The sequence below is a fragment of the Geobacillus sp. BMUD genome (assembly GCF_013096845.1).
Classification (GTDB): Bacteria; Bacillota; Bacilli; order Bacillales; family Anoxybacillaceae; genus Geobacillus; species Geobacillus vulcani.
In genome coordinates this window covers 1-56,139 of the sequence record NZ_SDLA01000013.1, presented here as the reverse complement: position 1 = coordinate 56,139, position 56,139 = coordinate 1, and the positions used below count along the sequence as shown (strand labels likewise).

Below are 56,139 nucleotides of genomic sequence, written 5' to 3'. Positions count from 1 at the left end.
CAATATCGACATACGCCTCCCACGGGTCATACATCGGTGTAATCGCTGGCATGGTCGATGCACGCATGTCTTTCTCCTCTTTCCATTCAAAGTCTCAACGTTCATTATCGGCAACAGTCACTCAGCTTGTCAATTGTTTTACCGATCCTCTATCCCATTCCTATGAGGCGGGCGGGGGACTGATGAGACGGAAAAGAAAGATTTTTTCCATAACCGAGAAAAAGCAGTATAATAGAAGGAGATGAGACAACTGCCGATAGGGCGATCCAAAGGGAAAGGGCGTGGAACCGACATGGAAAAATTCCAGCAAAGCATGTATGACTTGATCGTTGAGACGTCAACGAAGCTGCCGAAGGACGTTCGCCGAGCGATCGCTCGGGCGAAAGTGCGCGAAAACGCCGGCACTCGGGCGGCGATGGCGCTCGATACGATCGTCGAGAACATTCAAATGGCGGACGAAAACGTGTCGCCGATCTGTCAGGACACCGGCTTGCCGACATTTAAAATCAAAGTGCCGGTCGGCGTCAACCAAATTGAAATGAAAAAAGCGATTCGGGCGGCCATCGCTGAAGCGACGAAAAACGGCAAGCTGCGTCCGAATTCGGTCGACTCGCTCACCGGCAAAAACAGTGGCGACAACTTAGGAGAAGGCGTGCCGGTCATCAAATTTGAACAATGGGAAAACGATTACATTGACGTCCGTTTGATTTTAAAAGGCGGCGGCTGTGAAAACAAAAACATTCAATACAGCCTGCCGTGTGAACTCGAAGGGCTCGGCCGCGCCGGCCGCGACCTTGACGGCATTCGCAAATGCATTTTGCATGCGGTGTACCAAGCGCAAGGGCAAGGGTGCAGCGCCGGCTTCATCGGCGTCGGCATCGGCGGCGACCGCTCATCGGGCTATGAGCTCGCCAAAGAGCAGCTGTTCCGCCCGGTGGATGACGTCAATCCGATCGAAGAACTCCGCCAGTTGGAAGAATACATTATGGAAAACGCCAACAAGCTCGGCATCGGCACGATGGGCTTTGGGGGCGAATCGACGCTGCTGGGCTGTAAAATCGGTGTCATGCATCGCATCCCGGCAAGCTTCTTCGTTTCCGTCGCTTACAATTGCTGGGCGTTCCGCCGCATGGGCGTGAAAATCGACCCGGCAACGGGCGAGATCATCGAATGGCTGTACCAAGACGGCGAAGACGTTGATTTCGCGAAAGAATTGGAAAAAGCGGAAGCCGCCGCGGCGCTTGAACAAGGCGACACACGCGTCATCGACCTCGTTCCGCCGCTGTCGGAAGAACAAGTGCGCCAGCTTCGCGTCGGCGATGTCGTCCGCATCAGCGGCATGATTTACACCGGGCGCGACGCTATTCATAAATATTTGATGGACCATGACGCCCCGGTCGATTTGAACGGGCAGATCATTTACCATTGCGGCCCGGTGATGCTGAAAGATGAAGAAGGCCGCTGGCACGTCAAAGCCGCTGGTCCGACGACGAGCATCCGCGAGGAGCCGTACCAAGGCGACATCATGAAAAAATTCGGCGTCCGCGCCGTCATCGGCAAAGGCGGCATGGGCGCGAAAACGCTGCAAGCCTTAAAAGAACACGGCGGCGTATACTTGAACGCCATCGGCGGCGCCGCGCAATATTACGCCGATTGCATCAAATCCGTAGAAGGCGTCGATTTGCTGGAATTCGGCATCCCGGAAGCGATGTGGCATTTGCGCGTCGAAAACTTCACCGCCGTCGTCACGATGGATTCGCACGGCAACAGCCTGCATGAAGATGTGGAAAAATCGTCGCTTGAAAAACTCGCTCAATTTAAAGAACCGGTGTTCAAATAAAAAGAAACGATTTCAAACGAACGGCTGGCCGCTCAGCTCACCTGGCCCCAAACGCGTGTGCCGCAGGCGCGTTTGGGGCTTTTTTGCAAAAAATGGCGCGCGTAAAGCGCGGAGGCGGGAAAACAATAAGAAAAAGGAAACGACCGTGGCCAAGGAGGCATTGTGCGCATGAAATGGCTTTTTTCTCTTTTGTTGCTGTTCACGTTGATCCCCGCCCCCGCGTTCGCGGCAAGCCATGCGCCGATCCATTGGGGATTCAAGCGGAGCGAAAACCATCAGCCCCCATCGGCGGGGAAAGAGCTTGACGAACTGCTCGCCAAATACGATGCCTTGTATTTAGGCGATACGAGCGAAAAAACGATTTATTTGACGTTTGACAACGGCTATGAAAACGGCTATACGGCGCAAATTTTAGACGTGTTAAAAGAAAAGAACGTGCCGGCTGCCTTTTTTGTCACCGGCCATTACTTGCAAACCGCCCCTGAGTTGGTGAAACGAATGGCCGCCGAGGGGCACATCATCGGCAATCATTCATGGCACCACCCCGATTTGACAACGGCAAGCGAAGAGCGGTTCCGTGAAGAGCTGGAAAAAGTAAAAGAAAAGACCGAGGAATTGACCGGGCAAAAAGGGATGGCGTACCTTCGCCCGCCGCGCGGCATTTTCAGTGAACGGACGTTGGCGCTCGCCCGCGAGCTTGGCTATTACCACGTCTTTTGGTCGCTGGCGTTCGTCGACTGGCAGACCGACCGCCAGCGCGGCTGGCAATACGCGTACGATCAAATAATGAAGCAAATCCATCCCGGGGCGATTTTGCTTTTGCACTCGGTTTCGAAAGACAACGCCGACGCGCTGCCGAAGGTGATCGACGACTTGCGCAAACAAGGGTATACGTTTGCCAGCTTAGATGAGTTGATGGCGAAAAAGATGGGCCTCCATCCGTGGTTGTTTCGTCCGTAAGGCCTTCAGCGCGGCCTGTCTGCTCATGGAAGTGAGCGCTTTTCGGTGCAGAGGTCAGCGCCGACGGCTTCTGTTGTCCCCGTGTCCGTCGTCGTTGTCGCGTTGCGGATGGTCAAAACAACAGGGTGCGCCGCTAGGCCATTCCCCGCCTCGCCACCAGAAACGGATCGGCTGCTTGTCCGATTCGTTGGTTTGGCGGGGCGTTTTTCGTTATAATAAGGGCACGAACGAACGAGAAAGGTGAGAACGATGTGGAAGCAAACGATTACCGTGCCCGCGCCGTACGATTTTGCCCATGCGTTGGAGCGATTGGCGCTCGATCCGCTGCTGGCGGTTGATCTAGAGCGGCAGCGCGTCACCGTGCCGCTTCATCTCGATGACGTAAAGGTGCCCGTCGCGGTGGAAAGCATCGGCACAAAAGACGCCCCGCGCTTGATCGTGTCGGGTCCGCATCCCGAGCGGCAACAGGAGATCATTGAACGGATTTCCGATCTGTTTCAATGGCGGACGCCGCTCGCTTCGGTGCACCGTCATTTTCAGGCGACCGAACTGGCGCCGCTGTTTGCCCGTTATGAGGGGCTGCCGTTGGTGCTTGATTTTGATTTGTATTTTTGCCTCGTCAAATGTTTGATCCACCAACAGCTTCATCTCAAAGTCGGCTATCGGCTCACAGAGCGGTTTGTGAAAACGTTCGGCGAGGAGCGGGACGGCGTTTGGTTTTACCCGCGCCCAGAAGAGATCGCCGCCCGCTCGTACGAGGACTTGCGCGCCTTGCAGCTGAGCGGACGGAAAGCGGAATATATCGTCGATATGTCGCGCCTCATTGCCGAGGGGAAGCTGCGGCTTGATGAACTCAGGCAGATGGAGGACGGAGAAGTGATGGAACGGCTGACCGCCATCCGCGGCATCGGGCCATGGACCGTGCAAAATTTCCTCCTGTTCGGGCTCGGCCGCCCGAACGTCTTCCCACCGGCGGATATTGGCTTGCAGCGGGCGGTGGAACAACTTTTTCAGCTGCCGAAGCGGCCGACCGCGAGCGAGCTGGCGGCGCTCGGCGAACGGTGGAAGCCGTATGCGAGCTACGCGGCGCTTTATTTATGGAGAAGCATTGAATGAGAGGGACCGATATGGCAAAGCGACAAACGAAGGTGAAGATTCGAAAGGGAGACCAATTTCCGCTGACGATTCAACGGATCGGCATTAACGGCGAAGGGGTCGGCTATTTTCAAAAACAAGTCGTCTTCGTCCCCGGCGCCTTGCCGGGTGAGGAAGTGATCGTCGAGGCGACCGACATCCACCCTACCTATGCCGAGGCGAAAATCAAGCGCATCCGCAAGCGCTCGCCAAACCGCATCAAGCCGCCATGCCCGCTCTATGACCAGTGCGGCGGCTGCCAGCTGCAGCACTTGGCGTACGAAGCACAGCTGGAGGCGAAGCGCGACATTGTCATCCAGGCGCTGCGCCGCCACGCCCGCCGCCTCGATGTTGACAAACTTGACATCCGTCCGACGATCGGCATGGATGACCCGTGGCATTACCGAAACAAAAGCCAGTTCCAAGTCGGGATGAAAGAAGGGAAGGTGCTCGCCGGGCTGTACGGCCTCAACTCCCATCGGCTCATCGACTTGTCGGAATGCCGCGTCCAACACCCGCAAACGACGCGCGTGACGAACATCATCAAAACGATTTTGCAAGACTTGCGCATCCCGATTTACAACGAGCGGACAAGAACCGGCGTCGTGCGGACGATCGTCGCCCGCGTCGGCTTTCATACCGGCGACATCCAAGTCGTTCTCGTCACGGCGACGAAAGACATTCCGCGCCAAGAGCTGCTCATTGACGAAATTCGCCGCCGTCTCCCCGAAGTCAAATCGATCGTGCAAAACATCAACGGTGAAAAAACATCGCTTATTTTCGGCGATGAGACGGAAGTGCTCGCCGGCGACGAATACATTCAAGAAACGCTCGGCGATTTGTCATTTGAGCTCTCCGCGCGCGCGTTTTTCCAGCTCAATCCGATCCAAACGGTGAAATTGTACGATGAAGTAAAAAAAGCGGCCGCTCTCACCGGAACAGAGAGGATCGTGGACGCCTATTGCGGCGTCGGCACGATCGGGCTGTGGCTCGCCCGCGACGCCAACGAAGTGCGCGGCATGGATACGATTCCAGAAGCGATCGCAGACGCAAAGAAAAACGCCAAAAAACACGGGTTCACGAACACCCATTATGTCGTCGGCAAAGCGGAATATTGGCTGCCGAAATGGGTGAACGAAGGCTGGAAGCCGGACGTCATCATCGTCGACCCGCCCCGCGTCGGCTGCGACCGGGCGCTGCTCGAAACGATCCTCCGCGTCCGCCCGCAAAAAGTCGTCTACGTCTCGTGCAACCCGTCCAGCCTCGCCCGCGACCTCGACACCCTAGCGGCTGCCTATCGCGTCGACTACATCCAGCCGGTCGACATGTTCCCGCATACGGCGCATGTGGAAGCGGTGGCGAAATTAACGTTGCAATTTTGACACTCCACACGTCTTCAGCCGTGTGGAGTGTCAATGGAAAACGAAATCGGGTTCTTCCACCCCTTTTTGGGAGAAAGAAGAGAGGGAGAAAGGGGAAGAAATGCTCATGTTCTTCCTTGTTTTTAAAACTCGAAACCAGTCAGAGTCAGCGAGAGGTAAAAAGGAAAATCGAAAACATTATATCCTGCCCACGGAAATGCTTACATGTTGGGTATGTAAATAACGAGCAGAACACAAATGAAAGGCAATGCTGAAAAATCAACTAACATAAGATGTACATGAGCAATTTTTGCTCTCCCTCCTTCATGAAAATGGCAACTCAAGGAGCGCACATTCTCATAGAAAACCAGAGCAAGGCCGAGTGCGCATTTTTCAATCATGGTCATAATGTAGAGGAGGGTCATGCCATCAAGTGAAACGTTTGCCTCAGCTATTGCATCAACAAGAAACTCCTTCTAACAGGGCTCGCCGTTAGAAGGGATTTTTTATTTGGAAAAATAAGACGCTGGCCGCTTCGGATTGAGCACAAGGCTAGCTGGGTCATGATATCTTGATCAAAAATACGCCTCCAGTCGTAGACAAAATATATCTACAGAACATGAAGGGAAGCAGGTTGTCTGCGGTACGATAGAAGACGAAAGGAGGCGAAAGGATGGCAAAAAAGATCGGGTTGTTCGTTGCCGGCGCGGCCGCCTTGCTGGTGCTCTTGTTTCATCTCGGGCCGCTTGTCGGGCTGGCGATCACGCTGGCGATCTTGTACTATGCGTTCAAGAAATGTTTGAAAGCCCCATCGACATTTGGGAAAGTGGTGTGGGCGCTCATTGGCTGTGCGGCGTTGGTGGCCAGCGCTTCGAATGTGCCGGCGCTCATCGCGCTTGTGGCGGCGTATGTGTTGTATGTCGTGTATAAACAATGGAACGGAGTGAAAGGGGAACGTGTCGTTCCGGAAAGCGACGATCCGTTTGTCAACTTTGAAAAACAATGGGCCGAGCTGCAAAAACAGTATTAATATGGACGAAAGAGGAGTGATCGATGGTGGGCGTATTCTCGCGTTTGAAAACGATCATTGAAGCCGATCTTCACGAATGGCTTGACGAAAAAGAAAAGAAAAACCCCATTGCGCTTCTTAATCACTATTTGCGCCAATGTGAACAAGAAGTCGAGCGGGTGCGGCAGCTGCTTGAGCGCCAATATGTGTTAAAAGAGCAGTTTGCCCGTGAACATCGCGAGGCGGAACAGATGGCGGAAAAACGAAGCAAGCAGGCGGAGGTGGCGGCGCAGGCCGGGGAAGTAGAGCTGGCCGAATTTGCCCGGCGCGAACAAGCGCAATATGCGGAACGGGCGGTCCGCCTGAAACAGCTGCTCGAGCAAGCGAGCCGCGAGCTGTTTGAGTTGGAAGCGAAATATGAGGACATGAAGCATAAGCTGAAAGACATGCAGATGCGGCGCATGGAGTTGATGGGGCGGGAAAACGCGGCGCGCGCGCACTACCGAATCCATCGGGTGATCAGCGGGGATGCCGGCCCGGCGCTGGCGGCGTTCGCCGATGCGGAAGCCTACCTTGACCGCCTCGAGCGGCAAGTTCGCTCCGATTATTACCGGAGCACGATCGACGCGCGCATCGCTCAGCTGGAAAAGCAGTTGCAGGAAGGAAACTAACCGGATATGCTAGAAGGTGTCCCAATATAATGGGGCACCTTCTTTCATACCTGTGTATGTGCATGAAACATGCCAATCCATAATATGTTGTGCCTTGGTGCGAAGAACATGAAAACCATCTTTTGGGACAACGTTTTTCATTTTGGACAACAGGTGGGATCCCCGCATGCTCGATCAACGGAAGAAAACGGATTATGTCAGTTGGGTTGCGTTGGTGACCCTGCTCCTTTTTGCGATTGAAATTTCTTTTTTTCGCCCGGGTGTGCTGTTTTCATTGAGTATATCAGTCGGTTTGATTTATGTTGGAAGGAAAAGATGGCATCGGCGGAAAGGGAAATGGCTGTTTTGGCTTGGCTGCATCATGTTGGCGATTCATGTCTTAACGATGATGGCCGCCCGTTTTGTCATGGTTGCGCTGTTGTGTTATGCCATTTGGCAATTGTTCCAGTCAAAGCGGCATCCGACGGTGATCCGTCCGACTATGACCGAGAACTCGTATGGGGGAGAGGTAATTGTGCGCCGTCAACCGCTGTTTCAAAATGTATGGGTTGGCCGGCAAGCGACCCCAGAACAGGTGTACGAGTGGAATGATGTCAATATCCAAACGGGGATCGGGGATACGGTCATTGATGTCAGCTATACTGTGCTTCCCAAAGGGGAAGCGGTCATTATCGTGCGTGGCTTGGTCGGCAACATTCAAGTTCTCGTTCCGTACGAAATCGAGACGAGGCTCGTTCATTCCGCCATTTTCGGCGCCGCCTCGCTGTTTGGCAAGGAACAGGAAAGAATGTTCAATGAAACGCTCATTTATCAAACGTCTTCGTATGATCAAGCGGAACAAAGACTGAAAATCGTCACCTCGATGATCATTGGCAATGTCGAGGTGAAACGCGTATGAGTCGCCCGATGCTCGCTTCCGTTTTGCTTGCGCTTATGCTTGCTGTGGCGTTGCTCGTTTCCTTTTTCTATTTGCTTCCGCCCGGAATGTGGTCGTCTTTGTGGGAGCAAACCGTGATGGGATTGCCGTTTTTGCTGTTTGTGTTGGCCGTAAGCGTGTGTATGGGGATCGCTGTTGGATTGATGCTTGATTCCTTCTTTCGCAAGCAGTGGCATGCGGTTGTGCAGGCGCTGCGGCACATTGAACAAGGAGAAATGGGGGAGTTGCATCGGAAAGAGCCGCCATCGGAGCTGCAAGACGTCTGGCGACAAATCGAGAAGCTGCAAGCGCAATGGCTCGCGCAAACGAAGCGCGTGCAAAAGTTAGCGGCGGAAAAGGCGGAGCAGGAAGAACGGCTCGTTGAACGCATTCTTTCGGAAGAGCGCACGCGGTTGGCGCGGGAGCTGCACGATTCGGTCAGCCAACAATTGTTCGCCGCTTCGATGATGATGTCGGCCGTCATGGAAACGATGCCGCCGGATGATGAACGGCAGCGCAAACAATTGGCCATGGTCGAGCAAATGATTCACCAGTCGCAATTGGAAATGCGGGCGCTGCTTTTGCATTTGCGGCCGGTGCAGCTGAAAGGCAAATCGCTTCAAGAAGGGATGAATGAACTGCTCACGGAATTGGCGGGCAAAGTGCCGCTCGAGATGAAATGGAACATCGAAGACGTTCCGCTCGATAAAGGGGTGGAAGATCATCTGTTTCGCATTTTGCAGGAGTCGCTGTCGAACACGTTGCGCCATGCGAAAGCGCAAACGGTGGAAGTATTGCTGATTGAACGGGACGGGTTTGCGATTTTGCGCGTCACTGACGACGGTGTCGGTTTTGATGTGGAACGTTCAAAAAGCGGTTCGTACGGGTTGAAGCACATGTATGAGCGGGCGGCGGAAATCGGCGGAACATTGAAGGTAGTCAGCTTAAAAGGCCAAGGAACACGGCTGGAAGTGAAAGTGCCGCTTTTGCACAGGGGGGATGACCGTGATTAAGGTGCTGCTTGTCGATGATCATGAAATGGTGCGGCTTGGCGTGTCCGCGTATTTGTCCGCTCAACCGGACATGGAGGTGATCGGTGAGGCGGAGGATGGGCAAAAGGGAGTTGAGCTCGCTCTCCAGTTGCGGCCAGATGTCATTTTGATGGACTTGGTGATGGAACCGGTGGACGGCATTGCGGCAACACAGGAAATCATTCGCGCATGGCCGGAGGCGAAAATCATTGTCGTGACGAGTTTTTTGGATGATGAAAACGTGTTCGCGGCGCTCGAAGCAGGGGCGACGAGCTATTTGTTGAAAACATCGAAAGCGAGCGAAATTGCCGACGCCATTCGCGCTACGTTCCACGGACAATCGGTGCTCGAGCCGGAAGTAGCGGGAAAAGTCATGCAAAACCGGCGAAGACAACGAGAGCGGCTGCCGCACGAACAGCTTACGAGCCGGGAGATGGAAGTGCTTTTGCTGATGGCGCAAGGGAAGACGAATCAAGAAATGGCTGATGAATTGTTCATTTCCCTCAAAACGGTGAAAGTGCATGTGAGCAACATCCTCGCCAAACTCGGCGTCCAAGACCGGACGCAAGCGGTGATTTATGCGTTTCGGCATGGATTGGTGAAATGAGGAGTGTGCGAGTGGCAAGAGATGATGAAATGACAAAAAGGGGGAAATCGTCGATGAGTGGAATCGCTAACACGCCGCAGCCGCCGTATTATGCCGTTATTTTTACATCGGAGAGGACAGAAGGGGACGATGGATATGAAGAAATGGGGAAAATGATGGTAGAACTCGCTGCCAAACAGCCCGGATTTTTAGGTGTGGAAAGCGTGCGAGGGCAGAATGGAATCGGGATTACGGTTTCCTATTGGACGTCATTGGAGGCCATTCGCAATTGGAAAAAGCATGATTGGCATCAACTGGCGCAGAAAAAAGGAAAAGCGGATTGGTACAAGCGCTATGCATTGAGAGTATGCTATGTCGAACGCGATTCATTTTTTGATAGGGAGTAGGTGTTCTGTGAACACCAAAACCGCTCCATTTCATCAAAAGGAACAGGAGGATGAAACAGGAGCGGTTTTGTTCGTTGCGGTGGGTCAAAAAGGCTAACGTTTCGAGAGGAATTACGCTTGTTTGGCCAATTGGCGAAGCTTTCGGTCGTGATGGAGCACCTTCGTGGTCAACACTTCGACCGAGGTTTGCGTGTCTGCGAGTTCTTCTTCGAGGCGATCGCTTCGTTCGTTCAGTTGTCTGTTCATCTGTTGCATTTCCTCACGAAGGGAATCGATTTTGGCTTCAAGACGGGTTTCGACAGCATGGATTTCGCTGCGGAGCTGCTGGCCCATTTCGTGCATTTCTGTGCGGAGTTGTTGCCCCATTTCGTGCATTTCCGTGCGGAGTTGTTGGCCCATTTCATGCATTTCTGTGCGGAGTTGCTGCTCCATTTCGCGCATTTCGCCGCGGAGTCGTTGCTCCATTTCCTGCATTTCACCGCGCAGTCGTTGTTCCATCGCTTGCATGTCATCGTGCAGTCGCTGTTCCATTTCCTGCATTTTCGAGCTGATTTTGTCGGAATGTTGTTCGAGGGCGTGCAACACCGCTTGAATGATTGTGCTCTCTTCCATTCCTTTCACCTCCTCATGGCCATTATAGGCGAAACGGAACAGGAGCGAAAGAGAAAAGATGGCGGGTTTCGTCGAAAAGGGGCGGTGGAATTTTTGGGGCGAACCGCGTGTTTTCGATTTATTATGCCGCCTGCTTTGCCATACATTGAACTAATCCACCTTAATTTCTGACGAAATTTGAAGATGGAGATTCCTGCGAACACCAAGGCATCCCTCAGTTATTTAGCAGGCTATCCCCGTCGCACCGACGGTTAGCAGTACCAATGGCATAGGCCTCCTGCAAGTATTGCAAACTTGTACATTGGACTTGCCACGCACCCTACTTTAGCTTGGTTTTCGCAACTTCGGTGTGCGTGGTAGACGAATTGATGCTTGGATATTTTACATGACAGAGCCTTTCCTGTCACAACCCCATATATCCAGTTTTCAAAGAACATGTACAGGAATATGATACCATGCAAACAGGTGTTTTGGCTATTGCCAACCGACATTCATCTCCCACTTATTTTTGGGCTACGCCCTGCACAAAATTGAAGTAGGAGTCTTCTGTCGGAAAACGATAAAACCATAGCTTGGCCGAAAAAAGGAGATGAGCAAATTGGATGCGGGGTGGACGTTTGACAATCGTTATGCAAGGCTGCCGGAACGCTTTTTCAGCCGCGTTCTCCCCAGGCCGGTGCGCGCGCCGGAACTGGCGGTGCTCAACCGGCCGCTTGCGGCAGAACTTGGGTTGAATGAAGAAGCATTGCGAAGCGACGCAGGGGTGGCGGTGCTGGCGGGAAATCGGATCCCGGACGGGGCTGAGCCGCTGGCGCAGGCGTATGCCGGGCATCAGTTCGGCTATTTCACGATGCTTGGCGACGGACGGGCGGTGCTCATCGGCGAGCATGTCACCCCAAGCGGCAAGCGGGTGGATATCCAGCTGAAAGGCTCGGGACGAACGCCGTATTCGCGCGGCGGCGACGGGCGGGCGGCGCTCGGGCCGATGCTGCGGGAGTACATCGTGAGCGAGGCGATGCACGCCCTTGGTATTCCGACGACCCGCAGCTTGGCGGTCGTGACAACGGGAGAGACGATTAGGAGGGAAACCGAACTGCCTGGGGCGGTGTTAACCCGCGTCGCCTCAAGTCATTTGCGTGTCGGGACGTTCCAATACGCGGCGCAATGGGGGACGAAAGAAGAGCTGCGCGCGTTGGCCGATTACGCGCTCGAGCGGCATTTCCCTCGGTTTGAGGAGGCTGAGAACCGCTATTTGTTTTTGCTTGAACAAGTCATCGCCCGGCAAGCGGCATTGATCGCCCAATGGCAGCTTGTCGGTTTCGTCCACGGGGTGATGAACACCGATAACATGACGATCAGCGGGGAAACGATCGATTACGGGCCATGCGCGTTTATGGACACGTATGACTTGAAGACGGTGTTCAGCTCCATCGATACGGAAGGGCGGTATGCGTACGGCAATCAGCCGTATATCGGGGGCTGGAACTTAGCCCGATTGGCGGAGAGCTTGCTGCCGCTGCTGGATGAGGATGAGGAAAAGGCGGTGGCGTTGGCGCAGGAAGCGCTCGATCAATATCCGACGTTGTACCATCGTCATTGGCTCGACGGGATGAGAGCGAAACTCGGTTTGGCTGAAGCGCAAGAGGGGGATGGCGGGCTTATCGCGGATTTATTGCGGCTGATGGAAGAGCACCGCGCTGACTATACGAACACGTTCCGGGCGTTGACGTTAGGCGAGTACACCGGAATGGCGCTCTTTGACGCTTCCGAGTTTCGCGAGTGGCACGAGCGCTGGCAAACGAGGCTCAGCCAAGAAGCGGTTTCGCGGGAAGAAGCGTATGAACGGATGCGCCGCCATAATCCGGCCGTCATTCCGCGCAACCATCGGGTTGAAGAGGCGTTGGCCGCCGCGGTCAATTGCGGCGACTACAGCGTGATGGAGCGTTTCCTCGAAGCGCTGGCCGACCCGTACGCTTATTCGCCGGAACAAGCCGAGTACGCGGAACTGCCGCCGCCGTCCGACCGGCCGTACCGGACGTTTTGCGGGACGTGAAAAGGGCCCTTGGGAGCCCTTTTTTCATTTTCCTCTTTACTTTGACGTTGCGTCAAGGTGTATCGTCATCCATAGGGAGGTGAGGAACATCGAGTACACCGTGCATGAGTTGGCCAAACTGGCGGGGGTGACAAGCCGGACGCTTCGGTATTACGATCAGATTGGGTTGCTGAAGCCGGCGCGGTTGAGCGACGCCGGGTATCGGCTATACGGGCCGCGCGAAGTCGATCGTTTGCAGCAAATTCTCTTTTATCGTGAACTTGGAATCGATTTGGAAACGATCAAACAAATCATTCATTCCCCGTCCTTTGATGAACTGAAAGCGCTAAGGGAGCACCGCCAACAGCTGTTGGAAAAAAGACGCCATCTGGATGCGTTGATTGCGAGCGTTGAAAAAACGATTGCCGCTAAAGAAGGAGGAATCATGATGAGCGACGAGGAAAAGTTTGCTGCGTTCAAGGAGCAGCTGGTTGAAGAAAACGAGCGGAAATATGGAGAAGAAATTCGCCGCAAGTATGGCGATGAACAGGTCGATCGTTCCAACGACAGACTGCGGAAGATGACGAAGGAACAGTTTGATGAGGCGGAACGGCTCAGTCAAGAGGTGCTTGAGGCATTGAAAGAAGCGATGCAAGATGGCGACCCGGCCGGCGAGGCGGCGCAACGGGCGGCGGATTTGCACCGTCAATGGCTTTGCTTCTGGTGGGATCATTATTCGAAGGAAGCGCATGCCGGACTGGCGCGTCTGTATGTCGAGGACGAACGGTTTCAAGCATACTATGACCAAGTGCATCCGGGAGCGGCTGAGTTTCTCAAAGAAGCGATTTGGATCTATACGGGGATGAAAGACCGTTAAGCAGCAGGCGGCTCGCCCGAAGAATAGGCGGGCCGCCGTTTTTGATGGCTCTGGATGAAGGCGTTCGATTTGCGGTACAATCAAAGTGGTGCATAAGGGGTCCTCGGTGAACAGCGAAAGGAAGGAGTGGATGCAATGGAGGCGCTCAGACAACGACTGCGGGCCATTGACCAAAAGGGATATAAAGCGTACAAAGCGATTGAGGGGGAGTATTCCTTTCCGGCATTTACCTTGGCGATTGACCATGTGCAAGGCGACCCGTTTGCGGAACCGTCGAAAATTCGGGTGATCGTGCCACGGGTGAAGACGGTGTTGACATCGGAGTGGACGAACACGAAACCGCGCCGCGTCCGTTGCGAAGATGTGCTGGCGCGCCGCGTCCATCACGAACTGCGGCAATGGCCGGCGCGGGCGCGCGGGTCGGGAAAAAGCGGGCTCGTGTGGATCGACGCACCGGGGCAGAAGGTGCTCGAGCGAACGGCGGTGCACATCACCGATGAGACGATCACCATTTGTTTATCGGTTGGCTTGCCGGCCAACGGGCGGCGCATTTTAGCGAAGGAAGCCGAGAGCATCTTTTTCGAACAAATTCCAGCTGTGATCGAGCGGGCGGTGTACGGCCTTCACGAAGAGGATATCCGCCCGGCGGTTGAGCTGGCCGATCAACAGCATGCCATCCGCCGCTATTTGCATGAGCGCGGATTGGTGGCGTTTGTCGCCAACGGCGCGATCTTGCCGCGCGAAAGCGGGGTGAGCGACAAGCCGCTGCGGAAAGGTGCGGTGCCGTTTCAAAGCCCGCCGGAGCTCGAGGTGGCGATTCCGGTGCCGCATCGCGCCGAACCGATCAAAGGCATGGGCATCCGGAAGGGGATCACGCTCATTGTCGGCGGGGGTTACCACGGAAAATCGACGCTGCTTCAGGCGTTAGAGCACGGTGTGTATGACCATATCGCCGGCGATGGCCGGGAGTTTGTCATCACTGACAGCGGGGCGGTGAAAATTCGCGCTGAGGACGGCCGCAGCGTGGCCAATGTCGATATTTCCCCGTTTATCGGCACGCTGCCGTACGGCAAGGAGACGACGCGCTTTTCGACGGAAAACGCGAGCGGCAGCACCTCGCAAGCCGCGAGCATGATCGAAATGATCGAAGCGGGGGCGTCGGCGTTTTTGATTGATGAAGATACGAGCGCCACCAATTTGTTCATGCGCGACGCGCGCATGCAGGCGCTCATTGCGAAAGAAGCTGAGCCGATCACCCCGTATATCGACAAAGCCCGTCAGCTGTTTCACGACTACGGCATTTCCACTGTCTTGGTCGTCGGAGGGTTAGGGGATTATTTTGAGATTGCCGATTGTGTGATCAAAATGGAACAGTATGTTCCATCCGATGTGACCAGCGAAGCGAAACAGATCGCGGCCAAGATGCCATCGGGGCGGAAAGCGGAAGGCGGAGAGTCGTTTGGCCGCATTCGTGAGCGCATCCCGCTGCCGGAGAGCTTAAACAGCCAAAAAGGAAAGAAAGCGAAAGCGGCCGCGCGCGGTCGCCACGTCATTCAATACGGGCTGACGGACGTGCTGTTGTATGCGCTGGAGCAGCTCGTCGACGACAGCCAGACGAGAGCCATTGCTGCGGCGTTCTTGTATATGGAGCGAAAAGGATGGCTTGACGGAACGAAGACCGTCCGTCAATTGCTCGATGCCATCGAGGAACGGTGGGACCGACATGGGCTTGGCTCGATTTCTTTCCGAAACGGCCATCCCGGCGAGTTCGCCCGCCCGCGCCGCTTCGAGCTGGCGGCGGCGCTCAATCGGCTGCGGACGCTTCGCTGCCGGCAGTGCTAGGAATAGAAGGACGGCACGTGGAGGGGAGGTTATGTCCGCTTTTTGCCGCCCGGCTGTGCTTCCACCTGAACAAACGGCGTTTGTTGCGGGGAGGAGCATCAGCACCTTTGCTGGGAACAAAATGAACATGCCCCGCTGGACCGCAGGGCAAAAGAGGAACATCAGCACCTTTGCTGGGAACAGCGGCGGCTGTCTCCTCCGGTTTTTCCCTGTTTTCCGGTGATTTGACTCTAGCGCCATGAAGCCATTGCGGCTATAATAAAGTTTATGAGTGCAACGTGGCGAAAGCGGCGGGAAGCCGCGGGCAAGTGAGGGGGTCAGGGCATGAACAAATCCAAAGGCTGGATCGAATCCGAAATCAGCAAAGCGTTGACGAAATGGGAAAAAGACTTTCTTGGCCGCGGCTCGGTGTCGGTCAAAACGGATATTTTGCGCGACATGATCATCGTGTCCTTGCACGGCATTTTGACGCCGGCGGAGTATGCGCTGTGCGAGACGAAAGAAGGGATGCTGGCGGTAAAGCGGTCGAGAACGAGTTTGGTCGAATCGGGAGTCGATGAGTTGAAAGAGATGATTTTGGAGATCACCGGCGAGCAGGTGAAAAGCTTCCACACCGATTTGAGCACGCGAACAGGCGAGCGCATCATTGTTTTTAAGCTGTTTCACGATTTGGAAAAGCAGTTGACAAAGTAACTTTTTTCATGACAGATCCATCAAGATGTTGTATAATAAAAACAACTTTTGTATAGTAAGTATAAAATAAAATCGAGAGGACGATGCTGTCGGCAGCCCTTCAAAAAACCTACGTCGGCTTAGGTTCGTTGAAGGGAAACCGACCGTCGCCCATTGCAAGACAGCGCGCGGGAGATCTTCAAACAATCGCATGGAAGATTGGTTGAAGGTAAACCGGCTATGAGCAATCGCTCGGCAATGGAACGGCCTTGTGGGGCCGCCTTGCCGGATTGACATAGCCGGTTTTTTCTTTTCTTCCGCACGGAGTGCCAATCAAACAGAGGGGAGGAGACGGAAATGGGAATGGAATGGATCACTTGGGGATGGTTTGCATCGGTGGCAGTTGTCCTCGTCAGTGCGCTGATTTGGTTGTTCCCGCGTGTGCCGGAGCGATACGTGCATGTTCATGTTTGGCTGTTGCTTCTGCCGGGGGCTGTAGCGCTGATGGGGTGGATCGGCGCTGGGTCTGTGGATATTGGCCGTTGGCGGTTTGATGCCGTCAGTTGGCTGTCCGGCGTGTATGTTTCTTTGTTGAGTTGGGCGATTCAACGGTTTTCGATTCGCTATTTGCATGGAGATCGCCGCTATCGGTGGTATTTCTCGCTTTTGACGTGGACGACGGTGGCCGCCTCGCTCACGTGGGCGGCCGGCGACTTGCGATTGATCGCAGTGTGCTGGGGGCTTCCGCTCGTGGGGCTTGTGGCGTTGACCGCGTTGAAAAAAGAATGGGAGCCGGTTCCGTTCGTCGTCCGGCAGATGAGCGTGATGTTTTTGACCAGCTGGCTTGCTGTTGCCATTGTTGCCGTTTGGCTTGGGATGGAAGGCGGTGAATGGACGCTGGCTTCTATGCTGTCAGCGGAACGGTTGGCTCACCTTGGCCCATGGGAAAAAGCCGTGTTGAATGGGCTGCTCCTATTGGGTGCCATTATTCCAGCCGGTCAGTGGCCGTTTCATCGCTGGCTGATGGAATCGGTTGTGACGCCGACGCCAGTGTCAGCGGTGATGCATGCAGGGATGGTGAATGCTGGGGGATTGTTGCTTTGGCGCTTTTCTCCGCTTTTTCACGAAACATGGGCGCATGTGGCGCTCTTTCTGATCGCTTTTGCCTCGATTTTGATTGGCACGGGCGTTAGTTTTGTTCATGTTGACTACAAGCGCCAGCTCGTCGGTTCGACGATGGCGCAAATGGGTGTTATGCTGGTGCAATGTGCGCTCGGTGCTTATGGAGCAGCGGTTGTGCATTTAGTGCTGCACGGGTTGTTTAAAGCGACGCTCTTTTTGCAGTCCGGCTCAGTCGTGCCGCGAGTCGGTCGGATAGGATTGCGAAAAACAGGCAGTTCGTGGCCAGGCGGCATCATCCTCGGCGTGCTGCTTGGGTGGGCCTTTTGGCAGGCGGCTCCGCACGAACCGGCCCGGCTGTTGAGCGCGCTTTTGCTTGCGGCCTCGGCAACAGTTGCTTGGGGGCGGCTTGCGGATTTTCGCGAAGGCCGATGGCTGGGTTTTGCGGTTGTCGCTGCTTTGGCGCTGGTGTCCGAAACGGTGCGCCATCAATTTATGGTGCTGCTTCATAACGGGGTGCCGTCCGCGTTTCTGCCGCCCGCTTCGTTCGAATGGCTTGTCTGCGCTCTGTTTGTTGCCGCGGCGCTGGTTGCTGTATGGGTCGCAAACCGGCGCAGCTCCATGCTTGCCATTCACCTGTACATGTGGCTTGTTCATCTTGGTGAGCCGCGTCCGGCGGCGACCGAAGCACAACCGCGTTATTTGGCATCCTATCTAAAGGAGGGGATGGCTCATGAGTAGAGCCGTTGTATCAATCGAACGGTCGTCGGCAGCAAAAAAAGGAGGCGCCCGCCCGCTCGCCGTCATGGTCAGCGAAGCGGCGAAGGCAATCGCTCCGCTTTGGCCGATTTCTGCGTTCATTGCCCGCCATCCGTGGATGGGGATGGAAGACAAGTCGTTTGTCGACGCGGCTGACCGGCTGCAAGAAGCTTATGGCATCGATTTGTATCCGCCAATGGCCGTTTTTCATTCGGCCCTATCCAAAGGGGAGATTGACGTTTCCTTCGTCGAGCGGCGTCTGCAACGATGGTTGGATGACGAGCCGCTTCCTGCGCCGCGCCATGAAGCGGAACGTCTATGCCGCGCCCTCCTTTGGAACGATGAGGTGCCAGAAGAGGCGCTTCAAGCGCCGGAATTGGCTGAGTTAGCTGCGATCACATTGCCGCGTCATGCTTCCATTCGTCCGGTGCCCGTACGCCTTCGTTTTGCCAAACGGCTGGATCAACAAATGGCAAAATGGTGCAAGCTGTTTTACGATCGGGGAGAGGCGGCGTGGGCGCTGCCGCACCGCGAACAAGGCTTTTACGGGTCTTGGCGTCGTTTGGCGCCTCTTGATCCGTCCTTGTCCAAGGAGGAGCGGAAACGGCTTTTCGATTGGCCTTGCCATCCAGAGGAGGCGCTGCAACGGGCGCTTGAGCAGCTAGGGGTGCAGGATGAGGAAGCCGTGGCCTATTTAGAAGCGCACTTATTAGCTCTGCCCGGCTGGGCGGGGATGATTGTCTGGCAATCGCGCCAGACAGGCGATGAAGTGGACGGATTGATTAATTACTTAGCGGTTCGTTTATCGCTGGAGTGGGTGTTCACAGCGCCGCATCTCCCGCTGAAGGAGGAAGAAAACGAAGACGATCGTACGGTTGGGCCGCTGTTGGCCGCTTGGATCCATTGGGGCGGGATGACGGTGGACGACTGGCGCCGCCTGTCGCTCCAAGATCGCCGAACTCGCTTGGCGTTCGCCGATCGTTTTTGGCGGATCGGCCGCCGCCATCTTTGGCTTGAGGCGTGGGAAGACACGTATGAAGCGAAGCTGAAAGAAGCGGTTCTCACCCGTCAACCAGAGGAGCCAAAAGAGCCGGTGGCAGCGCAGCTATTGTTTTGCATTGATGTGCGCTCCGAGCCGTTCCGCCGTCATCTCGAGGAAGCGGGGCCGTTTGAAACGTACGGCTGCGCCGGCTTTTTCGGTTTGCCGATTCAAACGCGCGTACTTGATGGCGACGACGCCCATCCGTCGTGCCCGGCGATTGTGGCGCCGCAGCATGAAATCAACGAAACCGCTTCTCACGAGACGGCAGCGCCGTACCGCCGGCGACGCGATCTGTTCCGCTTTGTCGGCCGAACGTTTAAAAAAATCAAGCAGCATCTGCTAGCTGGTTTGCTGCTTCCGGAAATGAGCGGGCCGTGGCTCGGTTTGCATACGATCGCCCGCAGCGCAGCGCCGGCTTGGGCCGGGCAAGCCATTCATCAGGCGGAAATGTCGGCGGAACAAAAACCGAAGACGACGCTGTCGCTGGATTGCCAAGGGCATGACGAAACGACCGGATTGCCGATCGGGTTGACAAAAGAAGAGCAAGCGCAATACGTAAAACAACTCCTCGTCAACATTGGCTTGACATCCTCATTTGCTCCGCTTGTCGTCGTCTGCGGCCATGAAAGCGAGACGACAAACAACCCGTATGCGTCGGCGCTCGATTGCGGGGCGTGCGGCGGCGCGGCTGGGGCGTTCAACGCCCGTGTGTTTGCCGCCTTGGCCAACTTGCCGCACGTGCGGGATGAATTGGCGAAAGAGGGAATCGTCATCCCGGATGAGACAGTGTTCGTCGCCGCTGAACATATCACGACCGTTGACGAGTTGCGTTGGGTGGAAGTGCCGCCGTTATCCGAAACGGCAAAACAGTCGTTTAAGCAACTGACACAGGCGCTGGCCGGCGTCAGCCGCCAAGCCAATGCTGAGAGGATGGCGAAGCTGCCGCATGTCGGCGCCATGCCGCGCGATCCGGTTGCCGAAGCCCGACGCCGCGCCGTCGATTGGAGTGAAATTCGTCCGGAGTGGGGATTGGCGGGGAACGCCGCTTTCCTGATTGGCCGGCGGGCGTTGACAAAGGGTGTTCATTTAGACGGCCGGGTGTTTTTGCACAGCTACGATTGGCGCGAAGATCCGACCGGTGAGGCGCTGGCCGGCATCATCGCTGGGCCGGCCACGGTTGGGCAGTGGATCAACTTGCAATATTATGCTTCGACAGTGGCACCGCATTATTACGGAAGCGGCGACAAAACGACCCAGACGGTGACCGGCGGCATCGGCGTCATGCAAGGGAACGGAAGCGACTTGCTGGCCGGCTTGCCGTGGCAGTCCGTCGCCGCGTCTGACCGTGAGTGGTTCCATTCCCCGCTTCGGTTGCTTGTTGTTGTTGAAGCGCCGTCTTCCTATATCGAGCGGCTGCTCGATGAAAATAGCGAATTTCGGCGCAAAGTCCAAAACGGCTGGCTCCGCCTCGCTTCGATTGACCCAAACAGCGGGGTGTGGGTGAGCTGGGAGGCAGGCCGCCTCGCGTCGGTACAGCAACGTTAAAAAGAAACGATCTGCCGCTTGCTGAGTTTGTTTGGCAGGCGGCTTTTTTTTCGGCGACTGTCAAACAAGGCAGGGAAAATGGATGCACGCTGCGAAATAAGATAGTAGTTGGTATAACAGCAACAAGAAAGACGAGGAAAGAGGGAAAGCGGATGAAAACGCAGTTTATCGCTGGTCATGCGCGGCTGCCGGCTGGAATGGCGGCGAAAAGCCTTTACGATACGTTGACGATCACGGCGGAAATTGATAAAAAATACGGGGTGATCGTGGAGGCATCGTGCACACTGGCTACTGAACATGGGCGCGATTACGTGGCCCGCCTGCTTCGCGGCCATTCGCTGCGTGATGGCATCGACGATCTGCTCGCCGAGCTTGACGAAGGGTATTTAGGAAAAGCCCATTCTGCCCTGTGCGCGGCGCTAAAAGATTTGTACAAGCAATATTGCAAAATGGAGGAGAAAGAGTCCTAAGCAGTTGCCCCTTATCGGTTGATGGGGGCAACTGCATTTTGGTGCGGGTCAGCGGTTTGGCCGCCCATGATTTCGTCGGTGTTTCAGTTTTCAGCCGGCCGCCATGCCGGCAGCGTTTTGCGCAGCGGTTTGTCCTGGCGGTAACCGAGCACATATTCGGCCTGCATGATCGTATGAATTTCCCGCGTTCCTTCGTAAATGACCGGCGCTTTCGAGTTGCGCAAGTAGCGCTCGACCGGGTATTCGTTCGAATAGCCGTAGGCGCCATGGATTTGCACGGCGTCGTCGGCCGCCTGGTTCGCGTAGTCGCAGGCAATCCATTTGGCGAGGGATGTTTCTCTCGTGCAGCGACGGCCTTCGTTTTTGAGAAAGCCGACTTTGTAAACGAGCAGGCGGCTGATTTGCAAACCGGCTTCCATGCGTGCGATCATTTGTTGAACGAGCTGATGGCGGCCGATTTCTTTGCCGAATGTTTTTCGTTCGTGGCAGTATTTCACGCTCGCCTCAAGACATGCCATAATGAGGCCGACCGCGCCGGCGGCGACGGTGAAGCGGCCGTTGTCAAGCGCTGACATGGCGATTTTGAATCCTTCGCCTTCTTCCCCAAGCAAGTTTTCTTTCGGGACGCGGACGTTGTCAAAAAACAGTTCGCCCGTGTTGCCAGAGCGGATGCCAAGTTTCCCTTTAATCGGGCGTGACGAAAAGCCGGGCATCGTCCGTTCGACGATAAAGGCGGAAATGCCGCGATGCTTTTTCGATTTGTCCGTATAGGCGAATACGAGAAAATGGTCGGCGATGTCAGCGAGGGAAATCCATGTTTTTTGTCCGTTTAAAATGTAGTCATCTCCATCCCGGACGGCTGTCGTCTGGATGGAGGCGACGTCTGAGCCGGCATTCGGTTCGGTCAGGCCGAACGCGCCGATTTTTTCCCCGCGCGCTTGTGGGACGAGATATTTTTGTTTTTGTTCTTCCGTCCCCCACTGCAACAGCGTCAAACTGTTCAGCCCGGTGTGAACGGATACAGCGGTGCGAAATGCCGTATCGCCGCGTTCGAGCTCTTCGCAGACGATGGCAAGCGAGTTGTAATCCATGCCCATGCCGCCATATTCTTCAGGAATGCAGACGCCCATTAAATTGAGTTCAGCGAGCCGCTTGAAAATGTTGCGATCAAATTCGCCGCGCTCATCCCATTCTTTAATATAAGGCATAATTTCTTTATCGACGAATTTGCGCACCGTTTGTCGCAGCATTTCTTGTTCAGGTGTAAAGTCGAAGTTCATCATCGTTTCCATCCCCCTATGCAACTGTTTGTTTTTCATGGGTTTCTTGTCAACGTTCGTTTCCTTGTGTTTCAGCGGGCGCTGAAACGGCTGATCAAAACAACGATTCATTCAGGGTGATTGGGCCGACCGCTTCCTGCGTTCGTACTGCTTTGCCACCCGAGAGCAGTCTCGTCGTTATGCTCGCCGGCCAGCGGGGGCGGCAGCCGGTAAGACACCGGCGTGTCGGAAAGTTTCAGCGGGCTGGCGACAAGCGTTAACGGACCGACGATTGGATGGTGCATCTTGACTGTCATCTCGCGCGCCGTCGTTTGCGGATGGCGGAACAGTTCGTCGAGCGTCTGCACCGGTCCGCACGGGATGCCTTTTTCAGTGAGAAGGCGCTGCCACTCAGCCCGCGTCCGCCGCTTGATTTCCTCGTTCAGTCGCCGGTTTAGCTCTTCGCGATGGGCGACTCGGCCTGGGTTTGTCTGAAAACGCGGGTCGGATCCGATCGAGCGATCGGATAGAAGCGTGCAAAGTGCTTGAAACTGCCGGTCGTTGCCGACAGCGATGACGATCGGTCCGTCGCTTGCCATGTACGTTGAGTACGGCACGATGTTCGGGTGTTCATTGCCGAGCGGCTTCGGGACATCGCCGGATAACAAATAATTGGCGGCGACATTGACAAGCGCACTCACAGCGCAGTCAAACAGGGCGAGATCAATTTTTTGCCCGCGCCCTGTTTTCTCGCGGGCCAAAAGTGCGGCTTCGATCGCGATGGCGGCATACAGGCCGGTAAACACATCCGTGACGGCGATGCCGACTTTGAGCGGACCGGTGTCCGCAGTGCCGTTAATGCTCATCCAGCCGCTGATCGCCTGAATGATGTAGTCGTAGCCGGCTAATGGAGCGAGCGGCCCTGTTTCGCCAAACCCAGTGATGGAACAGTAAATGAGGCGCGGGTTGAGGCGCGACAACGATTCATAGCCAAGTTCCCAACGTTCCATCGTTCCGGTTTTAAAATTGTGAATGAGGACATCAGCTGTTTTGGCGAGACGGCGAATGGTCTCTTGTCCTTCTGCCGATTTTAAATTGACGGTGATGCTTCGTTTGTTTCGATTGACGGCGGTATAGTAAGCGCTCATGCCGTTTTGGAACGGCGGACCCCAAAACCGGGTGTCATCTGATCCGCCCGGCGCCTCGATTTTTATGACATCAGCCCCTAAATCGCCTAAAATCATCGTTGCATACGGACCAGCCAACACGCGTGACAAGTCGAGCACACGCACGCCATCGAGCGCTCCTGGCATCGATTCCCCCCCCTTTCTTTTCACATGCAAAAAGCCGGTTCCTATACAGCGTACAAGATAGGAACCGGCTTGAACGGACTGAGAAGGCATTCCGGCGCGGAGATGCCGTCAGGCCGCACAGTTCTTTTTGTGTTCGATGTTTAAAAGCTGCCAAACGCTGCCTGTCAGGCAACGGGGCGATCGGACAGATGGCAGAGGCCGTCCGGTCTGCACAAGCGGCCAAGCTGGCAGGAGACGGCTTATATGTTTATTATAGCGATTTGTTTGATAATTGTAAATAGTGTAACAAAAAATCACCAGCGAAAGCCGGCCCGCGAGGGAAGTAAGGCCCATTGCTGCATTGCTGGCATAAGCTCTTTTCAAAGAAATCGTCGTCCAGTCGGACAATTTAGCATGAAAAGGGCGCAACATTCACCTAAATTTCTATATAATTGTAGAGAAAGGGGAATCGATGACTCAAAAAAAGGAAGTGATGGTGCATGTTTCAAGTGTTAGTCACGACAGACGCCAATTATCTTCCGCCGCTGAGAGTCTTGATGCATTCGCTGTTTTGCAACAACCGGCGCCCATTTACGTTTTACTTGCTTTACTCGCGCATTGCCGAGGAAGAGATTCAGGCCCTTGGTGAGTTTGTTCGCCGGCAGGGGCATGAGCTCGTGCCGATTTACGTTGATCCACAACTGTTTCATGATGCGCCTGTTTTCCGCCACTATACGGTGGAGATGTATTACCGGCTGGCGGCGCATTTGTTTTTGCCGCCGGACGTCGACCGTGTCTTGTACCTTGATCCGGATATTGTGGCGATCAACCCGATGGATGAGCTGTATGACATGGATTTTGAAGGGAACTTGTTCATTGCGGCTGAGCATACTCATTCAACGAAGGTGGCCAACTTGTTCAACAAGTTGCGGTTAAAAACGCCGAACGCGAAAGGCTATTTCAACACGGGTGTGATGATGATGAACATTGCGATGATGCGTGAACACGTTCGGCTTGCGGACATTTACCAGTTCATTCGCGACAATCGGTTCAAGCTCGTTCTTCCTGACCAAGACGTCGTAAATGGGCTGTATTGGGACAAGATCAAACCGGTCGACGGCTACCGCTACAACTATGATGCGCGCTATTATGACTTTTTGCAGCTTTTGCCCAACCCGAAACACGATTTAGCTTGGATTGAGGAAAACACCGTTTTTATCCATTATTGCGGCAAGGAAAAACCGTGGAAAGACAATTACAAAGGGGAGTTGGGGCGGTTTTACAAACGGTACAGCCAAGTGTTGGAGCTCGAGGGCGAGGCAACCATGTAGCGCGGCTTGGAGAAGCGTTGAACAAAGAAAGTCTCCCGCTTCCAGCCAAGCGGAGTGGAAGCGGTTCACAGGAACAAGGCGCCCCATAACAGCGAGGCGCCTTGTTCGGTTACTGTTTGCGCTCTTGCCGGCGGATGCCGGCTGCCGCAGCCCGTGCCTGTGCTTCAAGGTCTTCATGGTCGGCAAATTCTTCCGAGTATTCCACATCGATGCCGTCAGATTTCAGCTGTTTCGGCACTTGCGGCAAAGTCGCCTTGTTTTTGTCGCGTGTTCGTTGTCCGCGAGAACGGCCCATCCCCCATGCCCCCTATTCCAAAAGTGTGAATCGTACGATTCATTCATTAGGATGGCATGGACAGCGCCGCCGTATAAATAGCAATCGTTTCTAATGGCGCGCTTTTTTGGCTGTATAGCCGCCCGCCTGATCCGCCATTTTAAAATCGCGGGCGTAGCTGACTTCCTGTGCGCTCGTCAAGGTATGTTTCGCTTTTTCGCGTTTCCGTTTTTCCGCCATCGCTTGTTCCCTCGCTTTTCATCAATATTCCTTTAGTTCCATTTTGCGCAAAATCTTCCGTTTTTATGCATAAAAAAGAGGGCGTCCGTTTGGACAACCTCTTGTTCCGTCGATGCCGCCCCCTGAGCTTATGCCTCTTTGCGTTGTTCTTCATTATGGGCAAAGGAGGGATGGCGCATTGTATAAAGCGTGTAGTTGTCTTTTGTAATTTCGTACAAATTGTATACATCCGCGCCGATTTGTTCAAGCAGCGACTGCCGCGTTTCATTGGCGGGCGTGACGTACGGCAATTTTTCCGCCGCTTTGATCGAACGGACGTTGACTTTGCGAATGCGCAAAAATACTGTTTCGATCGACAGCTCATAAAACAGCTCATGGAAAAACGCTTCTTTGGCGCGCCGATTGTAACCGAGCCCGTGATACGGTTTGCCGAGCCATGTGCCTAAAAAGCCGGCGCCGTTTTGAATGTCAAAAAGGCTGATCGTGCCGATCGGGTTTCCCCATTCGTCCAAAATCGTGCGCGAAATCAGTTCGCCGCGTTCTTCCGCCTCAATAAGCTGCTTGGTCATGAATAAAAACTCTTCGTACGAGCGTGCCTTTTGGCGCACGAAAGGGAAGACGTCCGGATGCACCATCAACTCGTACAGCGCATGACAGTCTTGCAGCTCGCGTTTTTTCAACATGGCCAATCCCTCCTTTGGATGCCGAGGGCAGCCTCCCAGCGGGAACCCACCCTCGAAATTTTTTTATTAAAACTTCATTAAAAAAATTTCGGGGTGGGAATCGAACCCACTAGGACCAGCTTGAGCGCTGGTGGCGCACCATTTGCCTTCCCCTTGTTCCTGTGCGTATGCGGTTATTAGCGACAACTAGCCTAAGGTCTCCTTTATCATACACGATCGGAGGCAAAAAGGGAATTGTTTTTTTGTTAATTTTTTTTGAATATTTTTTGTTGGCCATGTGGCAAAAGCAAATCGGTGAGACTGTCTTCCAACGTTGGAAACGAAAAAACGAAGCCGGCTTGCAATAGCTTCTCTGGAAGGACGCGTTGCCCTTCGGTGACGAGCATGCTCATTTCACCAAGGAGAAGGCGAAGAGCCGAGATGGGAACCGGAAGCCAATGCGGGCGGCCAAGAAGGCGGGAGACCGTGCGGCCGAATTCGTCCATTTGCACTGGATCGGGTGCGGTGAAATTGATCGGGCCGGACAACTCCTCGCGTTCGATGATGTACGAGACCGCGCGCACGACGTCTTCAAGATGAATCCATGACAGCCATTGCCGTCCGTTGCCGATTGGGCCTCCGACAAACAACCGGTACGGCTTGATCATCATCGGCAGGGCGCCGCCATGCCGTGCAAACACGACGCCAAAGCGAGCGTAGATGGTGCGGATGCCAAGCAGTTCGATCGGATGGGCTGATGCTTCCCATGCTTGGACGGTCTGGGCTAGAAAGTCGCCGCCGTAATTGGTCGTTTGCTCGGTAAATGTCGCGGATTCGGAAGTGCCATAAATGCCGATGGCGCTGGCGTTGATAAACAACGACGGAGGACGGGACAATGAATTAATGTAGCGGCCCATCGCTTCGGTGGCGCGAAGGCGGCTTTCAAGGATGATTTCTTTTTGCTTCGCCGTCCAACGTTTTCGGTTGAGCGGTTCCCCGGCTAAATTTATGGCGACATCGATTGCCGTCGGCTTTTGGTTGTCGTCGAAAGAAAGGTAGCGGATGCGGCCTGTAGGAGGTTTGGAAGAGCGGGTGAAAATGTAAATCTCATGTCCTTGCTTGGAAAAATAGCGGGCGAGCGCCTGGCCGATCAAACCGGTACCGCCGTTGATGGCGATGCGCATCTTGATTCCCCTTCCATTGGTTTATTTTATGACTTCGCTTTTGGTGTCAGAAGTTCCTGCTTATGATACGATAAAAGATAAGGGGGACAAACATGGGAACGATTGCCGACATTGTCGTAACCGAACAAAATGCTGAACGATTTTGGATTGTCGTGCACCGTGACGGCGCACCGCCGTTGAGATTAACAGTTGATCAAGATGTATTGCTTCAATTCCGCTTGAAAAAAGGGATGGAGATCAGCGACGACTTGCTTCAACATATTGTGTATGCCGATGAGGTGAAAAAGGCGTATCAGCAGGCGCTTTACTTTTTAGCCCGCCGGATGCGTTCTGAGCACGAGGTTGTCGTACACCTTCGAAAAAAAGGATTTTCCGATCTCGTTGTAAAGGAAGTGCTCAAGAAGCTGCACAAGGAGCGGTATGTGGATGACGAGGCGTTTGCAGCTGCTTATGTGCGCACGCAAAAAAAGACGGCGGCGAAAGGGCCCCTTCTCGTCCGCGCGGAACTGGAACGGCTCGGCGTTCCGGACCGCTTGATTGAGCAGAGCTTGGCGGAGTATACGTTGGATGAACAGATGGCCGTCGCCCGCTCGCTTTACCAAAAGGCGAAAAAGCAGCGCCGGGCAGAATCAGAGCGCGTGTTTTTGGAACGGGTGCGGCAACAGCTGATGCGCAAAGGGTTTCCGCAGGAGGTGATCACCGCCGTTTTGGCGGATGGCAGTGTTCACACTGAACAAGAAGAATGGGAGGCGCTCCGTGTTCAGGCGGAGAAAGCACACCGCCGTTATGCGCACCACCCGCGGCCGCTTTATGAGCAAAAAATGCGCCAAGCCCTGTACCGAAGAGGATTCGCGCTTGATTTGATCAATGAATGGCTGCGCATGCACGGCGATGGGGAGTGATCTTGAACGAAAGGCTTGGGGGATAGTAGCGGTTTTGTTGGCGTGTTCAAAAAAGGAGGCTTGTCCATGAACAAAGGAGAACAAAAACGGTACAGCGAGATGACGAAAGAAGAACTGCAACAAGAAATCGCCATGTTGACGGAAAAAGCGCGCAAGGCGGAGCAGATGGGGATGGTGAACGAATACGCCGTCTACGAGCGGAAAATCGCCATGGCGAAGGCGTATATGCTCAATCCGGCTGATTTTCATCCTGGGGAGATTTATGAAATCGAAGGGGCGCCCGGCGAGTATTTTAAAGTGCGCTATTTAAAAGGAGTGTTTGCCTGGGGATGGCGGTTGAAAGGAAACGGAGAGGAGGAGGCGCTGCCGATTTCGCTGCTGCGCAAGCCGAATTTGCCATAAGACAAGATTGGCGACGAAAAAACGCGGTGTCATCCACCAAGGCCGGTTGGAAGGAAAGTTGGCTTCTCCACCGAAAGTCAGGGAGGACCTAGCATCGATGTTGTGGAAAAGCGGGCACGTTCATCACTGGCAAAAAGAACCTAGGGAGACTCCCCTCCCTAGGTTGGCTAGCTACGACTGCTTGCGCGTCTGCCGCTCTAAAATGATGAGGTCAAGCGTTTGTTGTGTTTCGCCGTTTACTTGGGAGTGGGCGTGTTTTGGATTAGCCCACGGCTGTTGAAACGGATTGGAGTAAAAGTTGTCATAAAATTTTTTGCGCCGATGGTGACCCATGACTGTTCACCTCGCTGCGGAATGTGCCGGGGGAGTGCGGCGAACGATGCCGTGCTCCCCCTTCATGTTAAAAGAAATCGCTTCGTTCGCCGGAGGCGCGCATCCGTTCTTGCGGGTGGGTGTTGGTCGTGCCGTCGGCCCGCTTCGAGGCGTACTCGGCCTTGGCGCGCGGTTCGCCTTCGAACTTGTTGTTGTTTTGGTTCGGGAAGTTGTGCGCTTTGTTCCGCACGGCACATCCCTCCTTGACGGCGTGCTCGTGTTGGATGGCCAACACGTATTTTTATTATGGGACACCCTCTGGCGCTTATGTGTGGCAATGATTGGGGTGGAGCCCATCAGCCGTTTGGAGCAAGTTCGAGCTTTTTGCGCAGTTTGCCTTCACTGAAAATCCAGCCGGTGTATGAGCTGACAATATTGAGGTCGCGGTCGAGCTGGACGACAGCGACAAACGGGTAATACTCTTTGCTTCGATAGCGTAAATCAGTAAAGCGCACTTCGTAGTAATCATCGTATTCATTCATTTCCCAACGGTAAACCGGGGAAAAAGATAAGAAAGCGGCGATATTTTTATCGCGTTTGGCAGCGTTCATCACCGGATGGTCGGGAAGCGGGCGCTTTTGGAAGCGGTCAAGGATGATGAGCTCGCCGCGTTTGACGCGGGCGACGTAAAATTCGTCGCAGGTTGAAATGGCTAAATGCCATTCGCGCGGCCGCCATGTCGGTACGGTGATGATCTCGGTCACCCCGGTGATCGAGGCGCGCACGAGCTGTTTGATGTTGGCCTGCTGGCGGAAGCGAATCCCATAATACGCAGCGATAAGCACGTAGACGACAAGAAACGTATAACCGAGATGGGCGCCGAGAAACAAGCCGCCGACGCCAACCAAATGAAGCCCAAAAATGACGGGATCAAACGTATGAATCACGCCAAGGGCGATCCATTTTTTTGTAAATGGGCGCAACGCCTGGGTTCCGTAAGAGTTAAAAATGTCAACCAACACGTGCAAGGCGACGGCAATAAACGTCCAAAGCCAAACACGAAGCCAATCCGTTTTCGGATAGATGGCAGCCATTATGCTGACGATGAGTAGCGGCCAAAGAACGACGGCGGGAATCGAATGGGTGATGCCGCGATGGTTGCGAATATATTTGGCGTTGTTGCGCAATTTGAAAATCGTATCGATATCCGGCGCTTGCGAGCCAGCAAGCGCGCCGATCAACACGGCGTGGGATAAGAGCGGATCGTGGGCGATCGCAGGGTCAAGTGAAGCAAGACTGCCGAGCGCCACCCCCATCAAAACATGTGTGCCTGTATCCAACGTGAAGGCGCCTCCTTCTTGCAGCATCGTTGCATGTTCGGTATGGAAACTGTCTGTTGTCTCTTGGCCGGAGCACTTCTTTGTTTTTCATGCCACTATTAGTATGTCCCACCTTGCTTTCCGCCAATAACCGTTTAAGGCATTGGCGGAAAGGAGGCGAGAGACAAAACAAGGCTATGGCTAGTGTATCATAGGGCGACAATCGTTGGCGAGAGGCGGAACGATCCATTTCACAACATGTCGAAAAAGGAAACGATTGATAGAGAGCGGGGTGAAAACAGGATGCAAGCCGCTCGTCAGACGAAAAGGGAATCGCTTCAGTCAACAAACGAAAAGCGCCCCGCATGAGGCGGGGCGTTTCGTTGATCACCTCGAATCGAAAAGCTCCCCACTTCAACGTCTATGGTATCGGTGTAAGTGGGGAAGCATTCCATGCTGCTGGAAGATCTGTTCGCCATCCGTTCTTTTGGCGCTCATTGGTCAACTGTCCTTTTCTCTGCCAACCGATCGATTAGCCGTCATTTCTGAACTGTTTGCCGATCGCTTTGAGAGCGGACAGAAAAAAGCGGATTGCGCGGTTGATGTCCGGGTCATTGATGGCTTTAAGCAAATCAAACAACCCGACTTTTTTTGTTTCGACAGAGTGCTGTTCGTATGCCTCCATCACGCCGGCGGCGATGTGCTCAAGCAGCTTTGCTGTTTTCTCCGGATCAAGTGAAGCGGCAAGACCAGCCAGGGCGAACGCATGGTTGATCATCGTTGTCACCGGTTTTTGATTGAGCTGGCCAACGACGATTTTGGCTACGTCTTCCCGCGCTTTCAACAAGGCGTTGGCCGCTTCGAGCAAGCCGCTTTCGTGAAGCTGCTCGATGAACGCCAAGAGCTCGCGGACCGCCTCTTCGCTGTCGCCGACCGCCGCTTTCAGTTTGGCCAAAGCTTCGGCCCGTTTTTCTTCCTCGGTCAGTTGGCGCTTCTGAATGGTGGTAATCGGTTTAGCCACCGATTTTCACCCCCTTGGTTTCCTCGGTGAGCGGCACGTAATCGCGGCGCCGCCATTTCCGTTCAACTTCCACCCCGTTTTGCGGATGCCGTTTTTTAAAGCGCGGGTTTGTGCGCGGCAGCGGCGTCCTGCCGGATCGTTCGATCACTTCCATGCGCACGCGCGCTTGTTTGTAGGCCGGCGTGTTCGTGCGATGGTCGGTCTGCGGACCGGTTAACATATTAATGGCGCTTTCATTGGCGGTGGAGTGCATCGGCAAGAACAGCTCATTGCCTCTGACCCGATCGGTGACAAGCACGCGCACGTTGACGCGGCCGTACGGCGAGATGAGCCGGACGAGCGCCCCGTCCTCAATGCCGCGCTCGTTGGCGAGTTCCGGCGACACTTCGACGAACACTTCCGGGAATTTGTGCTCGATGCCTTTGGATTTATACGTTAAATTCCCTTCATGGAAGTGTTCAAGCAGCCGGCCGTTGTTGACGAGCAAATCGTATTCTTCCGGGTATGGCACCGGTTCGACCCAATCGGCCAGCGCAAAGCGGGCTTTGCCATCCGGGAAGTTGAACCGCTCTTTGTACAAAAGCGGGGTATCCGCGCCGTCATAGCTGCCCCAACATAAGCTGTTCCAGCCCTCGAGCCGGTCGTAATGCGCCTGCGAATAGAGCGGGGCGAGGCTGGCGATTTCGTCCATGATTTCTTTCGGACCGGCGTAATTCCAGTCGGCGCCAAGCCGTTTGGCAATTTCTTGAATGATCCACCAGTCTGGCTTGGAGTCGCCAAGCGGCTCGAGCGCTTGGTAAAACCGTTGGATGCGGCGCTCGGTGTTTGTGAATGTTCCTTCTTTTTCCAAACTTGGCGCGGCCGGCAAGATGACATCAGCAAATTGCGCCGTTTTGGACAAGAAAATGTCTTGAACGACGACAAAGTCGAGCTTCGCCAACGTCTCTTGCACGTGGTTGGCGTTGCAGTCAACAAGCGCCATATCTTCGCCGACGATATACATCGCTTTCAGCTCGCCGCGCTCGGCCGCTTCAAGCATTTGGATGTTGTCAAGCCCTGGTTTTGCATCGATGCGGACGCCGTACGCTTTTTCAAACTTCGCCCGCGCCTCATCATCGGTGACATGTTGGTAGCCAGGCAGCCAGGCAGGAAGCGAGCCCATGTCGCAGGCGCCTTGCACATTGTTATGGCCGCGCAATGGGAACGCGCCCGTCCCCGGACGGCCGTAGTTGCCGGTTGTAAGCAGCAAGTTGGAAATCGCCGCCGATGTGTCGCTGCCGCCCGTGTTTTGCGTCACGCCCATGCCCCAGAGGACACACGTGCCGTCCGCTTCGTGAATCATTTCAGCGATGCGGATGAGATCGGCTTTGGCGACGCCGGTGACTTGTTCGGCATAGTCAAGCGTATATTTTTCAAGCAGTTGCCTAAATTCATCAAAGAAATGGACGCGCTCGCGAATGAACGCTTCATCGTGCCAGCCTTGGTCGATGATGTATTTGGTCACGGCCATCAGCCATACTTGGTCGGTGCCTTGTTTCGGACGGATGAACAAATCGGCCCGCTCGGCCATTTCATTGCGGCGCAAGTCGGCGACGATCAGTTTTTGCCCAAACAGTTTATGCGCCCGCTTGACGCGGGTGGCGATGACCGGATGTCCTTCCGCGGGGTTGGCACCGATGATGATGACCAAGCCGGCGGAAGCGATGTCATGAATCGTGCCGGAATCGCCGCCCATCCCGACCGTGCGGAACAGGCCGTCCGTCGCCGGCGACTGGCAATAGCGCGAACAGTTGTCAACGTTGTTCGTTTCAAATACTTGCCGCGCCAACTTTTGCATTAAATAGTTTTCCTCGTTGGAAATTTTCGAGGAGGAAATAAAGCCAATGGCATTGCCGCCGTATTGTTGCTTAATGGCGCCAAGCTTTTCAGCCACTAGATCGAGTGCTTCTTCCCACGTCGACTCGACGAACACGTCGCCTTTGCGGATGAGCGGCTTCGTCAGGCGCTCTTCGCTGTTGACGAAATCCCAGCCGAATTTTCCTTTGACGCATGTGGAAATCGCGTTGACCGGCGCTTCGGAAACCGGCTGGATTTTTAAAATCTTGCGCCCTTTCGTCCACACTTCAAACGAACAGCCGACGCCGCAGAACGTGCAAACCGTTTTCGTCTTTTTGATCCGCTGTTCGCGCATGGCGGCCTCGATTTCAGAAATGGCGAAAATGCTCGTATAGTTTGGCTCGACTTCTTTGACAAAATCGATCATCGGGTTGAGGACGTCTTTGTCCAAGCCGGTGAGAAAGCCCGCTTCGCCAAGCATCGATTTTTCCATTAAGGCGTTGCACGGGCAGACAGTGACGCAATGCCCGCAGCTGACGCATGACGATTCGTTGATCGGCACACCGCCATCCCAAACGACGCGCGGCCGTTCCGCTTCCCAGTCAATCGAGAGCGTTTCGTTCACTTGCAAGTTTTGGCAAGCCTCCACACACTGCCCGCAGGCGATGCATTGGTTCGGGTCGTAGCGGTAGAACGGATGCGACATGTCCACCTCGGACGGGTCGACTTTCGGCCGGTACGGATACGTTTGATGTTCGATTTGCATCATTTCCGCTGTGTTGTGCAGCTTGCAGTTGCCGTTGTTGTTGTCGCACACCGTACAGTAGAGGAGATGGTTCTCCAACAGGCGGTCCATCGCTTCTTTTTGTGCGGCCTTTGCCCGCGGCGAGCCGAGCTCGACGACCATGCCGTCCGCAACCGGCGTCGAACAGGCGCGAAGAAGCGTGCCGTTGATCTCGGCAATGCATGTGTCGCACGTTTGAATGGCGCCAAGCTCCGGCGTGTAACAAACTTGCGGATGCCCAATGCCGTGTTCATTGGCGACTTCCAAAACGGTCATCCCTTGTTTGGCGCGATACGTGCGTCCGTTGATGGTCAATGTCACCATGGATGGTTCCATTCTCGCTCCCCCTTTTTCAAAAATAAAACTCCACCAACGATGCGTGCTTCATCGTGGTGGAGTAGTTCTTTAGCATGGCGATACTAAACAACCAATCCATCGTTTTGGCGACTTCGTAGAAAAATCACAAGGTCATGACCTTGCCTTATGATTTTTCCACTATGTATACATTTGCTATAGTTTATTATAGTACGGCAAAACGAAGAACACAACGGATGGGCCGGAACTTTTTCTGGTGGCTTTCGGAAAGGGGGGAAGAAAAATGTCCAAAAAAGAAGCCGCTTTCAACGACATTGTGCGCAAAGTGCGCAAACAGCTGTTTGGCAAAGGGCCGGAACGGATTAAAACGTATTTTGTCGACAACTTGGCGATTACGATTTTGCACGGCAATTTAACGCCGACGGAAAAATTTATCGCCCGCACCCCGGAAGGCCGGGAGATGGTGCACGCGGCGAGAACGAAAATGATTCAAGACGTGTACGCCCAACATGTGCCGGACGGCATGGAAGAGCTCATCGGTTCGAAGCTTCTTTATTTGTTCAGCGACATTAAAGTGGAAGAAGATATGGCCGTGTCCGTATTCGTGTTTGAAAAACCGATTGAATTGTGACAAATTTGTGAACAAAACGGTTGTCTTTCCCCGCTGTTCATGGTATGCTTATGGCGTAGATGAAGAAAGAAGCCTTGCCGGCTAAACGATTTTGCCGCTTGGACGGCAGGTTTCTCAACTAGGTGAGCGTTGGTTTCGCTACAGAAGCGCTGGGCGCAAACTACCGCCGCTTTTCGCTGACAGGGGCAAACAGTGCCTTTGTCCGGAAGGCGGCGGTTTTATTTTGGTGGAAAGGGGGGATGGCAAGGGTGAGCGGATTTGCGGCGAAACGGCGGCCGATTGTGAAATACCGGAACGGACGCTTGGTTGAGGAAGAGGACGAGATCGCGCTCGAGTTTCCGTTGACCATAATGGTCAACGGCGAGGAGTTTGCGACGATCGTTTGCACGCCCGCGCATCTCGATGAACTGGTGATCGGATTTTTAGCCGCGGAAGGAGCCATTCGGACGTATAGCGACATCAAAGCGATGACGATCGATGGGGAGCGGGGGTTTGCGTACGTCGAGCTCGCCGCAGGGGGACTGCCGGCCAAACAGTTTTATGCGAAGCGATTCATCGGCTCGTGCTGCGGAAAAAGCCGCCAGTTTTATTTTTACAACGATATGAAAACGGCGAAAACGATTGTCGGCGGCATTACCGTGAAAGCGGATGACTGCATTCGCCTCATGGAAGCGCTGCACGATCAGTCGACGGACTTTGCGGCGACGGGGGGACTGCACAATGCCGCGCTCGCTACACCGAATGGGATGGTCGTCGTCCGTTCCGACATCGGGCGTCATAATGCGCTTGATAAGTTGTACGGCTATTGCCTGCGCCATCAAGTGGCGATGAAAGACAAGCTGATTGTATTCAGCGGCCGCGTCTCGTCGGAAGTGCTTTTAAAAGCGGCGAAAATGGGCGTGAGCGTCTTGCTCTCGAAGTCGGCGCCGACGACGCTCGCTTTGGATCTCGCCGACGAGCTCGGCATTACCGTGGTCGGCTTTTTGCGCGGACAAGCGTTTAACGTGTATACGCATGAGAAGCGGATTATCAGTGGATGAAAGGGGAAAAGAGGCGATGAAAAACCGTTGGCTCATTGCGCTGTCGGCCGTTGGCATTCATCTTTCGATTGGGTCGGTGTATGCATGGAGCAATTTTACCAACCCGCTAAAACAATTGTTTGGTTGGTCGGACCAAGAAGTAGCGCTCACGTTTAGCATCGCGATTTTGTTTTTAGGCTTGTCGGCTGCGTTCCTCGGCCATTTTGTGGAAAAACACGGACCGCGCAAATCGGGACTATTGGCTGCTATTTTCTTTGGCCTCGGGGTGACTGGTTCTGGATTGGCGGTGGCGCTCGGTTCTAAATATCTTCTGTATCTGTTTTACGGCGTTTTAGGCGGGATCGGGCTTGGCGTCGGGTATATTGCGCCTGTGTCGACGCTTGTCAAATGGTTTCCGGACCGGCGCGGGTTGGCTACGGGGCTGGCGATCATGGGGTTCGGGTTCGCGGCAGCCATCGCGAGTCCCGTCATGAACAGCTTGATTGCATCCGTGGGCGTTCAGAATACGTTTTTTATTTTGGGGATTACATACTTTGTCATTATGGTGCTATCTTCGCTTTATTTAGAAAAACCGCCAGAAGGCTGGCTGCCGGAAGGATTTCAGGAAAAAGTGAAGGCCGGAAAAGCGAAACCTTCGCTAGATTTGGCGCAGCTTGCGGCCAATGAGGCGGTGAAAACAAGACGGTTTTGGTATTTATGGCTGATGTTGTTTATCAATGTGACATGCGGCATTGCCGTTTTGGCGGTGGCGAAACCGCTGGCAGTGGAAAGCATCGGCATCAGCCAAGCCGCCGCGGCGGCATTAGTTGGCGCCATCGGAGTGTTTAACGGGTTGGGACGCATCGGCTGGGCGTCGGCTTCGGATTATATCGGCCGTCCCAATACGTATACGGCGTTTTTCGTTTTGCAAATTTTGATTTTCTTCCTGTTGCCGAACGTGTCCATCAAATGGTTGTTTGTGGTGATGCTGACGATTGTGTATACGTGCTACGGCGGCGGATTCGCCTGTATTCCGGCGTACATCGGCGATTTGTTTGGAACAAAGCAGCTCGGTGCCATCCATGGTTATATTTTGACCGCTTGGGCCGCGGCTGGCCTCGTCGGACCGATGTTTGCCGCGTATATTAAAGACACGACCGGTTCGTATGAAGGAAGTTTGGCCTTTTTTGGCGGATTGTTTGTCATCGCTTTCATCATCTCGCTGCTTGTGCGCATCGATATTCGCCGATTGCGTGCCCAACATGAACAAATCGCCTATGTTTCGGCGGCCAAGGAAAGTTGAGAACGATGTCCTTTTGCTCCCTCGGCGTGCGGCAAGCCACGCCGGGGGTTTTTTGATATAATAAAATAAATATCGATCATAGACATCATGGGGGAAACTTTGAATGACAAGAGAAACAGAGCGATTTCCAGCGCGCGAGTTTCAGCGCGATTTGCTTGACTGGTTCGCCCGCGAGCGCCGCGACCTGCCGTGGCGGAAAGACCGCGACCCATATAAAGTATGGGTGTCGGAGGTGATGCTGCAGCAGACGCGCGTCGAGACGGTCATTCCGTATTTTGAACAGTTTATCGAGCGGTTCCCGACGCTGGAGGCGCTCGCTGACGCTGAGGAGGACGAGGTACTGAAGGCGTGGGAAGGGCTCGGCTATTACTCGCGCGTGCGCAATCTGCACGCGGCGGTGAAAGAAGTCAAAGAGCGGTACGACGGCAAAGTGCCGGACGATCCAGATGAATTTTCTAGGCTGAAAGGAGTCGGGCCGTATACGGTCGGGGCGGTGTTGAGCCTCGCCTACGGCGTCCCGGAGCCAGCGGTTGACGGCAACGTCATGCGCGTCTTGTCGCGTCTGTTTCTCGTGACAGACGACATTGCCAAAGCCTCGACGAGAAAACGGTTTGAACAAATGGTCCGCGAAATGATGGCGTATGAACATCCGGGGGCATTCAATGAAGCGTTGATCGAGCTTGGCGCCCTTGTTTGCACGCCGCGCCGCCCGTCGTGCCTGCTATGCCCGGTGCAAGCCTACTGCCGGGCGTTCGCCGAAGGGGTAGCGGAAGAGCTGCCGGTAAAAACGAAAAAAACAGCGGTCAAACAAGTGCCGCTCGCGGTGGCGGTGCTGGTCGATGATGAAGGCCGCGTGCTTATCCGCAAGCGCGACAGCTCCGGCTTGCTTGCGAATTTATGGGAATTTCCCAGCTGCGAAACGGCCGGCGCGGATGGAAAAAAGACGCTTGAGCAAATGGTTGGGGAGCAATACGGCTTGCAAGCGGAGCTTACAGAAGCGATCACTTCGTTTGAGCACGCGTTTTCCCATTTAGTCTGGAAGTTGACGGTCTTTCCCGGCCGCCTGATCAGCAGCAAGTCCGTCAAAGAGCCGCTTCGGCTTGTGTCTGAAGATGAGCTTGAAGCGCACGCTTTTCCGGTGTCCCAGCAGCGCGTTTGGCGCGAATACAAAAAATGGGCGGGCCGAGTGCGCCGCCCCGATTAATCAGGCACCGGCATCGTGCCGTGTGTATACGTTGCTTCACGGCGCCCAAGGCCGCCGCGTGCTTCGATTTCTTCGATGATTTCGCGGTGAATCGTCTGCCCTTCGACGTTTAAATACGGAGCGATTTGTTGGAATGAATGATGAAAATAAGCAAGTTCGTCATCGGTCCATTCCGTTTTCGGAATCATCGCCAGCTCGGTCATGTCCCGGCCGACATACATAGGCAGCCCCTCCCTCGTCTATGGAATTCGGCTATATTATATGTATAAGGAGTGAAAAACATGAGCGGAAAAGTAGCGGTCGTCACCGGCAGCAGCCGCGGCATCGGCAAAGCGATCGCCTTGCGGCTGGCCAAGGAAGGATACGATATTGTGGTCAACTACGCCCGAAGCAAAACCGCCGCCGAAGAAACGGCGCGTGAAATTGAAGCGCTCGGGAGAAAAGCGCTCGTCGTGAAAGCGAACGTTGGCGACGTTGAGAAAATTCGCGCCATGTTCGCCCAAGTCGATGAGGTGTTTGGGCGGGTCGACGTGCTCGTGAACAATGCCGCCTCCGGCGTGCTGCGTCCGGCGATGGAATTGGAAGAAACGCATTGGAACTGGACGATGAACATCAACAGCAAAGCGCTGTTGTTTTGCGCGCAGGAAGCGGCTAAAAGAATGGAGCAAGTCGGCGGCGGGAAAATTGTCAGCATCAGTTCGCTCGGATCGATCCGCTATTTGGAAAACTATACGGCGGTCGGTGTCTCGAAAGCGGCGCTTGAAGCGCTGACCCGCTACTTGGCGGTCGAGCTGGCGCCGAAAAACATCGCGGTGAACGCCGTTTCTGGCGGAGCGGTCGATACCGATGCGCTGAAGCATTTCCCGAATCGCGATGAACTCCTCGCTGACGCCGCGGCGAACACGCCGGCCGGCCGCCCGGTCAAACCGGAAGATCTCGTCAATGCTGTAATGTTTTTATTGTCGGATGCCGCTGAGATGATCCGGGGGCAGACGATCATTGTCGACGGTGGAAGATCTTTACTGTTGTAACGCCAACGGATAGAACGATCACCTCCGGGGCATAGTAAGGCATGTGGAGGTGAGAACAATGGCTAAACAACCCAATAAAACAGCAGCTGGCACGAATATTCAAGAAGTAAGACAACAAAATGCGCAATCGGCTCAAGCCGCTCAAGCCGGTCAATTTGCGACGGAATTTGCGGCTGAGACGGATGTACAACACGTCAAACAACAAAACGCGCAAGCGGAAGCCCGCAAAGCGCAAAACGTCAATCAATAACGGCTCCTCATGGGGAGCTTAGCGCCTGTTGAACGCCGAACGGCACACGCGGCCGAAAGAGCGAAGGCGACAGGCTGAAGGGAAAAAAGCAGGGGCGGCGCGCCTCTGCTTTTTTTGTCGACAAAAGTTGTCATCTCTTTACAAGATTAGAGAAAGGGATTTGCGGATGAGGCCGCGAAATGATGAAAGAAAACCGTACCGCAAAGGGGAAGGAAGAACGGGATGGAGATGAAGTGCGCATGGACGAATGTAGGTGACGAGGTGCTGTTTTGGCAACAGGAGATGGAGCGTTGTGAGGAGATCACCCGCCAGCTGGATGAACTCGAACGTGAAGCGCCGACCGCTGCCTTGCGCGAGGAAGTGCGGCAAATGAAACGGGAGGTGGAGGCCATCCGCCGCGTGTTTTTAGGGCAGATGGCATCCGGCGTCTAACGGACAGGCCGCGTCTTTGAGCCAAGCTCTAGTTGCCTTTTTCTCAACAGGGCGGCCTGCTTTTCTTTTGCAAAAGGAACAGGGTATAATATAACGAAGAAGCTCCCAACGGAAAGTAGGGAAGAATGATGCCGGCTTACCCTCGGGAAGGGAAAATCATTCAAATCCATAGCTACAAACATAATGGGGCGATTCATCGCATTTGGCGGGAGACGGTCGTGTTAAAAGGAACGCCATCGTATGTGATCGGCGGCAATAACAAAACACTCGTCATGGAAGCGGACGGCCGGACGTGGGTGACGCGCGAACCGGCGATTTGTTTTTTTCACGCCAAACATTGGTTTAACATTATTGCCATGATTCGTGAGGACGGAGTGTACTACTATTGCAATTTAAGCTCGCCGTTTGTTTGGGACGAAGAAGCGCTGAAGTATATCGATTATGATTTGGATATTAAAGTGTTCCCGGATATGACGTACATGTTGCTAGATGAAGACGAGTATGAGCGGCACCGGCGCGAAATGCACTATCCGGATGTGATCGACCGCATTTTAAAAAACAACGTTCAAAAATTGATTGGTTGGATTAAGGAACGGAAAGGGCCGTTTGCGCCCGAGTTTATCGACAAATGGTACGGAGTGTTTCAGGCGTACCAAAATTGATCCCCCTCCCGCCTATGCAGAGGCGGGGATTGCTGGGAACATCCGCCCCACAGCAGGTTGTCAGCTAAGCCATTCTCGTGCGTCCCACGGTTGGCCTGCCTTGCTAACGCTTATGCTGAAAAGCAGGGGGCCTCGATGTGACGCCAACCGACATGCCTCTCCCGCTGATCGCTGCGCCCTTCGCGCGCTTGGAGCAGGAGTTTTCGTTCGGAACTATGATATAATGATAAAGTCAACGAGGGGGTGTTTCATCATCCTCTCGTTATTATTTTTTCTTTTCTAATAATTTTATTTTTTTATAATATTATATTGTGTTAGAAAACAATACATGGCATAATCTTATTCAGAGAGCAAAAGTTTCATCAAAATCGAATGAGAGAAGGGGAGCGTGATGGGAAAAAAGATTTTACTGGAAGTACGTGGGCTTCGGACGTCTTTTTTTACGGACGACGGGGAGATTCCGGCGGTTGACGGTGTCGATTTTTTCCTCCAAGAAGGTGAGGTGCTCGGCGTCGTCGGCGAATCGGGCTGTGGAAAAAGCGTCACATCCCTGTCGATTATGGGGCTATTGCCAAAAGGGATCGGCAAAGTGGTCGGCGGCGAGATTTTGTTTAAAGGGGAGAATCTAGTGGAAGCCTCCGAGCGGCGGATGAAGCAAATCCGCGGCAACGAGATCGCGATGATTTTTCAGGAACCGATGACTTCTTTAAATCCGCTGTTTACTATTGGTGACCAATTGGTTGAAGCGATTCGTATACATACGAAAATAGGAAAAAAAGAAGCGCGAGTGCGGGCGGCGGAGATGTTGAAGCTTGTCGGGCTGCCGCGAGCTGAGCAAATGTTGGACGAATACCCGCATCAGCTGTCTGGCGGCATGCGCCAGCGGGTGATGATTGCGATGGCCATGCTGTGCCGTCCGGCGCTCTTGATCGCGGACGAGCCGACGACGGCGCTTGATGTGACCATTCAGGCGCAAATTTTAGCGTTGATGAAAGAATTGAACCGGACGTTTGGCACAGCGGTGATGATGATTACCCATGATCTGGGTGTTGTCGCTGAGCTGTGTGACCGCGTGATCGTCATGTACGCTGGCCAAATCGTGGAAGAGGGAAGCGTTCGCGATATTTTCCGCCATCCGCAGCATCCGTACACCGCCGGCCTGATTCGCTCGATCCCGGATATCCGCGGCAAAAAGGAGCGGCTATACTCCATACCGGGCCAAGTGCCAAAACCCGGAGCGGTCCGCCGCGGCTGCCGATTTGCTGACCGGTGCGAATGGGTAGTTGACCGCTGTCGCCAAGAAGATCCGCTATTGTACGAAACGGGGGAACAAGGCCATCGCGCCCGTTGCTTTTTGGCGTTAGAGAAGGGAGGGCTAGCCGATGAGCGAACCGCTGCTCGAAGCGAAAGGGCTTAAAAAATACTTTCCTATTACTGGGGGAGTTTTTGGAAAACAAATTGGGACGGTCAAAGCGGTCGATGATGTGACATTCACCGTGTACCGCGGCGAGACGCTCGGCATTGTCGGCGAGTCCGGCTGCGGCAAGTCGACGACGGGGCGAATGCTGCTGCGGCTCATTGAGCCGACGGACGGTTCGATCGTATTTGAAGGGAAACATGTAACCGCTTTATCAAAAGCGGAGCTGCGCCGACTGCGGCGCGATATGCAAATGATTTTTCAAGATCCGTTCGCCTCGCTCAATCCGCGCCATACGGTCGAAAAGATCTTGGAAGAGCCGCTCATTGTCCACGGCATGGGATCGAAAGAAGAGCGGAAGCGGCGGGTGCGGGAGATGCTTGAGGTGGTCGGGCTCGGTTCGTATCATGCTAAGCGCTATCCGCATCAGTTCAGCGGCGGCCAGCGCCAGCGCATCGGCATCGCGCGGGCGCTGATGACCCATCCGAAACTGATCATCGCCGATGAACCGGTGTCAGCGCTTGATGTCTCCATTCAGGCGCAAGTGCTCAATTTACTTGAAGATTTGCAAAGGCAGTTTGGCCTTACATACATTTTCATCGCCCATGATTTAGGGGTCGTTCGCCATATCAGCGACCGGGTCGGCGTCATGTATTTGGGCCGTATGGTTGAACTGGCGGACAGCGAGTCGTTATACGAATCGCCGAAGCATCCCTATACACAGGCGCTTTTGTCCGCTGTGCCGATTCCAGATCCTGATCATAAAAGAGAACGGCAATTGCTTTCCGGTGATTTGCCAAACCCGGCAAATCCACCACAAGGATGCGCCTTCCATACGCGCTGCGCATTCTGTATGGACATTTGCCGCGAGCAGCGTCCGGAATGGCGAGAAGTGGCCCATGGCCATTACGTTGCTTGCCATTTATACGAAACAACAGGTGAGCAGCGTGATGATAAACAAATGGAACACAAGGGGGAAGCGCGATGAGGAAAAAACCATGGTTAACCTGGCTGGTCATGATGCTGGCTGTGACGCTTGTTCTTGCCGGCTGCGGCAAGTCGAAGCAAACCGCAGGGGGCGGCAGTGACAAACCGTCGACTCAGGATACGCTCGTGTACGGGCGCGGCGGTGATTCGGTATCGCTCGATCCAGCGACCGTGACGGACGGGGAGTCGCTGAAAGTGACGAAAAATATTTTTGATACGCTGCTGGACTACAATGACAACGATACGTCCGTCAAGCCGGCGTTGGCGACGGAATGGACGATTTCGAAAGATGGACTGACCTATACGTTTAAGCTGCGCCAAGGTGTCAAGTTTCACGATGGGACGGAGTTTAACGCCGATGCCGTCGTCTTTAACTTCGAACGGTGGGCCAACGGCAACGCCGACAAGTTTCCGTATTACGGATCGATGTTTGGCGGCTACAAGCAGGATGACAGCCATGTGATTAAAGAAGTAAAGGCGCTCGACAAGTACACGGTGCAATTTGTGCTGAAACGCCCGCAAGCGCCATTTTTGAAAAATCTTGCCATGACCCCGTTTGCCATCGCCAGTCCAGAAGCGGTGAAAAAATATGGTGACAAGTTTGGTGAACACCCAGTCGGGACCGGCCCGTTCGTCTTTAAAGAGTGGAAGCGGAACGAACGGATCGTGCTGGAAAAAAATAAAGACTATTGGGAAAAAGGCTATCCGAAGCTGAACCGGCTCATCTTCGTTTCCATTCCAGACAACTCGGCGCGCCTCAATGCGCTCTTAAAAGGCGAGATCGACATCATGGAAGACTTGAATCCGACGGACTTAAAACAGGTGGAAGGAAACAAAGAGTTTCAAATTTTCAAGCGTCCGTCGATGAACGTCGCCTATGTCGGGCTGACGGCGACAAGAGGGCCGCTGAAAAACAAGTTGGTTCGCCAAGCGTTGAACTACGCGGTTGACAAGAAAGCGATCATCGATGCGTTTTACGCCGGCCAGGCGGAACCGGCAAAAAATCCGATGCCGCCGAGCATCCCGGGTTACAACGATGCGATTCAAGACTATCCGTTTGATTTGAATAAAGCGAAAGAGCTGCTGGCGAAAGCGGGTTATCCGAATGGCTTCGAAATCGAACTGTGGGCGATGCCGGTGCCGCGTCCGTATATGCCGGATGGGCAAAAAATCGCTGAGGCCATTCAAGCGAATTTTGCCAAAATCGGCGTCAAAGCGAAAATCGTGACGTATGAATGGGCGACCTATTTAGACAAACTCGCCAAAGGAGAAGCGGACGCCTTCCTGCTTGGCTGGACGGGCGACAACGGCGATGCGGATAACTTCTTATATGCGCTCCTTGACAAAGACAGCATTGGCAGCAACAACTACACCTATTTCTCGAACGATGAGCTGCATAAAATTTTGGTCGAAGCGCAAACGGTGAGCGATGAAAACAAACGGAACGAACTGTATAAAAAAGCGCAAGAGATCATTAAAGAGGAAGCGCCATGGATTCCGCTCGTCCATTCGACTCCGCTGTTGGCCGGCAAGGCGAATATTCAAGGCTTTAACCCGCACCCGACCGGTTCGGATAAGTTTACGAAAGTCGAGTTTCGATAATCGACTGAGAGAGGGGAAGGAGCGCATCTTCCCCTCTTTGTTTGCCGCATGTTAAGGGAGGGAGAGTCAGGTGCTGTCGTATGTTGTGAGAAGGGTGTTGATGGTGATCCCGGTGTTGTTTGGCATGTCGCTTGTCGTCTTTTTTATGATCCGAGCCATTCCAGGCAACCCGGCGCAAGTCATTTTAGGGCAAAAAGCGACGAAAGAGGCTGTAGCCGCTTTGACTCATAAACTCGGGTTGGATGAGCCTTGGTACGTGCAGTATGTCAAATATATCGGCGGCTTGCTGCGGGGGGACCTAGGGGAATCCATCCGTACGGGAGCGCCTATCGCAAAGGAAATCTGGCCGTATTTAGCAGCAACGATCGAACTGTCGCTGGCGGCGATGCTCATTGCCGTGATCATCGGCGTAAACGCCGGCATTATCAGTGCTTGGTTTCAAAATTCATGGTTTGATTATATTGCGATGGTATTGGCGCTGATTGGGGTGTCGATGCCGATCTTTTGGCTTGGCTTAATGGAGCAATGGCTGTTTTCCATCCAGCTCGATTGGCTTCCGACAGCAGGACGGGAAGATGTGCGCAACCCGATTGAGCCGATCACCCATCTGTATTTGATCGATACACTTCTATCTGGGAATACCGATCAGTTTTGGCAAGTTGTTCAACATCTTGTCTTGCCGAGCATGGCTCTAGCGACGATCCCGATGGCGATTATCGCCCGAATGACGCGTTCGAGCATGTTGGAAGTGATGAAATCCGACTACATTCGCACTGCCCGCGCGAAAGGGTTAAGCATGTTTTGGGTTGTGTACAAACATTCGTTGAAAAACGCGATTATTCCCGTATTGACGGTGATCGGGCTGCAGACGGGGCTGCTGCTTGGCGGAGCGATTTTGACGGAAACGATTTTCAGCTGGCCCGGCATCGGACGCTATATTTATGATGCGATCGGGTACCGCGATTATCCGGTGATTCAATCGGGGATTTTGATCATTGCCACCATTTTTATTTTCATTAATTTAATCGTGGATTTGCTTTATGCGATCATTGATCCACGTATTAAGTACAATTAAAGGGGGAGCGCCTATGGCTGAACTAGCGCGCACACCGGCAACACCGCCGACGGCAATGGGGGAGACGGAATCCGTTTCTTTATGGAAAGAAGCGTGGCGGCGGTTTCGAAAAAATAAAATCGCTTTGGTTGGTGCTGGGATCGTTTTCTTTTTTATCCTTGTCGCCATCTTGGCGCCGTGGCTGGCGCCATATGATTATAAAGACCAACAGTTGGCCGAGCGGCTGCAGCCGCCTTCTGAAACTCATTGGTTTGGCACTGATGATTTCGGCCGCGACATTTTTTCCCGTGTGATATATGGAGCCCGCATTTCCCTGTGGGTTGGGTTTTTTTCCGTTCTCGGCTCGGTTATGGTTGGTTCGCTGCTTGGCATTGTCGCCGGCTACTATGGGCGCTGGATTGATGGGGTGATTTCGCGCCTGTTTGACATTATGCTGGCGTTTCCAAGCATTTTGTTGGCGATCGGCATCGTCGCTGTGCTTGGTCCGTCCTTGCAAAACGCCCTCATCGCCATTGCGGTCATTAACGTGCCGAATTTTGGCCGTTTGATCCGGTCCCGCGTGTTAAGCATTAAACAAGAGGAATACATTACGGCAGCGAAAGCGATCGGCATGAGCGATTGGCGCATTTTAATCCATCATATTTTGCCTAACAGCCTCGCGCCGATCATCGTCCAAGGGACGTTGGCGATTGCGACCGCCATCATTGAAGCGGCCGCGCTTGGTTTTTTAGGCTTGGGGGCGCAGCCGCCCAATCCGGAGTGGGGGAAAATGCTATCGGACGCCAAAGACTTCCTCACCCAGGCGCCGTGGACGATGATTTTTCCCGGATTGGCCATTATGTTGACCGTACTAGGGTTTAACTTAATGGGGGATGGGCTGCGCGATGCACTTGACCCACGGATGAAAAACTGAAGCAGGCGGTCCGCTACGAGCGGCCGCCTGCTGATTTTTCAAGTTCTTTCTCGAGCTTGTCGTCGTAATGGTAATGATGGAAACTGTCAATCAGCTTATCTAAATGTTCAAGGCGATCCCCGTAATCCATGATCGCCCCGATCAGCGAAAACAGCCGGTAATCGCCCGGGGGCTGGCCGTCCGCATAAAAAGCGGAAGCGAGACGCTCGCGCTGATGGTGGATTTCCTCGGCTCGTCTGCTGTGGGGGAGCGGCTTTGCCTTATGGATAAATTTCAGCAGCAGCTGTTCGTGATAGTCGAGCAAGTGGCTAAGGTGCAAGCAAATGGCTTCGCGGAGTTCAGCCGGCAAACGACTGAACTCGTTTTCGAGCCGGTGCAGCCATTTTAAGACCGATAAAGCCCGATCGGCTGCGGCAATCATTTGCCGGTACAACACGAGCTTGCGCGATTTTTGGAAGCGTTGGCGCCGAAAATACGTGCGCTCTTCTTTGTACATAAAATATAGATGCTCCAGTTTGGTCATTTCTTCGTGCTGTGTTTCAATTTCTTCTTTCAAATGATGATAGTCGGCTGCCTGCTGTTTATGCAGGCGGATCCATTTTAAAATGGCCTCTGTTTCTTCGCTGATTTTTTCATATACCTTTTTTTCATACTTGGGCGGCAAGAAAATCAAATTGACGACAAAGGCGGCAAAAATGCCAAGCATAATCGTTAAAAAGCGGATGGCCGCAAACTGGATAAACTGACGGTCTGTATATTCCATAATCGCGATAACGGTCACGAGCGCGACCGAAATCGTCGAGGACTCGAGGCGCATTTTCAGGCAAAGGGCGATGACAATCATGATCGTCAAACCGACGATCAGCGGATCGCGGCCGAGAATAAGGACGGCGGCAATGGCAAACAAGGCGCCGATCACATTCGCTTGGACTTGCTCGATCAGTGACAAATACGAACGGTAAATGGTCGGCTGCATGGCGAACACAGCGGAAATGCCGGCGAATGCCGGCGATGGAAACTGGAAGAGCGCTGCTAAGAACAAGGCGAGCGCCACTGCGATCCCCGTTTTCAAAATGCGGGCACCGAGTTTCATCTATGATCAAAACTCTCCTTTTTGTTTTGGTGGACCATTCAGTACTATACACAGTTTCATCCTATGTGCGCAAGGAAAAAATATAACGCCCCGACGATGAAGGCGGGGCGTTGGGGAATTTTGGTGTTCAAAGTTGCCGGAACGCCTTGCCAACGGCATCGATCGTGTAGGCGATGTCGTCTTCCGTATGGGCGAGGGTGATAAACCAAGCCTCGTATTTGGACGGTGCAAGATTGATTCCTTGTTTGAGCATGAGTTTGAAAAATTTTGCAAACAACTTGCCATCGCTGCGCTGGGCTTGCTCGTAGTTTTCCACTTTTTCGTCGGTGAAGAAAACGGTGAGCGCGCCTTTTAAGCGGTTGACGGTCACCGGCAGGCCGCATTGGCGGGCATGGGCGAGGATGCCTTCTTCCAACATTGCCCCTAACCGGTCGAGATGCTCATAGACGCCCTTTTGTTTCAACACTTCAAGGCAGGCGATGCCAGCGAGCATCGACGCCGGATTGCCGGCCATCGTCCCCGCTTGGTACGCCGGTCCGAGCGGAGCGACTTGTTCCATAATGTCTTGGCGTCCGCCGTATGCGCCGATCGGCAAGCCGCCGCCGATAATTTTTCCCATCGCTGTCAAGTCTGGCTCAATGCCAAGCAAGTTTTGCGCCCCGCCGTACATAAAGCGGAAGGCGGTGATCACTTCGTCGTAAATGACGAGCGCCCCTGTCTTGTGGGCCATCTCATTGATCGCTTCTAAAAAGCCCGGTTTTGGCAAAACGATGCCGAAGTTGCCGACGATCGGTTCGACCAATACGGCTGCAACCTGCTCGCCCCAAACGTTCATCGCTTCACGGAACGATTCCACATCATTGTACGGCACCGTAATCACTTCCTGGGCAATGCTTGGCGGCACGCCAGCTGAATCCGGCGTCCCCAGCGTCGAAGGCCCCGAGCCGGCGGCGACGAGCACAAGATCCGAATGGCCATGGTAGCAACCGGCGAATTTCACGATTTTGCTTCGTCCGGTGTAGGCGCGGGCGACGCGGATCGTGGTCATCACCGCCTCTGTCCCTGAGTTGACAAACCGCACTTTTTCAAGCGACGGGATCGCCTCTTTTAACATTTTGGCGAATGTAATCTCATGCGGCGTCGGCGTGCCGTACAACACACCGGTCTCGGCGGCGCGGCGGATGGCTTCCGCGATGTGTGGATGGGCGTGCCCGGCGATGATCGGTCCGTAGGCGGCCAAGTAGTCGATGTACTTGTTTCCATCTACATCCCAAAAGTATGCTCCTTGCGCCCGCTCCATCACGACTGGCGCCCCGCCGCCGACCGCTTTGTATGAGCGGGACGGGCTGTTCACTCCACCAACAATGTGCTGGAGCGCTTCTTCATATAATTGTTCTGATTTGGTCCATTGCATTGTTTGATCCTCCTGTTTCCGCTGACTGCCTCTTTATCATATTAAATCGAGAAGACTTAAACTTCAATGCTATAGGCGTAAGTGAAGGATGGATCGGCTCCTCTCATCATTGACGTGCCGATTCAAAAAATCCGACAGAAAATCATTTGTTTCTGTATGGGCGGAAACCGACATCCAACTGTTGCATCGTCGATCGGACGGTGGGCATTGACTTAGGATAAAAGCATTTGGCCGTTCTTTCCAAGGCGAATGCGGTGCTTCACGCAATGGCATCAACAGACTGGAAAACAAAAAAGATGAAAATGGCGGTGATTCATGTATAATGCAACATAGGAGAAGGGCGCAAGCCGCCTTTTTCATTTGACGCCAAGGAGAGGTCAGGAGGAGAATGATGAACGCGATTGAAGTAGAACATTTGCGCAAAGAATTTAAAGTGCATGCCAGCCGCTCCGGCCTTGTCGGAGCGTTTCGCGATTTATGGACGCGCCGTTATACGCTCGTTCGAGCGGTCGATGACATTTCGTTTGTCGTCAAGCAAGGGGAAATCGTCGGCTATATCGGCGAGAACGGCGCCGGCAAATCGACGACGATCAAAATGTTGACCGGCATTTTAACCCCAACGTCTGGGCGTATTGTCGTCAACGGGATGAATCCGCATAAAGAACGGGAGAAATTTGTGCGCACAATCGGCGTTGTGTTCGGCCAGCGCTCGCAATTGTGGTGGGATATCGCTGTTCAAGAATCGTTTCGCTTGTTGAAAAAAGTGTACCGCGTCTCGGATGAACAGTATCGCCGCCATATGGGCGAGGTGATCGAGATGCTTGAGATCGGGCCGCTGCTTGACAAGCCGGTGCGCAAGCTGTCGCTTGGCCAACGGATGCGCTGCGAGCTCGCCGCCGCGCTCATTCACAACCCGCCGCTGTTGTTTTTGGATGAGCCGACAATCGGCCTCGATGTGCTTGTCAAGCTCAACATCCGCCAGTTTTTGAAACAGTTGAACGAGCGGTACGGGACGACGATCTTGTTGACGACGCACGACATGTCAGACATTGAAGCGCTGTGCGAGCGGGTGATGATGCTCGATGAAGGGAAAATCATTTACGACGGGTCGCTTGAGCGCCTGAAAGAAAAATGGGGGCAAGGAAAACGGGTTGCCTTTACGTTCGCCGAAGCGGTGACGGCCGCTTTTTTGCAGCAGTTGACCGAAGGGTTGGGTGTGGTTTGGAAAAAAGGCGAGCAGCCAAACGTTTGGATCGCGCACGTTCCGCCAGGAGGCGTGCCGGAAGTGGTCAGTCGTGTCGCCGCCCGTTATGCGTTGAACGACATCCATATTCACGAAGTGCCGACGGAGGAGATCATCCGCAATATTTATAAGGAAGGTGCGGTTCATGGGTAAGTATGTCGAAATGGTCCGCATCCGCTTTTTAATGATGCTCGCCTACCGGACAAACTATTACACTGGAATTTTGATTTACGCCATTAACATCGCAGCGTATTACTTCCTTTGGTCGGCTATTTATGGCGGCAAATCATCGATGCAAGGAATGTCGCTTGGGCAAATGACGACGTATGTCGCCATTTCCTGGCTGGCGCGGGCGTTTTATTTTAACAACCTTGACCGCGAAATCGCCATGGAAATCCGGGATGGAAAAGTAGCGGTGGAATTGATCCGCCCGTACAGCTATTTAGGGATGAAAGCGGTGCAAGGGCTTGGCGAGGGGCTGTTCCGCCTGTTCTTTTTATCATTGCCCGGGCTTTTGGTCGTATCGCTTTTTTTGCCGCTTCAGTTTCCAGAACACGCCAAAACGTGGCTCGCCTTCGGTGTGTCGCTTCTATTCAGCTTTATCATTTTTTCGGAGCTGAACTTGCTTGCAGGGGTTGTGACGTTTTTTACGTTCCGAAATGAAGGGCTGCTTAGGGCGAAGCGGTTTATCATCGATCTGTTTTCCGGACTGATTTTGCCGCTTTCCTTTTATCCTGATTGGGCGCAGCGGGCGATGATGTATTTCCCGTTTCAAGCCATCAGCTACATCCCAAGCATGATCATGACAGAAAGTTTTCAAGGTACTGCTGTCCGTGATGGCCTGCTTCTGCAGGCAACGTGGTGCATCATATTGCTGTTCCCAATTGGATGGTTATGGAGGACGGCGAAAAAGCGTCTCGTTGTGCAAGGGGGGTAAACGTTGTTTTACGTATCCGTGTTTGTTCAATACATGGCACAATATATGAAGACAAAACTGCAATATCGAGCCGATGTGCTGGTCGAATGGCTGTCGGACTTTATGGCCCAAGCAGTCAACTTGGTGTTTTTGCTTGTTGTGTTCGGGCATACGACGCTGCTTCACGGTTGGACCCGCGATGAGATTTTGTTCATTTACGGCTTTTTCCTCGTGCCGTACGCCGTATTTGCTGCTTTTTTCAACCTATGGGATTTTAATGAGCGCTATATTGTCCAAGGAGAAATGGACCGCGTGTTGACGCGCCCGGTGCACAGCCTGTTTCAAGTCATTTTGGAACGAATGGAACTTGAATCGCTGCTTGGCGCTATACCGGGGCTCATTATTATGGTATACACCGGCGCTCGCCTGTCACTTACGTTTCATTGGTACGATGTCTTGGTCTTTATATTGTTTGTGATTGGTGGTGCACTAATTTACGCTGGCATTTTCATTTCATTAGCAACAGTTAGTTTTTTCGCCGACGCCCGCACATCTATCATGCCGATGATGTACAACATCAGCGGCTATGGCCGCTACCCGGTCGATATTTACCATCGCGTCATCCGCTATATTTTAACGTGGGTGTTGCCGTTTGCCTTTGTCGGTGTTTACCCAGCTGCTTATTTTCTTGAGAAAAAGGAATGGTACAGTTATGCCTTTTTCACCCCGGTGGTCGGCTTCGTGTTTTTCGCCGTGGCGGTCAAGCTTTGGAACGCCGGGGTGAGGCGATATCGCGGGACGGGGAGCTAGGCGCCCGGTCCGTAGTGCTGCCGATTCAAGCAGAGGGCGGAGGGGCATGCGGTATAATCGCCCTGTTGTCCGCGTATATATGAACGACGGACAAAAATGGGGGGGACGCGATGGATTACGCCTTCCTTGGCGTTGTTGCCGCCGTGCTGCTCGGCAGCATCACCTCGCTTTGGACAGCACGCGTGCAAGCGACGCATCGCCTGTCGCTCGATAGCTTATGGGTTCTCGTTCAATGGTATTTAACGATGATGCTCGGTTTTGCCATGATTTATATGATTTTGCAAGTGAATGGCCATACCGTGTTCACCCCATCCTCGAACAGGGCAGCAGAAGGCCGTTTGTCCTTGCTTGAAGACAGCTTATACTTAAGCGGCATGACGCTTTTGTCGGTCGGGTATGGCGATGTCACTCCGATCGGGGTCGGGCGGTGGATCGCCATTGCCGAAGCGCTTCTCGGCTACATTATGCCTGCTGTCATTGTCACGCGCACCGTGTTTGACTGGGACCATCGCTAGTGTGAGTTGCAATTTCCCTCTGTCTTCGCTACGCTAAAAGAAAACGAAGAAGACGGAGGGAATGCCATGACGGCAGCGATTGGCCAGCCAGCCCCAGATTTCACCTTGCCAGCGAGCAACGGGAAAATGGTGTCGCTTTCCGATTTCCGGGGGCAATATGTCGTGCTTTATTTTTATCCAAAAGACTTGACGCCTGGGTGCACAGCCGAGGCGTGCGATTTTCGCGACCGCCATGCACGGTTTGCTGAATTGAATGCCGTCATCTTAGGGGTGAGCACAGACCCAGTCAAGCGGCATGAAACGTTTATTGAGAAATACCAACTGCCGTTTTTGCTTCTTTCCGATGAACAGCATCATGCGGCAGAACTGTATGAGGTCTGGAAGAAAAAGAGGAATTTTGGAAAAGAATACATGGGCATTGAGCGCTCGACGTTCATCATCGCCCCCGATGGAATATTGGTCAAAGAATGGCGCGGGGTGAAAGTGAAAGAGCATGTCGATGAGGTGCTTGCCGAAGTCGCCCGATTGACTTCATCTAGGTAAGCGTCCAAACAATATACATCGTGTTGCGTATGATACATAGTAACCTCCTCAAATGAATGACGCATGGGGGCGGAAACGATTTCCGCCCCCTTTTTTTTGTTAAAATGGCGTACAGCCCCATATATTAATGGTATCTATCCTGAAAATACCCGAATTCCAAAATGCGTAAAGTTCCAGCATTCAACATAAGGACATTTTCATCCTTCCGATGGTGACGAAAATGTTTCGTCATGGAAGTCTATATTGACAAAAGGCGTGTATTCCTTGTAGACTAATTATAAATATTATAAAGTGATAATTTTTTTCATCTTTGTGCAGAGAGCGAGGTGCATGACCGGTGTCTGACAACGAGCAACTGAAGGAAGCGCTTGACATATTGAAAAAGACAGGGATACGCATTACGCCGCAGCGTCATGCGATACTGGAGTATTTGATCAGCTCGATGTCCCATCCGACGGCTGATGAAATATACAAAGCGCTCGAAGGGAAATTCCCAAACATGAGCGTCGCTACCGTCTACAATAACTTGCGCGTCTTTAAGGAAATCGGGCTTGTCAAAGAGCTGACGTACGGCGATTCATCAAGCCGGTTTGACTTCGTCACTTCCAATCATTATCACGTCATCTGTGAAGAGTGCGGCAAAATTGTCGATTTCCACTATCCAGCGCTTGATGAAGTCGAGCAGCTTGCCGCTCACGTCACCGGTTTTAAGGTCGACCACCATCGCATGGAAGTGTACGGAGTATGCCCTGACTGTCAAAAAAATGGGGCGCCGGCGCATTGAAAAAGCTGATAGCACGAAGCGGCTATCAGCTTTTTCTTTTTTTGTTGTACTTTTCATCAAATTCTTTGCCTTCAAGCTCGCGGTCTAACGTCAACGGCTCGCGGCAAAACATGCATAAATCGACGCGTCCAAGCATTTTCGTCACTTTGCCGCATGATGGACAAACGACTTGAACGGCTCTTGTCGAGAGCGTCCCGATCCAAAAGTATACAATGCCGCTGGCAACAAGAAACAACATCCCAAACACCATAAACAACGTCATGATGATCGGCGACGTGCGGAAGAAAAGACCGAGATACATGACGATGACGCCGATAAAAATCAAGCTTAAGGCGAAAGTACGAATTTTGTTGATTTTGCTCGAATATTTAATACTCATAACCGTCCCTCCTACATAGACCACTATACCATAAAACGAGATCCCATCGCGAAGAAGAACTCAACAAAATCGACGTTTTAAAGAAAGGAATTCCTCGTTTTTTTGTCGAAATAACGAAGAACAGTGGCAAACGAAGGGCTCCATAGTCGCAAATAATAAAATGAGCATTGACAGCAATGGGTGTTATAAAAAGGCAATGCAATCATCGAGGGTGGAAGGGAGGAAAGAAAAACCGTTGCAGAAAATAACAGCTGCATGAAGGTGGGGGGGAGTTTTTCGCCAGTTTATTGTAAAGGAAAATTGGCGAAGTTCGTGAGCCCGGCGGCATAGTTGGTTTTTCTGCAAAGGGGAAGGGTATGAAGGAATGGTTGCATCTGATCTGTGAAGAATGGATGAGTCGTTGCAACACGAACGGAATTTTAATGATTGAAAAAATGACTTGCTATGCAGCGACAACGGACACGTTTGATGTTGTGCTGCTCGTCATTGTCGACCCGCAAAGCGAGCCGATGCTTCTCAGGCAGTATTCACTAAACGAGAAAAAGGCAGTGCTTTATGCGGTCAGTGAACGGCAGTTAAATGAATGGCTTGTTCTCGGGTCGCATCGAAAGGCGGTCGACTGGGTATTCAACGGAAAGGTCGTTTTTGATCGCGACGGCTATGTTCAGCAGTTGCGCCAGCGCCTTGAGCAATTTCCACCTAAAGAACGGCGATTGAAAATGGGACTTGAGTTTGCCAAACTGATTCGCCGCTATACGGATGGCAAGGCGCTGTTTACCGCCAAGCATTGGCTTGACTCATACAACCATATGGTGCAAGCTCTTCATCATTTGGCGCGATTGACCGTGATCGAGCACGGACTTTATCCGGAAGTGACTGTGTGGAATCAAGTCAAACGAATGGATGGGCGGATTTATAAGCTGTATGAAGAACTCGTCGGAAGTGAAGAGCCGCTCCCGAAACGACTGGAGCTTTTGCTGCTGGCCAGCGAATTTTTAATTCATTCCTACGTAGAGCCAGGCTCCTCTCATTTATGCGAAGTGCTGCAAGAAAAAAATGGGGCTTGGAGCATTGAGGAAATGGTTGGTCATCCGCAGTTTGCGCCTTACTCGGTTGATCTTGTCATCATGCTTGAGTATCTTGTCGAAAGGAAAGTGCTAACCGTTGTGGAGATTCCAGCAAAAGGAAATACAATATTCGAGCGGTATTATACGTTGCCGAAAAAGGAATTTTGACGGTCCCCTTCCGCTGCTTCTGAAAGGCGGAAGGGAGCCGGCAAGAAGTATGGATGTTGTTAGGACTTTCATTGTGTGCATACAAACGTCAGCTGCAAGTCATTGACGGAAGTAGCGCATCCCGGCGGAAAAAAGCTCTTGACTTCCGTGTCGAACGATGATATATTTTAAATCGCTGCCGCGGCGGGAAAACGTTGCGGAGCGGTATGAATTATGAATAAAAGATTGTTGACAGCGAACAATAGAAATGCTACAATGTAAGGGCCGCTTTAGGAAAGCGGGAGACAAATTTGCATTTGAGGGAGTTCAGAGGAGTTGGCTTCCTCGGTGCAAGGTTGCAAAGAAGCAAGTCCAGACGGTACTCTCGTTCCTTGAAAACTGAACGAAACGAAGCGCAACGAAAAGCGGAGGTCGCTCGGCGCCTTTGGTGCTGCGGCTGAAGCTTACAAAGCCAATCAACTTTCTTTGGAGAGTTTGATCCTGGCTCAGGACGAACGCTGGCGGCGTGCCTAATACATGCAAGTCGAGCGGACCGGATCGGAGCTTGCTCTGGTTTGGTCAGCGGCGGACGGGTGAGTAACACGTGGGCAACCTGCCCGCAAGACCGGGATAACTCCGGGAAACCGGGGCTAATACCGGATAACACCGAAGACCGCATGGTCT

The 56,139-nt window shown here is 53.5% G+C and carries 57 protein-coding genes and 1 rRNA gene (1 of these 58 only partly in view); 41 read left to right on the top strand and 17 right to left on the bottom strand.

Translation table 11 applies throughout. The annotated features are described in order from the left end of the window. A protein-coding gene (gene yfkAB / locus ETC05_RS13495) for a radical SAM/CxCxxxxC motif protein YfkAB (RefSeq protein WP_031405695.1) crosses the window boundary here: on the bottom strand, positions 1–67 show its 5' portion. The gene continues 1,058 nt to the left of window position 1, outside the view; 67 of the gene's 1,125 nt are visible here — the first part of the coding sequence; it begins with the start codon at positions 65–67; its stop codon lies beyond the left edge, outside the window. A 225-nt stretch (positions 68–292) separates the two neighbouring features. Between yfkAB and ETC05_RS13490 the strand changes: the two genes are divergently transcribed. The 10 genes from ETC05_RS13490 (at position 293) to ETC05_RS13445 (ending at position 9,915) form a co-directional block, all read left to right on the top strand. After that, the gene (locus ETC05_RS13490) at positions 293–1,840 is read left to right on the top strand and encodes a fumarate hydratase (RefSeq protein WP_031405693.1); all 1,548 of its coding nucleotides are present in this window, start codon (positions 293–295) and stop codon (positions 1,838–1,840) included. A 168-nt stretch (positions 1,841–2,008) separates the two neighbouring features. Then, on the top strand, positions 2,009–2,800 hold the full coding sequence (gene pdaA / locus ETC05_RS13485; RefSeq protein WP_171661239.1) for a delta-lactam-biosynthetic de-N-acetylase: 792 nt from the start codon (positions 2,009–2,011) through the stop codon (positions 2,798–2,800). Positions 2,801–3,049: 249 nt separating this feature from the next. Next, positions 3,050–3,916, top strand: a complete 867-nt coding sequence (locus ETC05_RS13480; RefSeq protein WP_171661238.1) for a DNA-3-methyladenine glycosylase family protein — start codon at positions 3,050–3,052, stop codon at positions 3,914–3,916. After that, on the top strand, positions 3,913–5,316 hold the full coding sequence (gene rlmD / locus ETC05_RS13475) for a 23S rRNA (uracil(1939)-C(5))-methyltransferase RlmD (protein ID WP_171661237.1): 1,404 nt from the start codon (positions 3,913–3,915) through the stop codon (positions 5,314–5,316). The genes ETC05_RS13480 and rlmD overlap by 4 nt, the downstream gene beginning before the upstream one ends. A 652-nt stretch (positions 5,317–5,968) precedes the next feature. After that, positions 5,969–6,325 carry a lmo0954 family membrane protein gene (locus ETC05_RS13470; RefSeq protein ID WP_031405686.1) on the top strand — a complete coding sequence of 119 codons (357 nt, stop codon included), beginning with the start codon at positions 5,969–5,971 and terminating at the stop codon, positions 6,323–6,325. A 23-nt stretch (positions 6,326–6,348) separates the two neighbouring features. Next, positions 6,349–6,975: a PspA/IM30 family protein gene (locus ETC05_RS13465; protein WP_171661236.1), complete on the top strand. Its 627-nt coding sequence runs from the start codon at positions 6,349–6,351 to the stop codon at positions 6,973–6,975. Positions 6,976–7,141: 166 nt separating this feature from the next. Continuing rightward, positions 7,142–7,873 (top strand): cell wall-active antibiotics response protein LiaF, encoded by a 732-nt coding sequence (liaF, locus tag ETC05_RS13460; protein ID WP_031405681.1) that lies wholly within the window; start codon positions 7,142–7,144, stop codon positions 7,871–7,873. Beyond that, positions 7,870–8,904, top strand: a complete 1,035-nt coding sequence (locus tag ETC05_RS13455) for a sensor histidine kinase (RefSeq protein ID WP_171661235.1) — start codon at positions 7,870–7,872, stop codon at positions 8,902–8,904. Before liaF ends, ETC05_RS13455 begins: the two co-directional genes overlap by 4 nt. Next, the gene (locus tag ETC05_RS13450) at positions 8,897–9,529 is read left to right on the top strand and encodes a response regulator (protein WP_171661252.1); all 633 of its coding nucleotides are present in this window, start codon (positions 8,897–8,899) and stop codon (positions 9,527–9,529) included. Before ETC05_RS13455 ends, ETC05_RS13450 begins: the two co-directional genes overlap by 8 nt. A gap of 53 nt (positions 9,530–9,582) precedes the next feature. Beyond that, the gene (locus ETC05_RS13445) at positions 9,583–9,915 is read left to right on the top strand and encodes an antibiotic biosynthesis monooxygenase family protein (protein ID WP_031405675.1); all 333 of its coding nucleotides are present in this window, start codon (positions 9,583–9,585) and stop codon (positions 9,913–9,915) included. Positions 9,916–10,026: 111 nt separating this feature from the next. Here the strand turns inward: ETC05_RS13445 and ETC05_RS13440 are convergent, their stop codons facing one another. Continuing rightward, complete coding sequence (locus ETC05_RS13440) at positions 10,027–10,527, bottom strand: DUF1640 domain-containing protein (RefSeq protein WP_171661234.1); 501 nt, start codon at positions 10,525–10,527, stop codon at positions 10,027–10,029. A 589-nt stretch (positions 10,528–11,116) separates the two neighbouring features. On the opposite strand from ETC05_RS13440, the gene ETC05_RS13435 reads away from it, so the two are divergent. From ETC05_RS13435 to ETC05_RS13405, 7 genes are all read left to right on the top strand, one after another. Next, a complete protein-coding gene (locus tag ETC05_RS13435) occupies positions 11,117–12,580 on the top strand; it encodes a protein adenylyltransferase SelO (protein ID WP_171661233.1) in 1,464 nt (487 codons plus the stop codon). 67 nt (positions 12,581–12,647) lie between these two features. Next, entirely contained in the window at positions 12,648–13,436 is a 789-nt protein-coding gene (locus tag ETC05_RS13430; protein ID WP_171661251.1) for a MerR family transcriptional regulator, read from the top strand. Positions 13,437–13,571: 135 nt separating this feature from the next. Then, on the top strand, positions 13,572–15,278 hold the full coding sequence (locus ETC05_RS13425) for an ABC-ATPase domain-containing protein (protein WP_171661232.1): 1,707 nt from the start codon (positions 13,572–13,574) through the stop codon (positions 15,276–15,278). 324 nt (positions 15,279–15,602) lie between these two features. Continuing rightward, on the top strand, positions 15,603–15,971 hold the full coding sequence (locus ETC05_RS13420; RefSeq protein ID WP_031405662.1) for a Na-translocating system protein MpsC family protein: 369 nt from the start codon (positions 15,603–15,605) through the stop codon (positions 15,969–15,971). 336 nt (positions 15,972–16,307) lie between these two features. Continuing rightward, positions 16,308–17,810 carry an NADH dehydrogenase subunit 5 gene (locus tag ETC05_RS13415; protein WP_031405659.1) on the top strand — a complete coding sequence of 501 codons (1,503 nt, stop codon included), beginning with the start codon at positions 16,308–16,310 and terminating at the stop codon, positions 17,808–17,810. Beyond that, positions 17,803–20,415, top strand: a complete 2,613-nt coding sequence (locus tag ETC05_RS13410) for a DUF2309 domain-containing protein (protein WP_171661231.1) — start codon at positions 17,803–17,805, stop codon at positions 20,413–20,415. Before ETC05_RS13415 ends, ETC05_RS13410 begins: the two co-directional genes overlap by 8 nt. 152 nt (positions 20,416–20,567) lie before the next feature. Continuing rightward, a complete protein-coding gene (locus tag ETC05_RS13405; protein ID WP_031405655.1) occupies positions 20,568–20,885 on the top strand; it encodes a DUF3870 domain-containing protein in 318 nt (105 codons plus the stop codon). 83 nt (positions 20,886–20,968) lie between these two features. Here ETC05_RS13405 and ETC05_RS13400 read toward each other — a convergent pair whose 3' ends face one another. Both ETC05_RS13400 and ETC05_RS13395 read right to left on the bottom strand, forming a co-directional pair. Next, on the bottom strand, positions 20,969–22,168 hold the full coding sequence (locus ETC05_RS13400) for an acyl-CoA dehydrogenase family protein (RefSeq protein WP_023633705.1): 1,200 nt from the start codon (positions 22,166–22,168) through the stop codon (positions 20,969–20,971). Positions 22,169–22,272: 104 nt separating this feature from the next. After that, positions 22,273–23,457 carry a CaiB/BaiF CoA transferase family protein gene (locus tag ETC05_RS13395; protein WP_031405649.1) on the bottom strand — a complete coding sequence of 395 codons (1,185 nt, stop codon included), beginning with the start codon at positions 23,455–23,457 and terminating at the stop codon, positions 22,273–22,275. Between the two features lie 479 nt (positions 23,458–23,936). On the opposite strand from ETC05_RS13395, the gene ETC05_RS13390 reads away from it, so the two are divergent. Further along, positions 23,937–24,767, top strand: a complete 831-nt coding sequence (locus ETC05_RS13390; protein ID WP_031405647.1) for a glycosyltransferase family 8 protein — start codon at positions 23,937–23,939, stop codon at positions 24,765–24,767. 109 nt (positions 24,768–24,876) lie between these two features. Here the strand turns inward: ETC05_RS13390 and ETC05_RS13385 are convergent, their stop codons facing one another. The 4 genes from ETC05_RS13385 to ETC05_RS13370 all read right to left on the bottom strand — a co-directional run bounded on the left by ETC05_RS13385 (position 24,877) and on the right by ETC05_RS13370 (position 27,127). After that, positions 24,877–25,062 carry a YfhD family protein gene (locus ETC05_RS13385; protein ID WP_031405645.1) on the bottom strand — a complete coding sequence of 62 codons (186 nt, stop codon included), beginning with the start codon at positions 25,060–25,062 and terminating at the stop codon, positions 24,877–24,879. Between the two features lie 90 nt (positions 25,063–25,152). Further along, on the bottom strand, positions 25,153–25,281 hold the full coding sequence (locus ETC05_RS13380; RefSeq protein ID WP_013146323.1) for a YfhE family protein: 129 nt from the start codon (positions 25,279–25,281) through the stop codon (positions 25,153–25,155). A 128-nt stretch (positions 25,282–25,409) separates the two neighbouring features. Further along, the gene (locus ETC05_RS13375; protein ID WP_031405643.1) at positions 25,410–25,964 is read right to left on the bottom strand and encodes a GNAT family N-acetyltransferase; all 555 of its coding nucleotides are present in this window, start codon (positions 25,962–25,964) and stop codon (positions 25,410–25,412) included. 245 nt (positions 25,965–26,209) lie between these two features. After that, on the bottom strand, positions 26,210–27,127 hold the full coding sequence (locus ETC05_RS13370) for a TIGR01777 family oxidoreductase (RefSeq protein ID WP_031405641.1): 918 nt from the start codon (positions 27,125–27,127) through the stop codon (positions 26,210–26,212). A 92-nt stretch (positions 27,128–27,219) separates the two neighbouring features. On the opposite strand from ETC05_RS13370, the gene recX reads away from it, so the two are divergent. Both recX and ETC05_RS13360 read left to right on the top strand, forming a co-directional pair. After that, positions 27,220–28,029, top strand: a complete 810-nt coding sequence (recX, locus tag ETC05_RS13365; RefSeq protein WP_031405639.1) for a recombination regulator RecX — start codon at positions 27,220–27,222, stop codon at positions 28,027–28,029. Positions 28,030–28,095: 66 nt separating this feature from the next. Beyond that, entirely contained in the window at positions 28,096–28,431 is a 336-nt protein-coding gene (locus tag ETC05_RS13360) for a YfhH family protein (RefSeq protein WP_031405637.1), read from the top strand. Between the two features lie 171 nt (positions 28,432–28,602). On the opposite strand, the gene ETC05_RS13355 is transcribed toward ETC05_RS13360, so the two are convergent. From ETC05_RS13355 to fdhF, 5 genes are all read right to left on the bottom strand, one after another. Further along, positions 28,603–28,764: a YpzG family protein gene (locus ETC05_RS13355; RefSeq protein WP_071880153.1), complete on the bottom strand. Its 162-nt coding sequence runs from the start codon at positions 28,762–28,764 to the stop codon at positions 28,603–28,605. A 67-nt stretch (positions 28,765–28,831) separates the two neighbouring features. Beyond that, entirely contained in the window at positions 28,832–28,993 is a 162-nt protein-coding gene (locus ETC05_RS13350; RefSeq protein WP_031405636.1) for a small, acid-soluble spore protein K, read from the bottom strand. A 106-nt stretch (positions 28,994–29,099) separates the two neighbouring features. Next, positions 29,100–30,083 carry a metal-dependent hydrolase gene (locus ETC05_RS13345; RefSeq protein ID WP_171661230.1) on the bottom strand — a complete coding sequence of 328 codons (984 nt, stop codon included), beginning with the start codon at positions 30,081–30,083 and terminating at the stop codon, positions 29,100–29,102. A 511-nt stretch (positions 30,084–30,594) separates the two neighbouring features. Beyond that, a complete protein-coding gene (locus ETC05_RS13340; RefSeq protein ID WP_031405632.1) occupies positions 30,595–31,083 on the bottom strand; it encodes a helical membrane plugin domain-containing protein in 489 nt (162 codons plus the stop codon). After that, on the bottom strand, positions 31,076–34,039 hold the full coding sequence (gene fdhF / locus ETC05_RS13335; RefSeq protein WP_171661229.1) for a formate dehydrogenase subunit alpha: 2,964 nt from the start codon (positions 34,037–34,039) through the stop codon (positions 31,076–31,078). Before fdhF ends, ETC05_RS13340 begins: the two co-directional genes overlap by 8 nt. 262 nt (positions 34,040–34,301) lie before the next feature. On the opposite strand from fdhF, the gene ETC05_RS13330 reads away from it, so the two are divergent. The 4 genes from ETC05_RS13330 (at position 34,302) to mutY (ending at position 38,175) form a co-directional block, all read left to right on the top strand. Beyond that, positions 34,302–34,649 carry a Na-translocating system protein MpsC family protein gene (locus ETC05_RS13330; protein WP_011229964.1) on the top strand — a complete coding sequence of 116 codons (348 nt, stop codon included), beginning with the start codon at positions 34,302–34,304 and terminating at the stop codon, positions 34,647–34,649. A gap of 248 nt (positions 34,650–34,897) precedes the next feature. Further along, positions 34,898–35,689 carry a formate dehydrogenase accessory sulfurtransferase FdhD gene (gene fdhD, locus ETC05_RS13325; RefSeq protein ID WP_171661228.1) on the top strand — a complete coding sequence of 264 codons (792 nt, stop codon included), beginning with the start codon at positions 34,898–34,900 and terminating at the stop codon, positions 35,687–35,689. Between the two features lie 16 nt (positions 35,690–35,705). Then, positions 35,706–36,971 (top strand): L-lactate MFS transporter, encoded by a 1,266-nt coding sequence (locus ETC05_RS13320; RefSeq protein ID WP_171661227.1) that lies wholly within the window; start codon positions 35,706–35,708, stop codon positions 36,969–36,971. A gap of 103 nt (positions 36,972–37,074) precedes the next feature. After that, positions 37,075–38,175, top strand: a complete 1,101-nt coding sequence (gene mutY, locus ETC05_RS13315) for an A/G-specific adenine glycosylase (protein ID WP_171661226.1) — start codon at positions 37,075–37,077, stop codon at positions 38,173–38,175. Here mutY and ETC05_RS13310 read toward each other — a convergent pair. Further along, positions 38,172–38,396, bottom strand: a complete 225-nt coding sequence (locus ETC05_RS13310) for a hypothetical protein (protein WP_031405621.1) — start codon at positions 38,394–38,396, stop codon at positions 38,172–38,174. The genes mutY and ETC05_RS13310 overlap by 4 nt on opposite strands. 60 nt (positions 38,397–38,456) lie before the next feature. Here ETC05_RS13310 and fabL point away from each other — a divergent pair, with 60 nt between their 5' ends. The 9 genes from fabL (at position 38,457) to nikC (ending at position 46,544) form a co-directional block, all read left to right on the top strand. Continuing rightward, positions 38,457–39,206 carry an enoyl-[acyl-carrier-protein] reductase FabL gene (gene fabL, locus ETC05_RS13305; RefSeq protein WP_031405619.1) on the top strand — a complete coding sequence of 250 codons (750 nt, stop codon included), beginning with the start codon at positions 38,457–38,459 and terminating at the stop codon, positions 39,204–39,206. A gap of 58 nt (positions 39,207–39,264) precedes the next feature. Next, on the top strand, positions 39,265–39,456 hold the full coding sequence (locus ETC05_RS13300) for a gamma-type small acid-soluble spore protein (RefSeq protein WP_031405617.1): 192 nt from the start codon (positions 39,265–39,267) through the stop codon (positions 39,454–39,456). A 222-nt stretch (positions 39,457–39,678) separates the two neighbouring features. Beyond that, on the top strand, positions 39,679–39,888 hold the full coding sequence (locus tag ETC05_RS13295) for a YgaB family protein (RefSeq protein ID WP_031405615.1): 210 nt from the start codon (positions 39,679–39,681) through the stop codon (positions 39,886–39,888). A gap of 128 nt (positions 39,889–40,016) precedes the next feature. Then, a complete protein-coding gene (ntdP, locus tag ETC05_RS13290) occupies positions 40,017–40,550 on the top strand; it encodes a nucleoside tri-diphosphate phosphatase (protein WP_031405613.1) in 534 nt (177 codons plus the stop codon). A 391-nt stretch (positions 40,551–40,941) separates the two neighbouring features. Next, positions 40,942–41,967, top strand: coding sequence for an ABC transporter ATP-binding protein (locus tag ETC05_RS13285; protein WP_031405611.1), 1,026 nt, complete (start codon positions 40,942–40,944; stop codon positions 41,965–41,967). Further along, complete coding sequence (locus tag ETC05_RS13280) at positions 41,933–42,955, top strand: ABC transporter ATP-binding protein (protein WP_031405609.1); 1,023 nt, start codon at positions 41,933–41,935, stop codon at positions 42,953–42,955. The genes ETC05_RS13285 and ETC05_RS13280 overlap by 35 nt, the downstream gene beginning before the upstream one ends. Further along, entirely contained in the window at positions 42,952–44,556 is a 1,605-nt protein-coding gene (locus ETC05_RS13275; RefSeq protein WP_171661225.1) for an ABC transporter substrate-binding protein, read from the top strand. The genes ETC05_RS13280 and ETC05_RS13275 overlap by 4 nt, the downstream gene beginning before the upstream one ends. A 70-nt stretch (positions 44,557–44,626) precedes the next feature. Continuing rightward, the gene (locus ETC05_RS13270; RefSeq protein WP_031405605.1) at positions 44,627–45,631 is read left to right on the top strand and encodes an ABC transporter permease; all 1,005 of its coding nucleotides are present in this window, start codon (positions 44,627–44,629) and stop codon (positions 45,629–45,631) included. A 13-nt stretch (positions 45,632–45,644) separates the two neighbouring features. Next, positions 45,645–46,544, top strand: coding sequence for a nickel transporter permease (nikC, locus tag ETC05_RS13265; protein WP_171661224.1), 900 nt, complete (start codon positions 45,645–45,647; stop codon positions 46,542–46,544). A gap of 13 nt (positions 46,545–46,557) precedes the next feature. Here the strand turns inward: nikC and ETC05_RS13260 are convergent, their stop codons facing one another. After that, complete coding sequence (locus ETC05_RS13260; protein ID WP_031405601.1) at positions 46,558–47,637, bottom strand: FUSC family protein; 1,080 nt, start codon at positions 47,635–47,637, stop codon at positions 46,558–46,560. 127 nt (positions 47,638–47,764) lie between these two features. Next, positions 47,765–49,051, bottom strand: coding sequence for a glutamate-1-semialdehyde 2,1-aminomutase (locus ETC05_RS13255; RefSeq protein WP_031405600.1), 1,287 nt, complete (start codon positions 49,049–49,051; stop codon positions 47,765–47,767). A gap of 391 nt (positions 49,052–49,442) precedes the next feature. Between ETC05_RS13255 and ETC05_RS13250 the strand changes: the two genes are divergently transcribed. The 6 genes from ETC05_RS13250 (at position 49,443) to perR (ending at position 53,862) form a co-directional block, all read left to right on the top strand. Beyond that, a complete protein-coding gene (locus ETC05_RS13250; protein WP_171661223.1) occupies positions 49,443–50,447 on the top strand; it encodes an ABC transporter ATP-binding protein in 1,005 nt (334 codons plus the stop codon). Further along, positions 50,440–51,231 (top strand): ABC transporter permease, encoded by a 792-nt coding sequence (locus ETC05_RS13245; RefSeq protein WP_171661222.1) that lies wholly within the window; start codon positions 50,440–50,442, stop codon positions 51,229–51,231. The genes ETC05_RS13250 and ETC05_RS13245 overlap by 8 nt, the downstream gene beginning before the upstream one ends. Positions 51,232–51,234: 3 nt before the next feature. Continuing rightward, a complete protein-coding gene (locus tag ETC05_RS13240; RefSeq protein WP_171661221.1) occupies positions 51,235–52,020 on the top strand; it encodes an ABC transporter permease in 786 nt (261 codons plus the stop codon). Positions 52,021–52,130: 110 nt separating this feature from the next. Further along, complete coding sequence (locus ETC05_RS13235; protein ID WP_031405591.1) at positions 52,131–52,535, top strand: potassium channel family protein; 405 nt, start codon at positions 52,131–52,133, stop codon at positions 52,533–52,535. A 66-nt stretch (positions 52,536–52,601) separates the two neighbouring features. Beyond that, positions 52,602–53,078 carry a thioredoxin-dependent thiol peroxidase gene (bcp, locus tag ETC05_RS13230; protein WP_171661220.1) on the top strand — a complete coding sequence of 159 codons (477 nt, stop codon included), beginning with the start codon at positions 52,602–52,604 and terminating at the stop codon, positions 53,076–53,078. 337 nt (positions 53,079–53,415) lie between these two features. Beyond that, positions 53,416–53,862: a peroxide-responsive transcriptional repressor PerR gene (gene perR / locus ETC05_RS13225; RefSeq protein WP_031405587.1), complete on the top strand. Its 447-nt coding sequence runs from the start codon at positions 53,416–53,418 to the stop codon at positions 53,860–53,862. 25 nt (positions 53,863–53,887) lie between these two features. On the opposite strand, the gene ETC05_RS13220 is transcribed toward perR, so the two are convergent. Next, a complete protein-coding gene (locus ETC05_RS13220; RefSeq protein ID WP_171661219.1) occupies positions 53,888–54,241 on the bottom strand; it encodes a YgzB family protein in 354 nt (117 codons plus the stop codon). Positions 54,242–54,597: 356 nt separating this feature from the next. Between ETC05_RS13220 and ETC05_RS13215 the strand changes: the two genes are divergently transcribed. Continuing rightward, positions 54,598–55,476 carry a nucleotidyltransferase-like protein gene (locus tag ETC05_RS13215; RefSeq protein ID WP_031405583.1) on the top strand — a complete coding sequence of 293 codons (879 nt, stop codon included), beginning with the start codon at positions 54,598–54,600 and terminating at the stop codon, positions 55,474–55,476. Between the two features lie 462 nt (positions 55,477–55,938). Continuing rightward, positions 55,939–56,139, top strand: a 16S ribosomal RNA gene (locus ETC05_RS13210); the annotation flags it as partial.

Bases quoted from the DNA above. Each gene is read 5' to 3' on its own strand.
- ETC05_RS13490 (WP_031405693.1), top strand. From the start codon at position 293: ATGGAAAAATTCCAGCAAAGCATGTATGACTTGATCGTTGAGACGTCA.
- pdaA (WP_171661239.1), top strand. From the start codon at position 2,009: ATGAAATGGCTTTTTTCTCTTTTGTTGCTGTTCACGTTGATCCCCGCC.
- ETC05_RS13480 (WP_171661238.1), top strand. From the start codon at position 3,050: ATGTGGAAGCAAACGATTACCGTGCCCGCGCCGTACGATTTTGCCCAT.
- rlmD (WP_171661237.1), top strand. From the start codon at position 3,913: ATGAGAGGGACCGATATGGCAAAGCGACAAACGAAGGTGAAGATTCGA.
- ETC05_RS13470 (WP_031405686.1), top strand. From the start codon at position 5,969: ATGGCAAAAAAGATCGGGTTGTTCGTTGCCGGCGCGGCCGCCTTGCTG.
- ETC05_RS13465 (WP_171661236.1), top strand. From the start codon at position 6,349: ATGGTGGGCGTATTCTCGCGTTTGAAAACGATCATTGAAGCCGATCTT.
- liaF (WP_031405681.1), top strand. From the start codon at position 7,142: ATGCTCGATCAACGGAAGAAAACGGATTATGTCAGTTGGGTTGCGTTG.
- ETC05_RS13455 (WP_171661235.1), top strand. From the start codon at position 7,870: ATGAGTCGCCCGATGCTCGCTTCCGTTTTGCTTGCGCTTATGCTTGCT.
- ETC05_RS13445 (WP_031405675.1), top strand. From the start codon at position 9,583: ATGAGTGGAATCGCTAACACGCCGCAGCCGCCGTATTATGCCGTTATT.
- ETC05_RS13440 (WP_171661234.1), bottom strand. From the start codon at position 10,527: ATGGAAGAGAGCACAATCATTCAAGCGGTGTTGCACGCCCTCGAACAA.
- ETC05_RS13435 (WP_171661233.1), top strand. From the start codon at position 11,117: ATGAGCAAATTGGATGCGGGGTGGACGTTTGACAATCGTTATGCAAGG.
- ETC05_RS13425 (WP_171661232.1), top strand. From the start codon at position 13,572: ATGGAGGCGCTCAGACAACGACTGCGGGCCATTGACCAAAAGGGATAT.
- ETC05_RS13420 (WP_031405662.1), top strand. From the start codon at position 15,603: ATGAACAAATCCAAAGGCTGGATCGAATCCGAAATCAGCAAAGCGTTG.
- ETC05_RS13415 (WP_031405659.1), top strand. From the start codon at position 16,308: ATGGGAATGGAATGGATCACTTGGGGATGGTTTGCATCGGTGGCAGTT.
- ETC05_RS13410 (WP_171661231.1), top strand. From the start codon at position 17,803: ATGAGTAGAGCCGTTGTATCAATCGAACGGTCGTCGGCAGCAAAAAAA.
- ETC05_RS13405 (WP_031405655.1), top strand. From the start codon at position 20,568: ATGAAAACGCAGTTTATCGCTGGTCATGCGCGGCTGCCGGCTGGAATG.
- ETC05_RS13400 (WP_023633705.1), bottom strand. From the start codon at position 22,168: ATGATGAACTTCGACTTTACACCTGAACAAGAAATGCTGCGACAAACG.
- ETC05_RS13395 (WP_031405649.1), bottom strand. From the start codon at position 23,457: ATGCCAGGAGCGCTCGATGGCGTGCGTGTGCTCGACTTGTCACGCGTG.
- ETC05_RS13390 (WP_031405647.1), top strand. From the start codon at position 23,937: ATGTTTCAAGTGTTAGTCACGACAGACGCCAATTATCTTCCGCCGCTG.
- ETC05_RS13385 (WP_031405645.1), bottom strand. From the start codon at position 25,062: ATGGGCCGTTCTCGCGGACAACGAACACGCGACAAAAACAAGGCGACT.
- ETC05_RS13380 (WP_013146323.1), bottom strand. From the start codon at position 25,281: ATGGCGGAAAAACGGAAACGCGAAAAAGCGAAACATACCTTGACGAGC.
- ETC05_RS13375 (WP_031405643.1), bottom strand. From the start codon at position 25,964: ATGTTGAAAAAACGCGAGCTGCAAGACTGTCATGCGCTGTACGAGTTG.
- ETC05_RS13370 (WP_031405641.1), bottom strand. From the start codon at position 27,127: ATGCGCATCGCCATCAACGGCGGTACCGGTTTGATCGGCCAGGCGCTC.
- recX (WP_031405639.1), top strand. From the start codon at position 27,220: ATGGGAACGATTGCCGACATTGTCGTAACCGAACAAAATGCTGAACGA.
- ETC05_RS13360 (WP_031405637.1), top strand. From the start codon at position 28,096: ATGAACAAAGGAGAACAAAAACGGTACAGCGAGATGACGAAAGAAGAA.
- ETC05_RS13355 (WP_071880153.1), bottom strand. From the start codon at position 28,764: ATGGGTCACCATCGGCGCAAAAAATTTTATGACAACTTTTACTCCAAT.
- fdhF (WP_171661229.1), bottom strand. From the start codon at position 34,039: ATGGAACCATCCATGGTGACATTGACCATCAACGGACGCACGTATCGC.
- ETC05_RS13330 (WP_011229964.1), top strand. From the start codon at position 34,302: ATGTCCAAAAAAGAAGCCGCTTTCAACGACATTGTGCGCAAAGTGCGC.
- ETC05_RS13320 (WP_171661227.1), top strand. From the start codon at position 35,706: ATGAAAAACCGTTGGCTCATTGCGCTGTCGGCCGTTGGCATTCATCTT.
- mutY (WP_171661226.1), top strand. From the start codon at position 37,075: ATGACAAGAGAAACAGAGCGATTTCCAGCGCGCGAGTTTCAGCGCGAT.
- ETC05_RS13310 (WP_031405621.1), bottom strand. From the start codon at position 38,396: ATGTATGTCGGCCGGGACATGACCGAGCTGGCGATGATTCCGAAAACG.
- fabL (WP_031405619.1), top strand. From the start codon at position 38,457: ATGAGCGGAAAAGTAGCGGTCGTCACCGGCAGCAGCCGCGGCATCGGC.
- ETC05_RS13300 (WP_031405617.1), top strand. From the start codon at position 39,265: ATGGCTAAACAACCCAATAAAACAGCAGCTGGCACGAATATTCAAGAA.
- ETC05_RS13295 (WP_031405615.1), top strand. From the start codon at position 39,679: ATGGAGATGAAGTGCGCATGGACGAATGTAGGTGACGAGGTGCTGTTT.
- ntdP (WP_031405613.1), top strand. From the start codon at position 40,017: ATGCCGGCTTACCCTCGGGAAGGGAAAATCATTCAAATCCATAGCTAC.
- ETC05_RS13285 (WP_031405611.1), top strand. From the start codon at position 40,942: ATGGGAAAAAAGATTTTACTGGAAGTACGTGGGCTTCGGACGTCTTTT.
- ETC05_RS13280 (WP_031405609.1), top strand. From the start codon at position 41,933: ATGAGCGAACCGCTGCTCGAAGCGAAAGGGCTTAAAAAATACTTTCCT.
- ETC05_RS13275 (WP_171661225.1), top strand. From the start codon at position 42,952: ATGAGGAAAAAACCATGGTTAACCTGGCTGGTCATGATGCTGGCTGTG.
- nikC (WP_171661224.1), top strand. From the start codon at position 45,645: ATGGCTGAACTAGCGCGCACACCGGCAACACCGCCGACGGCAATGGGG.
- ETC05_RS13260 (WP_031405601.1), bottom strand. From the start codon at position 47,637: ATGAAACTCGGTGCCCGCATTTTGAAAACGGGGATCGCAGTGGCGCTC.
- ETC05_RS13255 (WP_031405600.1), bottom strand. From the start codon at position 49,051: ATGCAATGGACCAAATCAGAACAATTATATGAAGAAGCGCTCCAGCAC.
- ETC05_RS13250 (WP_171661223.1), top strand. From the start codon at position 49,443: ATGAACGCGATTGAAGTAGAACATTTGCGCAAAGAATTTAAAGTGCAT.
- ETC05_RS13245 (WP_171661222.1), top strand. From the start codon at position 50,440: ATGGGTAAGTATGTCGAAATGGTCCGCATCCGCTTTTTAATGATGCTC.
- ETC05_RS13235 (WP_031405591.1), top strand. From the start codon at position 52,131: ATGGATTACGCCTTCCTTGGCGTTGTTGCCGCCGTGCTGCTCGGCAGC.
- bcp (WP_171661220.1), top strand. From the start codon at position 52,602: ATGACGGCAGCGATTGGCCAGCCAGCCCCAGATTTCACCTTGCCAGCG.
- ETC05_RS13220 (WP_171661219.1), bottom strand. From the start codon at position 54,241: ATGAGTATTAAATATTCGAGCAAAATCAACAAAATTCGTACTTTCGCC.
- ETC05_RS13215 (WP_031405583.1), top strand. From the start codon at position 54,598: ATGAAGGAATGGTTGCATCTGATCTGTGAAGAATGGATGAGTCGTTGC.